Source organism: Mycolicibacterium chubuense (assembly GCF_001044255.1).
GTDB classification, from domain to species: domain Bacteria; phylum Actinomycetota; class Actinomycetes; order Mycobacteriales; family Mycobacteriaceae; genus Mycobacterium; species Mycobacterium chubuense.
Genome location: NZ_JYNX01000034.1, coordinates 57,672 through 113,518, shown reverse-complemented (window position 1 = coordinate 113,518; position 55,847 = coordinate 57,672). Strand labels below are relative to the sequence as shown.

Genomic DNA, 55,847 nt, shown 5'->3' with positions numbered 1-55,847 from the left:
CCTTCGGAAGGCTGGACGATCACGAATCCGTTGCCGTGGAAAGACACTTGGACCGCCTCGCCCGATCCGCGGCCGATCAGCGCTCCGGCCTTGAAGCTCGTCTTCAGCTGCGTCTGCAGGTTGGCCGACCACGCCACGACCGCATTGGTGTCGGCGAAGGTGGGGGCCTCGGCGGCGTTGAGCACCACGGGCGGCCCGTCAGTGGTGAGCGCCACCCAGCCGGTCCCGCGCAGCGTGGTGTTGAACAGTCCGCCGGTGGCGATGCTGCCGCCCTTCACCCGTTCGATGTTCCAGTCCAGGCTCGACGAGAACGCCAGCACGTTCTTGCCGCTGATCGACAGGCCGGAGTTGGTCAGGTTGAGCAGGTGGACGTCGTAGGCGCGCTCGGCCAGGAAGACGTCGCCCTGCCCGGCGCACCGCATCAGCGGCAGTCCCTCGCCGGTCAGCGCCTTCTTGATGAACTTCGAGGCCCCACCGCCCTCGAACGCGAACTCGACATTGCCCTGGTAGGCGACCATCGAGCCCTGCCGGGCCATGAACGGTTCGCCCAGTCGGACGCGGAGCAGCTTGGCGTTCTGGTTCGCGATCGCCTTGGCTTCCTTCTCACTGAACCGGCCGTCGACGAGATCGCCGGTGATTCCGGCGAACCCGTCACCGCCGCCAGGGCCCTGCTGGACCTGTGCCTGGACCTGCGCCTGCGCCTGGCCGGGCGCGGGACCGGCCTGCGGGCCCGGTGCCTGGCCCAGCGGAGCCTGCATCACCTGTCCGCCCTTGGACACCTGATCCGTCCACCGCTGCCCGTCGAACCAGCGGTAGTCGTAGCGCCCCTCAGGGTCGGGCTGCCAACTGCCTTGTCCGGGTGCTGTCACCGTCGCCACCTCCCGTGTTCTGGTGTCCTCACCCTATGCCGACACGCGCTGGCATCCTGGGGTGATGACAAAGGAAATCGACCGCCACAGGGTGCAGAGCGCCCTTGCGGTCATCAGAGCGCACCCCGGCATGGTGCTGTTCGCGCTCTCACCCGCTGTCGTCGCGGTGGCGGCGGTGTGGTGGCTGGTCGGCGCGGGCTGGGCCGCACTGCTGCTGATCGCGATGGCCGTCGGGGGTGGCGCCGCCGTGGTGATCAAACGCGGCTGACGCACCTCAGCGATCGAGGGTGGAGTCCGGGGTGGTGCCGTAGGTGCGGGCGTAGAGAGCCCTGAAGCGGCCGACATGCCAGAACCCCCAACGGTGAGCGATATCGTCCACCGAGCCCGTCGCCGGATCTGTGCGGACGAGCTCGTGATGGGCGTTGTGCAGCCGCATCTGCCGGAGATACTGCATGGGCGTGACCTCCCGGTGCCGGCGGAACAACTCACCCAGTGCGCCGGGCGACACACGTGCCGCGCCGGCGATTCCGGCGAGCGAAATGTCCTCGCTGACGTGGTCTTCGATGAACGCGGTGGCGCGCCGAAGCGCATCGTGGTTGTCGTCGTCGCGGGCCGTCCTCGGCGCACCGCTGAGGGTATTGGGGAAGGTCGCAAGCACGCTGGCGGCCACATAACGCGTCACGGCGCCCGCGACCAGGGGTTCGCGCGCCGCGCGGGGATTGCCCAGGACGCTGTGACGGATATGGTCGATCACGTCGACGAGATGATCATTGGCAGCCGGACTCAACGGCCGCGAACCGGTGAGCGCCGCGGCCGGCGACGTCGACGCGTCGACGTCGCCGGCGGCCTCGGCGAGACAGCGGCGAGGCAGCGTCAGCACGTGATAGCGCGGCTGTTCGGTCCCGCCGGCCAACGGGCGCCCTTCGACGGCGCCGAAGGCGACGACTGTTCCCGTTCCGTACCGGTGACTGTCCTTCCGGCAGGACTTCTCTTCGAGCACCCCGGACCGCACCCGACACAGCAGCACGCTTTCAGGTGGCTCCATCTCGAAGTCCATGCCGAAAGCGAACTCCGCATCGTCGATCGCCAGGGGGCCGACGTAGCTGCGCCACATCCGGCTGCGGGCATTGTCATGCGGCTGGGATGTGCTGAGACGAATGTTCCCGAACAGGGCGCTCAGCGAGTTCTCGACCTCCTGGAGATCCGTCGTGTTGATGACGAAGTCGCCGGCGGTGGCGTCGGTGTGAGGTTGCTCGTGCATGTCGGCCCCGTGCCCCGTTGTCACTGCAGACGCCGGCAATCAGACCGCCGCGGGCTCTGTCTGGTTGCTGGCTCGGAGCCGACTCTACACTTCTGCTGTGCCTTGATGTCTCATCTGGCGCGAGAAACCTTAGCTGAAGCGCCGCGCAGCCCGTCGGGAGGCCGACGCCGCGGGCTCGGCGAGGTGCCCCCGTTTCGCCGTCGGTGAACGACCACAATCCGTGGTTGTAACGGTGTAAGCATGTAATCATGAGACACCAACCCCACAGCCGTAGGTCGGGCCGCTCCGGCGGCTGGCAGCAAGCCGACCAACCCGATGCCCGCGACGCCGCCGAGTGGTTCGCCGGCCGCCTGCCCACCGAATGGTTCGCCGGTGACCCCGAGGTCATCGTCGACCGCGAGGAGATCACCGTCGTGGGCCACCTCCCCGAACCCGACGGCGAGCCCGACAGCGAGGCGCGCGCGTCCGGTCGCGCCGCACGATTCCGCGAACAGACCCGCGGCGAACGCATGCGCATCGCCGACGAGGCCGAGGCGCGCTACGGCCGCAAGGTGGCCTGGGGCGTGACGGTCGGCGACGAGCGAATCCTGTTCACCCACATCGCGGTACCGGTGATGACCCGGCTCCGTCAGCCCGAACGCCAGGTGCTCGACACCCTCGTCGACGCCGGTGTGGCCCGGTCACGCTCGGATGCGCTGGCGTGGTCGGTGCGCCTGGTCGGCGAACACGCCGACGAGTGGCTCGGCAAGCTGCGTGACGCGATGCGTGAGGTGGACGACCTGCGCTCGTCGGGTCCTCAGGTCTGATCCACCTTCTCGACGGCCACGAACGTCGAGTTCAGCGCCGGGGTCTGCGACAGCGGATCCACCGGCTCGGCGTCGACCAGCAGATTGCGGTTGACGCCGAAGGACTCGGCGGGGGTGCCGCCGCGCGGATCGTGAACCCTCGACCCCCAGCCGTGGTCGATGATCACCACGCCGGGCCGCGGCTCGTCGTCGACGGACGCGATGAGCTCGATCCGGCCGACGCGCGACGTGACGCGGACCCGGTCGCCGTCGGTGATGCCGAGGCGGCGCGCGTCCTCGGGGTGGATCACCACGTCGGTGCCCTTGCCCGAGGGATGCAGGCCTGGCAGCTCGTTGAGCCAGGAGTTCATCGAGTGCCTGCGGCGTCGGTTGGCCAGCAAGAACGGAAACTCCGGCGGGGGATCGGCCGGCGGTCGGGCGAGGAGGTCGCGGGCACGGGCCACGAACTCGGCAGGCGCGAGGCGAACCTTGTGGTCCGGGGTGCGCAACGCGCCGCGGAAGTGCCCGAACTCACGCGGGCCGAGTACCCAACCGTGCGGGTGGGCGCGCACGTCGCGCCATCGGAGCCTGCGGCCGTTGACCTTTCGGCTCGTCGCCAGCACCAGCCGGTCGATCCACTGCGGACCGAACTCCAGCCCGCCGACGCCCGTGATGTGTGCGGCGCGGCGGGTGGCGCGGATGACCGTGTTGAGACCCGGCACGCGAAACAGCGGACGGCGCATGGCGATCGCGAGGTCGGCGAAGATGCGCCACTCCTGACGCGCACCCGGCGGCGCCTCGACGGCCTTCGCGCCGTACTGGATATAGGGCTCGTCGTGCATGTTGCTCGTGAACGCCAGCAGGTCATCACGTTCCAGCCAGTGCACCGCCGGCAGCAGCCAGTGCGCATGCCGGTGGCTCTCCCGCTGCACGAAATCGATCGCCACCAGCAGATCCAGGTCGGCCAGCGCCCTGTCGAGCGCAGCCCCGTCCGGGCCCGACACCACCGGGTTGCCGCAGTTGATCACCAGCGCCCGGATCCGACCCCGCCCCGGCGTGGTGATCTCGGCCGGGAGTTCCGACAGCGCGTGCCCGCCGGCCACCATCGGCCGCCCCGACAGCCGGTTGCGGTGCCGGCTGGCGTCTATCCTGCTCGACATCCGGATCGTGTCGACGTAGCCGGGTTCGTAGCGCCGGCCGCCGGGGCGGTCCATGCGTCCGGTGATGACGTTGAGCGCATGGCCAAGCCACTCCCCGACAGTACCGGTCAGGTGCATCGACACGCCGGTGCGGGTCACCGCCATCGCCGCCCGCGCCGTGGCGAAATCGCGTGCCACCCTCTCGATCTGAGCCCGCGGCAGTCCGCACCGCAGCGCCAGGTCGTCGAGGTCCGCCTCGGCGGCCAGCGCGCGCAACTCCTCGACACCGGTGGCCAGGTCGGCGCAGTCCTGCCGATGCTCGAGACCTTCGTCGAAGATGACCTTGACCATCCCCAGCAGCAGCGCCCAGTCCTGCGCCGGCCGGACCGGGAGATGGAGATCGGCCTTGGCGGCCGATTCGGTGCGCAGCGGATCGACCACGACGATCGTGGCGCCGTGGGCCTGCCGGTCCAGCGCCCGTCGCCAGCCGCCGGGCACCGTCTCGAGCCAATTCCAGGCGCTCACCGCGGGATTGGTGCCGACCAGCAGGAAGTAGTCGCAGTTGTCGATGTCGGAGACCGGGGCCATCAGCATGGAGCCGTACATGGCCTCGGCGACCACGTGCATCGCGTTCTGGTCGATCGAGCCGACGAAGTACCGGCTCTGGGTGCCGATCGCGTCGAGCCAGCCGTTCATGAAGATGATGTTCGACGACGAGAAGCCGGCCGGGTTGCCGTAGTAGACACCGACGGCGTCGGGGCAGTCCGCGTCGATCGCCGCGGTCATCCGGGCTGCGATGTCGGCGATGGCCTCCTCCCAGGTCGCCTCGACATAGCCGTCGCCGACCCGCCGCATCGGAGCGACGATGCGGCGCGGATGCTCGACCAGCGCGGCGGCGGTACGGCCCTTCGCGCAGAAGTCACGCCAGGTGTGCGGGTTCTGCTTGTCGGGCGAGATCTTCAGCACGCGGTTGCCGTCGACGGTGACGGCCACCCCGCAAGATGCCAGGCAGTACCGACAGAACGTGTGGACGGTCCGGGTCATGGCGTCATGGTGCCCGAGCAGCCGTCGGACGTCAGGTGAATACGAATGAGCAGAGTGCTTGACGTCGGGGCGCAGCGGGCGTCAGTCGGCGTCCGGCGGCCAGAGCACACCGACAGTGGTGTCGGGCTCGCCGGCGGCGACGGCGAACAACTCCAGTGCCGTTGCGACCATCTGGCGCTCGCCGGCCTTCATGCTGCGCAAGACGCGTTCGATGGCCGCTCGCCGGTGTTCGGTCACCTTCTCGACCAGGCGTCGCCCCGCAGGTCTGATCGTCAACGTGACGTGACGACGATCGACCGCGGACTCACGGCGGTCCAGCAACTGCGCCTTGATCAGTCGGTCACAGGTCCGGCTGGCATTCGACGGGTTGACTCCCAGTTCGGCTGCCACCGACGTCAGGTTCAAAGGGCCGCGGGTGTGCAGCAACACGAGGACCCTGAACTGGGGCACGGTCACCACGTCGCCCACTTCTCCCAGGGATTCAGCGGCGACGCCGACCAGGGCGCGCGACGCGCGCACGACGGCATCCACTTGTCTCGACAACGAAGTCCGGCGAGGAGTGAAGGGGCCCGGCGGGGTCGTCATGGCATGAATTGTGGGGGAACGCACGCGGTGAGTCACCGCTTTCGGCCGGTGTATCGCCAATGCAGGTGCGCCAGTACGCAATTCTTGCGCAGCGCACGTATCGCCGAGGTCATGTCACGTCGCGCCCTCCCGCGGGCCGCCGGTGAGCGGCCAGAGGGCCACAACGGGCAGTTCGGCGGCCAGTCGCCGGCGGGCGGCATCGCTGCCGTCGTAGCGCCAGCCCAGTAGCCGGCTCAGCACCCGGCGAATGACGGGCGTGATCGCGCGATGGGCGCGTTCGTAGGCGGCGACCGCGGACTCCGCCTCGGGTTCGGTCAACACCCGGTGTCGGGCCGCGAAGTGGTGACGGCCGACGGTCACGTCGGCTTCCGGGTTGGCCTCGATGTTGCGGTACCAGTCCGCCGAGCGGCCGAATCCGGCGATCACCAGGTACTCAGCGGCTGCGGGTTCGGTGCCGATGACCTCGAGCACGGTGCGGTAGCGACGTCCCGAGGTGCGGCCACGATGGGTCAGGCACAGGAAGCGCTGCCCGAACGCCCAGCCGAAACCCTTGTCGTACAACCACGTCGGCGCACGAAACGCCGCCCGCATGACCCGTGCGCCCGCCCGGGTGCCGGCCACCGGATTCCGCCTGGAGTCCGCGGCGGTCAGCGCGTCGATCACGCTGCTGCGCCTGCCGACCATCGCCCTCGCCACCACCGCGTCGACGAGCGGGAACCGGGTGGCCCGCAGCATCGCGCGACGGAGCCGCAGCTGCCGTACCGAGGAAGGCAGCACCCACCGCGCCGCCGAGCGGCCGGCCTCTTGTCTACCCTCGGCCACGGGTCGCCACAGGGTCTCGTAGCGCGCGAACGCCTGCTCGATCGACGTCGCCTGCGCGAGCTGGGCCGCCAGGACGTAGGCGCCGGCCACTGCCAACGACGCGCCCTGACCGGCGAGCAGAGACACCGCGCAGCACGCATCACCGAGAAGCGCCACGCGACCAACACTCCAGCGGGGCATCACGATCTGGGCGACCTGGTCGTAGTACGGGTCCGGTGGGCAGCGGTCGAGCGCGGCCGGCACCAGCCATTCCAGTCCGTCGTACGCGCGCCGGAGCGCAGCGCGCGGATCGTCGGGGAGCTCCTCGTCCGCGCTGCGGTGCACAGCGAAAGCGGCGACTCCGTCACCGCGCAGCGGGTAGAGCCCCACCTGCCTGTCGATGGTGTCGGTGAGGCAGAAGCGCCCCGCGACCGCGGCGTGGATCGCGGCGTCGGAGAACGTCCACGCTGCGGTGTGAAAGCCGAGGTGACGAAGGAAGTCCGACTCCGGTCCGAAGACCAGCCGGCGGACCGTCGAGTGCAAGCCGTCGGCGCCGACCAGCAGATCGGCGTCGAGGTGCGAACCGTCGCCAAGGGTGACCCGCACGGCCGTTCCGAGGTCGGTCACCGCGGTGAGTGAGCTGCCGAAACGCAGGTCCACCGCGCTCGGGAGCGACTCACGGAGCACGCGTTCGAGATCGGGCCGCATGACGTCGAGTAGTGGGCCGCTGGTGAATTGTTTGGCGCGCGCCTGGGCGCGCACCTGGCCGCGCTCGTCCACCAGGTCGGCGTGACCGATGTCGTAGGCGATCCTCGAGAGGCCCGCGATCAGCCCCATGGCTTCCGCCGCGTCGTAGCCGAGCCCGAAGAAGTCGATCATGTACCCCTGGGATCGCGGCCCGGCGCAGCGCTCCAGGAGCACCACGTGGGCGCCGGAGTTCGCCAGCCGGTTGGCCAGAGTCAGCCCGGCGATTCCTGCCCCGCAGATCACCACTTGCACCGCGTGTCTCACCGCCTCTGCTCGACGACGTCGCCGAACCACCGCAGACAAAAACATGCTAAGCGCAATTGTTGCACAAAGCAATGATTGAGAAGGTGGTCGGCTCTCAGGCCTGGATCATCGTCCAGTACTCGCCGCGGCGGGCCACCAGTTCGCTGTGCGTGCCGCGCTCGACGATCCGGCCGGCCTCCATCACGAGGATCATGTCGGCGTCGCGGATCGTCGAAAGGCGGTGCGCGATGACGAAACTGGTGCGATCACGGCGCAGCGACGCCATCGCGTGCTGGATCAGCACCTCGGTGCGGGTGTCCACCGAGCTGGTGGCCTCGTCGAGAATCAGCAGCTCCGGCCGGGCCAGCACGGCGCGCGCGATGGTGATGAGCTGACGCTCGCCCGCGCTGATGTTCGTGCCGCCGTCGGCGATGCGGGTGTCGTAACCGTCGGGCAGGGTGTGGACGAAGCGGTCGACGTACGCCGCGGTGGCCGCCTCGATGACCTCGTCGCGGTCGGCCTCAGGACGCCCGTAGGCGATGTTGTCGTAGACCGTGCCGGCGAACAGCCAGGTGTCCTGCAACACCATGCCGATGCGGGACCGCAGCGAGGCGCGGCTGACAGAGGTGATGTCGACACCGTCGAGCAGGATCGCGCCGGCGTCGACGTCGTAGAACCGCATCAGCAGGTTCACCAGCGTGGTCTTGCCCGCGCCGGTCGGCCCGACGATGGCGACCGTGGTGCCGGGCTCGGCGATCAGCGAGAGATCCTCGATCACCGGCGCACCCGGGCGGTACGCGAACGACACCTCGCGGAACTCGACGCGGCCGCCGGCCGGCCCGCCGGCGGGAAGCTCGAGCAGCGACGCCGGCGGTTCCTCCTCGGCGTCGAGCAGATCGAAAACCCGCTCGGCGCTGGCGATCCCGGACTGCAGCGTGTTGTACATCCCGGCGATCTGGGTGAGCGGCTGGTTGAACTGGCGGACGTACTGGATGAACGCCTGGATCCCGCCGAGGGTGATCTGCCCGGTGGCCACCTGCAGGCCGCCGACCACCGCCACCGCCACGTAGCTCAGGTTGCCGACGAAGATGGTCGCGGGGGAGACCAGGCCCGACAGGAATTGCGCGCCGAAGCTCGCGTGGTACACGTCGTCGTTGAGTTTGCGGAACTGTTCCTCGGCCAGCGCGCGGTGACCGTAGGTGGTGACGACGGTGAAGCCGCTGTAGGTCTCCTCGATGTGCGCGTTGAGCTTTCCGGTGTTGGTCCACTGCGCCACGAACAACCGGCGCGACCGCCGCGCGATCGACCGCGTGATCCACAGCGACAACGGAACCGTCACCACGGTGAGCAAGGTCAGCAGCGGGGAGATCGTCAGCATCATCACCAGTACGGCGACCACGGTCAGCACCGAGGTCAGCAGCTGGGTGATGGACATCGACAACGATTGCTGCAGGTTGTCGACATCGTTGGTGACCCGGCTGAGCACCTCGCCGCGTTGCCGTGAGTCGAAGTAGCGCAACGGCAACCGGTGCACCTTGTCCTCGACGTCGGAGCGCAGCGCCACCATCGTCTTCTGCACCACGACGTTGAGCAGCCGTGCCTGGAGCCAGACCATCAGCGCGGCAACGAGATACAGCCCCAGGGCCAGGGCGAGCGTGCGGGCCACCGCGCCGAAGTCGACGCCCTGTCCCGGCACCACGTTCATGCCCGACAGCAGGTCGGCGAACGTGGTGTCGCCACGTGCCCTGGCCGCCTCGACGGCCTGCTCCTTGGTCAGTCCCGCGGGCAGCTGCCGGCCGATGACCCCGTTGAACAGCAGGTCGGTGGCGTGCCCGAGGATCCGCGGACCGATGACACCGATCGCGATGCCGCCGATTCCCAGGAGCATCACCGTCATCGCCAGTCCGCGGTGCGGCGTCAGCCGCCTCAGCAGCCGCAGCGCCGAGGCCGTGAAATCGCGTGAGCGGGCCTGTGGGGGCTCGGCCATCCGCATGGAACGGGCCAGCGGTCCGCTCATGCCGTCCCCACCGACTGGGAGTCGGCGAACTGCCGGTACTCCTCGCAGGAACCGATCAACTCGTCGTGGGTGCCGGCGCCGACCACCCGCCCGTCGTCGACGACGACGATGTGATCGGCCTCGGCGACCGTCGAGATGCGTTGCGCCACCATGATCACCGTCGCTCCCGCGGACACCTCCCGCAGGCGGGACCGGACCGTCCGGTCGGTGTGCACGTCCAGCGCGGAGAACGCGTCGTCGAACAGATAGAGGCTGGGTCTGCGGATCACCGCCCGCGCGATCGCCAGGCGCTGCCGCTGCCCGCCGGAGAAGTTCATGCCGCCCTGCGCGACGGGTTGGTCGAGACCGTCGGGATGGGCGGCCACGAAGTCGTCGGCCGCGGCCACCCGCAACGCCGCCCACATCTCGGCGTCCGTCGCATCGGACTTCCCGAAGCGCAGATTGTCGGCGATCGTGCCGGAGAAGAGGTAGCCGCGCTGGGGGACCAGACCGATCGCCGCCCAGAGTGTCTCGATGTCCAGGTCGCGCACGTCGATCCCGTCGACGCGCACCGCGCCGTCGGTGACGTCGTAGAGCCGGCAGATCAGCGACACCACCGTCGACTTCCCCGATCCCGTCGACCCGACGATGGCGGTGGTCCTGCCCGGGCGGGCGATCAGCGAAACATCCTGCAGCACGGGCCGATCGGCGCCGGCATAGCTGAACGTCGCGTTGTCGAACCGCACCTCGCCGGTGATCGTCTCCGGTGTCAGCGCGGCGGCCGGAGTGGTGATCGCCGACCGGGTGGACAGCACCTCGGTGATGCGTTCGGCGCACACGGAGGCCCGCGGGATGATCACCAGGATGAACGTCGCCATCAGGACCGAGAAGAGGATCTGCATGAAGTAGGACAGGAACGCGATCAGCGAGCCGACCTGCATCTGGCCGGCGTCTATGCGCAGGCCGCCGAACCAGATCAGCGCGACACTGGAGACGTTGATCACCAGCGTCGTCACCGGCAGCATCAACGCCTGCCACCGCCCGGCCTCGATCGCGGCGTCGGCCAGCGCATGGTTGGCCTCGGCGAAACGGTTGCGCTCGTAGCCTTCCCGCGCGAATGCGCGCACCACCCGCAATCCGGTGAGCTGTTCGCGCATCACCCGGTTGATGCCGTCGATCAGCCGCTGCAGCCGACGGAAGATCGGCAGGAGGTGCGAGACGATCCAGTAGTTGGCCAGCGCCAGCACCGGGACGCTGACGAGCAGCAGCCACGACAGCCCCGCGTCCTGGTGCACCGCCATCGCGATGCCGCCCACACACATGATCGGGGCCGTGATCAGCATGGTGGCGGTCAGCTGCACCAGCAGCTGGATCTGCTGCACGTCGTTGGTGGTGCGGGTGAGCAGCGACGGCGCGCCGAAGCGCGCGGTCTCCTCGGCCGAGAAGCCGGTGACGTGGTGGAAGATCAGCGACCGCAGGTCGCGTCCGACGCCCATGCTGGCCCGCGAGCCGAAGTAGACCGCCCCCACCGCGCACACCACCTGCAGCGCGGACACCCCGAGCATCACCGCGCCGAGTTCGACGATCCGGCGCAGGTCGCCCTGGGCGACACCGTCGTCGATGATCGCGGCGTTGACGGTGGGCAGATACAGCGTGGCCAGCGTGCTGATCACCTGCAGTGCCGCCACGATCGCCAGCAGCGGGCGGTACGGACGGGTATGCCGTCGGAGCAGGCCGAAGAGCATCCCGCTACTGTCGCATACCCGCCGACGCCGGTGCCCGTCCGGCGGGCGCACCTGAGAATCGGCTGAACTTGCAGGTCAATCGGCCTGTCGGTGGTTGACCGCGGAGCCTGCCGCTACAGTGCATGGCGTGACCGGAAGCCAGCGTGGACACCGACGGCCGATGAGGGCCGTCGTTGCTGCCGCGGCCATGATCCCCGTGCTCGCGGCGTGCTCGAACGATCAGCCGTCGTCGCCGACCGTTCCGTCGACCGACGCGCCGCCGCAGGCGGCCAAGCACGGACCGTTCTTCCCGCAGTGCGCCGGCATCAGCGACGAGGAGATCGCCAAGCAGACCCAGGTGCAGGGACTGACCAACACGGCGCAGAACTCGGTGGGGTGCCAGTGGCTGGCCGGCGGCTCCATCCTCGGCCCGCACTTCTCGTTCACCTGGTTCCGCGGCAGCCCGATCGGCCGCGAACGCAAGACCGAGGAACTGTCGAGGACCAGCGTCGAGGACATCAACATCGAGGGCCACGACGGCTTCATCGCCTCCAACGACGATCCGACCCTCGGCACCAACCTCTGCGAGATCGGCATCGGTTTCGACGACGACTTCATCGAGTGGTCGATCAGCTACGCCCAGAAGCCGTTCCCGGATCCGTGCGACGTGGCCAAGGAACTCACCCGCCAATCGATTGTGAACTCGAAATGAGCATGCGCCGGGGAAAGGTCGCGGCGGTCGCCGCGCTGGCGGGCTTGGTCGTGCTGACCGGATGCACGCAGACCGTCGAGGGCACCGCCGCCAAGTCCGGTTCCGGGGATGTGCCCCGCAACAACGACTCGCAGCGCCAGTACCCGAACCTGCTCAAGGAGTGCGAGGTCCTCACCGAGGACATCCTGGCCCAGACGGTCGGGGCGGATCCGCTCGACATCCAGAGCACGTTCGTCGGCGCGGTGTGCAGGTGGCAGGCCGCCAACCCGGCGGGTCTGGTCGACATCACCCGGTTCTGGTTCGAGCAGGGCGACATCGAGAACGAGCGCAAGACCGCCCAGCAGCTCAACTACCAGATCGAGAACCGGTCGATCGCGGGCATCCAGTCGTTCGTGATGCGGCCCAACGACCCCAACGGCGCCTGCGGCGTGGCCAGTGACGCCGCCGGAGTGGTGGGCTGGTGGGTCAACCCGCAGGCACCCGGCATCGACGCCTGCGGCATGGCGATCAAGCTGATGGAGCTCACGCTCGCCACCCGCGCCTAGCGCGGCACGTGGAAGTCGACGAGTTCGGCCCCGCCGAGCCCGAGCCGCCCCCATGGCGCGGCGGTGCGCAGCACCGCGATCGCCGACGTCGGGTACTTCGCCGAGATCTTCTCCGCGACAGCGCTGTTGCCACTGGTCTCGTCGGCCAGTCCGAGCGCCAGTGACGACATCACCGGCTCGTGTCCGATCACCAGCAGCGCGGCCACGCCGTCGTTGACCGCGTTGATCTCCTCGATGACGATGCCGGGCGTGGCCTCGTAGAGGCGTCCCGAGAACCGTGCGGGCGCGGCAATTCCGCTGCGCTCCAGGGTCTGCCGGGTCCGGGTGGCCGTCGAACACAACACCGCGTCGATCTCTCCGAGGCGTTCCCGGATCCAGTCGCCGGCCAGCTCGGCCTCCCGGACGCCGCGCCGCGCGAGGGGACGCTCGTGATCGCCCACCCCGTCGGGGTAGTCCGATTTGGCGTGGCGCAGCAGCACCAGGGTGCGTGTCGGATCGCTCATCGCAGATAACGGTAGTCCATCCGGTGCGCGTCCCGGGACTTGTCGGCGGCCCGCCCTAGACTTCCCGCAGCGACCACGCCGACAACGGAAAGGACGGTCATCCGATGCGATTTCTGCACACCGCCGACTGGCAGCTCGGCATGACCCGGCACTTTCTCAGCGGCGAGGCCCAGCCCCGGTATTCGGCCGCCCGGCGCGGCGCGGTCACCGCACTGGGCCCCCTCGCCGCCGAGACCGGCGCCGAGTTCGTGGTCGTCGCCGGGGACGTCTTCGAGCACAACCAGCTCGCCCCGCGGGAGGTCAGCCAGTCGCTCGAGGCGATGCGCGGTATCGGGGTGCCGGTGTACCTGCTGCCCGGCAACCACGATCCGCTCGACGCGGCGTCGGTCTACACCAGTGCGCTGTTCACCGCCGAGCGCCCGGACAACGTGATCGTCCTCGACCGGCCGGGCGTCCACCAGGTGCGCCCGGGGCTGGAGCTGGTCGCGGCGCCGTGGTCGTCGAAGTTCCCGACCACCGATCTGGTCGCCCAGGTGCTCGACGGTCTGCCCGGCGACGGGGTGACGCGCATCGTGGTCGGGCACGGCGCGGTCGACATCCTGGTGCCGGACAAGGACCGGGCGTCGCTGATCGGGCTGGCTGCGCTGGAGGCGGCGCTGGATCGCGGCGCGGTGCACTATGTCGCGTTGGGCGACAAGCATTCTGTGTTCGAGGTGGGTTCCTCAGGGCGGGTGTGGTATTCCGGTGCGCCGGAGGTGACGAACTTCGACGACGTCGAACCGGATCCGGGCAACGTGCTGGTCGTCGACATCGACGAGTCCGACGCCGGCAGGCCCGTGCGGGTCGATCCGCGCCGGGTCGGCACCTGGCGGTTCCTGTCGATGCGCCACAGCGTGGACACCAGCCGCGACGTCGCCGACCTCGACATCAATCTCGACCTGATGCCAGACAAAGAACGCACGGTGATCCGGCTCGGGCTGACGGGATCGCTGACCGTCACCGACAAAGCGGCCCTGGATGTCTGCCTGGACCGCTACGCCCGGGTGTTCGCCGCGCTGGTGCCGTGGGACAGGCAGACCGACATCGCGGTGATGCCCGCCGACGGGGAGTTCGACGACCTGGGCATCGGAGGATTCGCCGCCTCCGCGGTCGACGAACTGGTCGCCACCGCGCGCACCTCGGGAGAGGACGCCGAGGACGCACGCGCGGCGCTGGCCCTTCTGTTGCGCCTGACCGAGGGGGGAGCGGCGTGAAGCTGCACCGGTTGACGCTGACCAACTACCGCGGAATCACCCACCGCGACATCAGCTTTCCCGACAGTGGTGTCATCGTCGTCAGCGGTGCGAACGAGATCGGCAAATCGTCGATGCTCGAGGCGCTGGACCTGCTGCTGGAATCGAAGGACCGGTCCACCAAGAAGGACGTCAAGCAGGTCAAGCCCACTCACGCCGATGTCGGCGCCGAGGTGACGGCCGAGATCTCCACGGGTCCTTATCGTTTCGTCTACCGGAAACGCTTTCACAAGAAGCCCGAGACGGAACTGACCGTGCTCGCGCCGCGGCGTGAACAGCTCACCGGCGACGACGCGCACGACCGGGTGCGCGCGATCCTCGCCGAGACCGTCGACCTCGACCTGTGGCAGGCGCAGCGGGTCATCCAGTCGGCGTCGACGTCGGCGACCGATCTGTCCGGCTGCAACGCGCTGTCGCGGGCCCTGGACGTGGTCGCCGGCCAGGTCGACGAGACGCCTGTCGCCGGGGCCGGCCCGGTCGACGCGTTGCTGGTGGACCGGATCGACGAGGAGTACCGCCGCTACTTCACCGCGACCGGGCGGGCCACCGGTGAATGGCTGGCCGCCACCACCCGGTTGCGCAGCGCCGACGAGGAGGTCGCCCGGTGCGCCGCGGCGATCGCCGAGGTCGACGACGCCGTCCGCCGGCATGCGACGCTCACCGGCGACCTGGCCGCGTTGGCTTCCGCCAAATCCGCTGCCGCGGCTGAACTCACGGCAGCGCGCACCGCAGCCGAGGCGATCGCCGTCCTGACCGGTGAGCTCGCACAGGCCAGGGTGCGTGCGGGGGCGGCGGACTCCACGCATGCCGCATCGCTGGCGGCCCTCACCGAGCGGCGGCGGACGCGCGCCGAGATCGACGAGCGCACCGCGGCCGTCACCCGCCTGCAGCAGGAGGCGGAGACCGCCGCCGACGACGCCGACACCGCGCGCGAGATGCGAGTGGCCGCCGACGAGACGGCCCAGCAGGCCCGGACGCTGCTCGAGGCCTGCAAGCAGCGCGTCGACGCGGCGCACGCCGCAGTGGCCCTGCTGGCCGACCGCGAGGACGCCGATCGCCTCGCCGCGCGGATCGCCATCATCGAGCGTCATCAGCGCGAACTCGACTCCACCACAAGGGATCTCGCGAATATCACGCTCACCGCCGAGCTGATGTCGACCATCGAGAAGGCGGCGGCCGCGGTCGACCGGGCCACCTCGGCCGTCGACCTGACCTCGGCCCGTATCGAGATGATCGCGGCCGCCGACGTGGACGTCGCGGTCGACGGCGAGGCGGTGACCCTGCAGACCGGCCAGAGCTGGTCGGCGGCGGTGACCGGCGCGACGGAACTCGACCTCCCAGGCGGCCTGACGGTGCGCGTGGTGGCCGGCGCCACCGCCACCAGCACCCAGGCGGCACTGGACCGCGCGACCGAGACGCTGGGCGCCGTACTGCGTGAAGCCGGGGTGCCCGACCTCGACGCCGCCCGGGCGCTCGACGCCCGCCGGCAGGAACTGCAGGCGGCGGGCAAGCAGGTGCGGGCGATCCTGGGAGCCCTGTCCGCCGAGGATTCACTCGAGGCGCTGCGGGCCCGGCTTGCCGACGTGCGGAGCCGGCTCCCGGCCGAGGACGGCCTGTTCGACGCCACCACCGCCGCGGTGCAGGACCCCGCCGCGCAGCGGCGGGAGCTCCTCGAGGCCACCGCGGCCCACCAGCAGGCTCTCCTCGACTGCCAGACCCACACCAAGGTCGCCGAAGCCGCCGCCACGCTGGTGGCCGAACGCGAACTACGGGCCGCGCGCATCACCGAGAAGCTCGCCGTCGTGGCCGAGGAACTCGCCGCCGCGGGGCGCCGGCTGGCCGAGGCCCGCGCCACGGTGAGCGATGATCAGCTGGCCATCGCGGCTCAGGCTGACGCCGACGCGGCGACCGCCGCCGCGGCAGAGGTCGCCCGGCTCACCGAGGAACTGGCCGGCCACGCCCCGCAGGAGGTCGCCACCCGCCTCGACGAGGCGCAACGCGCGGCCACGAGCGCCGCCGCCCGCCACGACGAGGCGGCCGAAGCCCTGCGCGAGGTCGCCGCGCAGCTGAAGGTGTTCGGCACGGAAGGCCGCAAGGGCCGTCTCGATGCCGCCGAGACCGAACGCGAACGGGCCCGCGCCGACTACGGGCGGGTGCAGCGCCGGGCCCGCGCCGCGCAGCTGCTGCGGACCGTGATGGGCCGGCACCGCGACGCCATGCGGTCCCGCTACGTCGATCCGTTCCGCACCGAGGTGGAACGGTTGGGCCGCATCGTGTTCGGCGAGACCTTCGAGGTCGACGTGGACAGTGAGCTCCGCATCGGCCAGCGCACCCTGTCCGGGCGCACGGTGCCCTACGAATCGCTGTCCGGCGGCGCCAAGGAACAGCTGGGCATCGTGGCCCGGCTGGCCGGGGCCGCGCTGGTCGCCAAGGAGGACAGCGTGCCGGTGGTGATCGACGACGCGCTCGGCTTCACCGACGCCGAGCGGTTGACCCGGATGGCCGAGGTGTTCGACGCAGTGGCCGGCGACGGGCAGGTGATCATCCTGACCTGCAGCCCGCAGCGCTACGCGGGGGTGCAGACCGCGCGCCACATCGAACTGGCCTCGTAGCCGCGCGGCTAGACTTCGCGGTCGTGGATGCCGACTACGTGGTGGTGGGGACGGGTTCGGCCGGTGCGGTGGTGGCCAACCGGCTCAGTGCCGATCCCTCCGTCCGGGTGGTGGTCCTCGAGGCCGGCAAGCGGGACCGCGACCCCTTCGTGCACATCCCGGCCGGCTTCTCGAAGCTGATGCGCGGTCCGCTGGACTGGGACTACCTGACCGAACCGCAGCAGGGCCTGGCCGGCAGGCGGGTGTACTGGCCGCGGGGCAAGATGCTCGGCGGGTCGTCGTCGATGAACGCGATGATGTGGGTGCCCGGCTTCGCCGCCGACTACGACGCCTGGGGCGAGCAGGCCGGCCCGTCATGGGATTTCGCCCACCTCGAACCCTATCTGCGCCAGGTGGAGTCCGGTCCGCTCGTCATCTCCGAGCAGCGCAGCCCGCGCGCCTCGACCGCCGCGTGGCTGACCGCTGTGCGGGAGTGCGGCCACCGTGTCGAGGAGCCGACGTCAGCTCAGCCGCAAGGCTTTTGCCAGACCAGGGTCACGCAGCGGCGCGGCGCGCGGTGGAGCAGTGCCGACGCCTACCTGAAACCCGTCCGCAAGCGCAAGAACCTGACCGTACTCACCGAGGCGACCGCGAGGCGGGTGGTGTTCGCGGGGGACCGCGCGATCGGGGTCGAGTTCGACCACAAGGGCGGCCGCACCGTGGTCACGGCCCGGCGCGAGGTCGTGCTCTGCGCCGGGGCGATCAACACCCCGCAGTTGCTGATGCTCTCGGGCGTCGGCGACCACGGCCAGCTCGCCCGCCACGGCATCACCACCGTCGCCCATCGACCGGCGGTCGGTGCGAACCTGCTCGACCATCTCGTCGTCCCGCTGGGCTTCGACGTGCCGTACGACACCTTGTTCGCGGCGGAGAAGCCACTCGAGTTGCTCAACTATCTGGTGCGCCGTCGCGGCATGCTCACCTCCAACGTGGGGGAGGCGTACGGCTTCGTCAAGAGCAGACCCGAGCTGGAGCTGCCCGACCTCGAGCTGATCTTCGCGCCCGCACCGTTTTTCGACGAGGCCATCGGCGATCCCTACCTCAACCACGCCGTCGTCATGGGCCCGATTCTGCTCACCCCGGCCAGCAGCGGCGTGATCGCGCTGCGCTCGGCGGACCCGTACGACAAGCCGCTGATCGACCCCCGCTATCTGACCGACCCGGCCGGCGCCGATCGCGAGGCGCTGATGGCGGGCCTGCGGATGTGCGCCGACATCGCGAGGTCGCCGGCGCTGCGCGGCACCATCGGCCGGATCGCCCGTCCGCTGGACGCGACCGAACTCGACGACGACACCTTGGCTCGTGCGCTGGAGACGGTGTCGCACACCCTGTATCACCCCGTGGGCACCTGCCGGATGGGCACCGACGACGCCAGCGTCGTCGACCCGGAGCTGCGGGTACGCGGCGTGCGAGCCCTGCGGATCGCCGACGCGTCGGTGATGCCGACGCTCATCCGCGGCCACACCCACGCGCCGACGACGGTCGTCGGTGAGAAGGCCGCCGATCTGATCCGCTCAGCTCACTGACTGCAACCGCTGCGGCGCGTCGAAGCTCACCGGTCCCAGGCCGAGATGGTCGCGCAGCGTGTTCCCGGTGTACTCGGTGCGGAACAGCCCGCGCCGCTGCAGCTCCGGGACCACCGCGTCGACGAAATCGTTGAAGGTGCCCGGAGTCTGGGCCGCCGACACCATGAACCCGTCGGCCTCGCCGGCCCGGAACGACTCCTCGATCTGGTCGGCGACCTGGCTCGCGGTGCCGACGAACTGCGGAAGCAGCACCCCCTGGGCGTACCAGTTCCCGATGTCGCGCAACGTGAGGTTGTCCCGGTTGGCGACCCGACGGGCGGTGTCGAACAGCCCCTGGGTGCCGCCCACGGTGACATCCTCGACCGGGGCGTCGAGGTCGTAGACCGAGAAGTCGTGGTCGGTGTGCACCGACAGCGTGATCAGCCCGGAGATCGGGTCGGCGAGTTCGTTGTGCAACGCCTGCTTCTCCCGGGCGATCGATTCGGTCTCCCCGATGAAGGGGATGAACGCCGGGAAGATCAGCACCCGGTCGGGGTCGCGGCCGACGTCGGAGGCGCGGGACTTGATGTCGTCGTAGTAGGCGCGCCGGCCCTCCGGCGTCGGGTCGATCTCGAAGATCGCCTCGGCCCACCGCGCGGCGAAGTCCCTGCCCGTCGCGGACGATCCGGCCTGGATCAGCACCGGACGGCCCTGCGGCGAGTGCGGCACGTTCAAGGGACCGCGGGTGCGGAAGTACTCGCCGTCGTGGTCCACGCGCCGGATGCGCGCCGGGTCGGCGAACACGCCGGACTCCTTGTCCAGCACCAGCGCGTCGGGATCCCAGCTGGACCACAGTTCCAGTGCGGTGCGCACGAATTCGTCGGCGCGCTGGTAGCGGTACTCATGGGCGAGATGATCGTCGTGCCCGAAGTTCTGCGCCTCACTCTGCGTCAGCGAGGTCACGATGTTCCAGGCCACCCGGCCCGCGGTGATGTGGTCCAGGCTCGCGAAGATCCGCGCCAACTCGTACGGGTGGAAGTAGGTGGCCGACTTGGTGATCGCGACCCCGAGCTTGGAGGTGACCGCCCCGATGCTGGCCGCCACGATCGAGGGGTCCAGGGTCGCGGTGGCCTGCGTTCCGCGCCGCAGCGGTTCGGTGATGTCGTCGCCGTAGCGCACCGGCGCGGCCAGCAGGTCGGCGAAGAACACGAAGTCGAACTTGCCGCGTTCCAGGATGCGTCCGATCCGGTGGTAGTAGTCGGGCGTGGTGAAGCGGGTGTCGCTGGCGGGATGACGCCAGGCGGCGTGGGAGTGGGTGACCTGTGAGGCGATCTGGAATCCGCCCAGGTGCGCGCTCACCGCGACCCAGCACGCCGAAATCGCGATCAGAAGTAGGCGTTGGCGGGCAGGGCGGTGCCGTGCAGGAGGTTCTGGCCGATCGCGCGCGCCTTGAGGCCCACGGGATTGTGCAGCGTGATGGTGCGGATGTTGCGCCAGTGCCGGTCGAGGTTGCGTGTCCTGCTCGACGCGCTCGCCCCGCCCAGCTCGAGCAGTCGGGTCGCCGCTTCGGGCGCCACCGCGTCGAGGTGGACCTTGACCTTGGCGACTTTGAGCTGCGCCTCGGTCGCCAGGTCGGCGTCGGGCACCCCGGTGGCGGCTTGTGAGTCGGTGGCGGCGCCGATGGCAGCGGCGGCGTCGAGCACGGCGGCGCGGGCGATGAACGCGGTGCTCGCGATCTCGCCGAGCTGGCGCTGCAGCAGCGGATCCTCGGTGGGCCGTTCGGTGACGGCGTGGCTGAAACTGCGCTCCCGGGAGCGCAACAGTGCCACGCCGTCGTCGACCACCGACTCGAGGATCCCGGCGACCACGGCGTGGATGAACAGCTGCAGCGACGCGTACTGCACCGTCGGCTCCGGTTCGGCGTCGTACGGCGAGTCGCTCAGCACCTCGTCGGTGGCCACCGCCACCTCGTTGAACACCGTGGTGCCGGTACCCGTGCGGCGCTGCCCGAAGCCGTCCCAGTCGTCGATCAGCCGCACCCCGGCCCGGTCGGCGGGCACCACGACGGTGGCCACCGAGTCGTGGTCGGTGGTGGCCGCGACGGTCAGGTAGTCGGAGAACAGGGTTCCGGTGCTGTAGAACTTCTCCCCGTCGAGGCGGTAGCCGCCGTCGGCGGGCAGCAACCGGGTGTTGAACACCAGGCTGCCGACCGCGTTGGCGCCCTTCTCGCTGAACGCGTTGCCGAACGTCTTGCCCTCGGCCACCTTGGCCAGCNCGAGATCGAGGATCTTGTTGCCCCGCGCGATCCGGGGCAGATCCGAGCCGTTGCGGATCTCGCCGCCGTCGCGTTCGAACTCGACCAGGAACTCCTTGGCCAGCCACGCCTGCGAGGTGGGCTCGTCAGCCGTGCGCAACCTCTCCTCGACGAACCAGAAGTGGGTTCGGAAGATGTGTGCCACAATCGGATCCGCGCGTGCGACGTCGATTATCGTGGAGAACAATTGCGGCACAGTCAATCCCGGCCCACCGAAGCGTTCAGGCAGGCGCAGCGCACCGAAGCCGGCCCGCTTCAGCGCGATCACCTGGTCAAAAGGGTTCTCGTCGTTGCGATCTCGATCGCTGGCACCGGCGCCGATCTCGGCGAGCAGCGCCGCGAACTCGGCGGAATCGGGAAGCAGTGCGTGTGCGTGGTCCACAGAGGTCATGGAGTCAATGTGTACCGGCGGGCCGCGGCGCAGCGCACGTCTTTGGATCAGCCCGAACCGAACCGGTGCCGGTGTGACCGACCTGCGGGAACGGGGCACAATGGGGCGCGATGACGATGAACGCCAAGCGTCGCCGGGCGCACGCCAAGCTCGCCGCGCTGCCGGGGGTCCGGCCGGTGCGCCGGCCGTTCGGCACCGGTGCGGCCACCGGCGGCGACGACGAGTTCGACGTCTACTACGTGCGGACCGGCCGCAAGTCCGCCCACCCGCTGCTGCTCATCCCGGGTGGGCCCGGCGCCGCCTCGGTCGCGCTGTACCGGGCGTTCCGGCGGCGCGCCGCGGTCGCCGGCCTCGACGTGATCATGGTCGAGCACCGCGGGGTCGGCCTGTCCCGGCACGACGACCGGGGCGCCGACCTGCCGCCGGAGGCGTTGACCGTGCGGGCCGTGGTGGACGACCTCGCCGCCGTGCTCGACGACGCCCAGGTCGACAAGGCGATCGTCTACGGCGCGTCCTACGGCACCTACCTGGCCGCCGGATTGGGTGTCTCCCATCCGGCGCGGGTGCACGCCATGGTGCTGGACTCGCCGTTGCTGTCGTGTGCCGACATCGCCGAGGTACGGGCCCAGACCCGCCGGGTGCTGTGGGACGGGACTGTGCCCGGAACCGCGGACCTGGCCGCCAAGGTGCGCCGGCTGGTCGGCGAGGGCGTGGTCACCTCCAAGGACGTCCAGCTGATCGGCGACATGTACGGCGTCGCCGGGCCGGAGGTGCTGTGCCGGCAGCTGAACCTGCTGCTGGCCGGTCACGACTGGCTGTGGGCGGCGGTCGGATTCGGGGCGCGGAACCTGCTCGAACGCAAGACCCCGTACCAGCACGAGCCCGACCTGGTCGAACGCATCGCATACCGCGAGTTGAACTACGGCGCCGAACCCGACGGCAAGCCCCTGGATCCGGCGATCGCCCTGCGTGAAATGGCGAGTGGTGACGTCGAATTCGAGGCCGAACCCTATGACCTGGTGTCGGCCATGCCGGACTTCAGCTGGCCCACCGCGGTGCTGTCCGGAGGTCGCGACCTCACCACACCACCGGCGGTCGCGCACCAGGTTGCCGACCTGATTCCCGACGCGGTACTCGTCGATCTGCCGACGGCCGGGCACAGCATGCTCGACACTCGCGAACACGCGGCGCTGCAGGTGTGCCGGGCCGTCGTCGCCGGAAAGATCCACCAACTACCCTCGCGCGCCGCCGAACTCGACCGGCTGCAGGCCAATCTCAGCGTGCGGCTGCTGGTGGCCGCGATCCGGCTGGCCGCCATGGCGGAGGGCAAGGTGCCCGATGCGGTGCCGCGGGTGGTGCGCCAGGTCAGTCCTTCATGAACCCGACGGCCGTGTAGTTGATGTCGCCGATGCCGGCCGGACCGTAGTTGGCGAGCGTGCTCTTCACCGCGACGTTGCCCGGGGCCTGGAACAGCGGCAGGCTGAACACCTCCTGCCAGAGCATCGTGTCGAGCTCGTTGGCCAGTGTGCGGGCCTTGGCCGCGTCCAGCTCGGAGAGAGTCTGCTCGATCTTCGCGTCGATCTCCGGGGTGCCGATCTTGCCGTAGTTGCTCTCGCCCTGCGACGCGTAGATCTGGCTCAGGCCGGACAACGGAAAAGCATCGCCACCCCAGGCGAATTGGACGACATCGAAGTTGCCGGGCGTGACGAAGTCGGGGAACAGCTTGCCGCCGGCGGCGGGGACCAGCTGCAGATCGACACCGATCTGTGCCAGGTTGTTCTGCGCAATCGTCGCGATCTGACGCGTGCTCTGGCCGTCGTAGAACACGTTGCGCACGGTGAGCCTGCGGCCGTCCTTTTCCCGGAACTGGCCGTTGAGTCGCCAGCCCAGGGCATCGAGTTCCCGCTTGGCCCCTTCGGGATCGAAGCCGATCGCGTTGTCCTGGTAGCCCTCCTGGCCTGCCACGTAGATGTGGTTGTTCAGCGGCACCGGCTTGTCGACGAGGCCGTTCTGGGCGACGTTGACGATGGCCTGCCGGTCGATGCCCTTGGCGATCGCCATCCGCAGCGCCGGGTCGGCGAGGATCGATCCCGGTGCGCCGTTGAAGGTCAGGTGGTACCAGCTCGCCGAGGGCGCCCGCCGGATCGCGATGCCGGGCGTGCGGCGGGCGATGGTCAGCTCGTCGAGGGATGCGACGCCGGTGGCGTCGAGCGCGTTGTTCTGCAGGGCGGGGATGCGGGCCGCGTCGTCGAGCACGCTGTAGGTGACCGTGTTCAGCAGCGGGGGCGTTCCCCACCACTTCGGATTGCGCGTCAACGCGATCCGCTGCGCCGCCCGGTCGACGTTGCCGACCATGAACGGCCCCGCCGAGGGCGGGGGAGCATCGCGGAACCCGGTGTTGAACGCCTCGGGTGTACCGGTCAGTTCCTTGGGGAACAGCATGCCGTTGCCGGCGAACATGCCCTTCCAGTCCGCGTAGTGCTTGGCGAACGTGACGACCGCCTGCCGATCGTCGACACCCTTGGTCACCGAGGCGACGCGCTCACTCCCGTTGGGCGCGGCGAAGAGGAACCTCTTGTCCTTGCCGCTGGTCGCATTGATCTGGGCGGCGATGTCCTCCCAGGTGACGGGCCTGCCGTTGGTCCACACCGCCTTCGGGTTGATGGTGTAGGTGACGACCTGCGGGTCGGTGCTCGTCAGCTCGACATTGGTGAAGAAGTCGCTGTTGACGGTCATCTGCCCGTCGGGCTTGATGAAGAAGGCGCGCGGCAGCGTCCAGCGGTACATCGAACCGATCTCGCCGAGGTTGCCGTCGATGTGCAGGTTGTTGAAGTTCGCCGGGAAACCGGTCAGGGCGAGTCGGAGATTCCCGCCCTGCTGCAGTGTCGTGGGGTCCTGCGGGTTGATGTCGGCGGTCGCGCCGAGTTCGGCATTGCCACCCGCGGACGGGACCGGCTGCGACGAGCCGGAACAGCCCGTCAGGACCAGGGCCGCGGTCAGCCCGACGGCGAGCAGTCGCAGAAGCAGGGTCATGCGGACAGACTCTAACGGGGATCGGGCTGCGGCCGGGGGACTGCCGCGAGCAACCGCCGCGTGTACTCGTCGCGAGGGTCGCCGAACACCGACTCGCTGCTGCCCTGTTCGACGATGCGGCCCCGGTGCATCACCGCGACGTCGTGGGCCAGGTGCTTGACCACCGACAGGTCGTGGGAGACGAACAGGTAGGCCAGGCCGAACCGGTCCTGCAGGTCGAGCAGCAGATTGATGATGCCGGCCTGGATCGACACGTCCAGCGCCGACACCGGCTCGTCGAGCGCCAGGATCTTCGGCTGCAGCGCCAGCGCCCGGGCGATGCCGATGCGCTGCTTCTGCCCGCCGGAGAACTCCGCCGGGTAGCGGCCGGCGTCCTCGCGGCGCAGGCCCACGAGCGTCAGCAACTCGGCGACCCGCTCGTCGATGGCAGCTTTGTCGGATCCCCTGGCCTGCAGGGGTTCTGCCAGGACATCGAAGACCGGCAGGCGCGGGTCCAGCGATGCGACCGGATCCTGGAACACCACCTGCAGGTCGCCGCGCAGGGCCCGGCGGCCGGCACGGTCGAGCGTCGCGACGTCGGCGCCGAGCACCTCGATGCTGCCCTGCTGCGGCGCGGCCAGTCCCAGGATCTGGTGCAGCGTCGTCGATTTGCCTGATCCGGACTCGCCGACGATGCCCAGCGTCCGGCCCTGCCGCAGCGTCAGGTCGACACCGTCGACCGCACGGACCTCGCCGACCTTGCGGCGCAACACCACACCCTTGGTCAGCGGGAAGGTCTTGACCAGGTCGCGCACCGCGAGCACGACGGGCCGCTCACCGCTGTCCGCGGCGGCCGGTGCCGGTGCGGTCGAGACGCTGAAGATGTCGGCCGCGCTGCGACCGGCGACGTCCGCGTGCCGGATGCACGCGACCCGGTGGTCGGGCCCGACGGCTTCCAGCGCCGGCTCGGCGGTGCTGCATTCTTCGACGGCCAACGGGCAGCGCGGTGTGAACGGACAGCCTGCGGGCAGCGCCGCCAGCGACGGGGGAGCGCCCGGGATCGGCACCAGCCGCGCGCCCTGCGGCGCGTCGAGGCGCGGGACCGAGCCGAGAAGGCCTGCGGTGTAGGGCATTCGGCGCTCAGTGTAGAGGTCGGCGACGGGTGCCGTCTCGACGGCCCGGCCCGCGTACATCACGAGTGCCCTGTCGGCGAACTCCGCGACGACGCCGAGGTCGTGGGTGATGATCAGCACCCCCGCGCCGGTCACGTCGCGGGCGGTGCGCAGCACGTCGAGGATCTGGGCCTGCACGGTGACGTCCAGCGCGGTGGTCGGTTCGTCGCAGATCAGCAGGTCGGGATCGTTGGCGATCGCGATGGCGATCACCACCCGTTGGCGTTCCCCGCCGGAGAGCTCGTGCGGGAACGCCCGGGCCCGCTGCGCGGGCTGGGAGATGCCGACCAGCTCCAGCAGTTCGACCGCACGGGCGCGGGCGGCGCTGCGACTCACGTCGCGGCGATGGATGCGGATCGCCTCGGCGATCTGGTCACCCACCGTGTAGACCGGCGTCAGCGACGACATCGGATCCTGGAAGACGGTGCCGATCTTCGCGCCGCGCACCCGCGACATTTCGGCGTCGGACCCGGTGAGCAGTTCCTGACCGTGCAGCCGCACCGACCCGGACACCTCGGCGTATTCGGGCAGCAGCCCGACGACGGCCATCGCGCCCGCCGACTTGCCCGCGCCGGATTCGCCGACCAGGGCGACCACCTCGCCGGAGTCGACGTCGTAGTCCAGGCCCCGCACCGCGGCCACCCGTTCGGTGTCGGTGGGGAACGTGACGGTCAGCCCGCGCACCTCGAGCAGGCTCATCGGCGTGCCCCGCGCCGCCGGGCCGGCCGCACCCCCGGGTCGAGCGCGTCGCGCAGCGCGTCCCCGATCAGGTTGGCGCACAGCACGATCAGCACCAGTACGCCGGCGGGGAACAGGAACACCCACGGGAACGTCGTCACCGAACCCGTGCCTGCCGCGATCAGCGTGCCCAGTGACACGTCGGGCGGCTGCACCCCGAAACCGAGGAAGCTGAGCCCGGTTTCGGCGAGGATCGCGACCCCGACGTTCAGCGTGGTGTCGATGATCAGGATGGACGCCACGTTCGGCACGATGTGGCGGGCGATGATCCGCCGGTTGCTCACGCCCATATAGCGTGCGGCGGCGACGAATTCGCGGTCGCGCAGGCTCATCGTCAACCCGCGGACCATGCGCGAGCTGATCATCCAGCTGAACGCGGCCAGCAGCACAATGAGCCAGACCACGGTGCCGCTGCCCCGCGTGCTCGGGGTGACGATCGCGATCAGGATGAAGCCCGGCACGACGAGCAGCAGGTCGACGAACCACATCAGCACGGTGTCGCGCCAGCCGCCGAAGTATCCGGCGACGGCGCCCACCGTCGCGGCGACCAGCGTGGACATCACTGCCACGCAGACACCGATGATCAGCGATTTCTGCATCCCGCGCAGGGTCTGGGCGAGCAGGTCCTGACCCAGCGCGTTGGTGCCGAACCAGTGCTGGGGCGACGGCGGCTGCTGCAGCGCGTAGTAGTCGAGGTCGGTGTAGGAGTAGGGCAGCAGCGGCGGCAGCGCCCAGCAGCCGACGAACAGGACGACCAGCACCACCATCGACACCATCGCCGGCCGGTTCGCGCGGAAGCGACGCCACACCAGCGTGCGTCGGGTCACGAATTGCGGTGCGGTCACGAGACACGCACCCGCGGATCGAGGGCGGCGTAGATGACGTCCGACAGCAGCCCGCCGAGCAGGATCGTGGTGCCGGAGAACACCGTGAACGCGACGACGATGTTGGTGTCCTGGGCCGAGATGCCCTGCACGAACCACTCGCCCATGCCGTGCCAGCCGAAGATCTTCTCGACGAACACCGCGCCGGTGACCAGACCGCTGATGCCGTAGGCGAACAGCGTGGCCATCGGGATCAGAGCGGTGCGCAGCCCGTGCTTGAACAGTGCCTGACGACGGGTCAGCCCCTTGGCCCGCGCGGTCCGGATGAAGTCCTGCCCGAGCACGTCGAGCATCGCGTTGCGCTGATAGCGGCTGAAGCCGGCGATCGAGGCCAGGGCCAGCGTGGCGGTCGGCAGCACCAGGTGCTGGAGCCGGTCGACGAACTGGTTCCATCCGCCGCCGACCGCATCCGACGACGTCTCGCCGGTGTATTCGAACAGCTGCACGCCGAGCACCGAGTTGACCTTCAGCGCGCCGAGGATGAGCAGGTTGGCGACCACGAACGTGGGGGCGCTGATCACCAGCAGCGAGAGCACCGTGATCACGCGGTCGGACAGTCGGTACTGCCGGACCGCCCCCCAGGCGCCGACCACGACGCCGATGATCGTGCCCAGCACCGAGCCGATCACGACGAGCCGCAGGCTCACCCCGACGCGCCGCCACAGCTCGTCGGTGATCGGTTGGCCGGCGACCGTGGTGCCGAAGTCGCCGCGCACCGCGCCGGAGACCCACTGCGCGTACCGCAGCGGAATCGGCTGATCCAGACCGAGTTCGGCGGCCTTGGCGTCGATCACCGCCTGGGGCGGGCGCGGGTTGCGCTCCAGCAGGCTGTCGAGGGGGGGGAAGGTCAGCGACGTCAGGCTGAACGCCAGGAACGACGCGAGCCCCAGCAGCACCAGATAGTTCAGCAGCCGACGCGCGAGAAAGCGGGTCATCCGGCGGGTCCGCCTCGGCGCTGCATGCGCACAGGGTAGGAGATGTGACCGCCGGTCAGCGCGTCGACGCCCGTCAGCGCGGCGCGGCGGCCCCCAGCGGACCCATGCCGGGAGCCTCCCGCGGGTCCAAGATCTCGGTGATCCGGACAGCGGCGCCCTGGCGCACCGCCCGGATCGTCACCTGGTCGTCGACGGCCGGGGCGCGCAGCCCGGCGTCGATCGTGTACTGCTGACTGAAGCCGTCGGCGCTGCGCACCGTCACCGATCCCGGCGACACCGCCGTCACCGTGCCGGTCTGGATCTCCAACGTGCTGAACCCGCCCTCGGTGGCCGGCACCACGAACTCGCCGTGCAGCGCCGGACCCCGGGTCTCACCGGGCCCGCCCTGACCGTCCGGCGGTCCACCCGGCGGCGGGAACCCGGGCGGCCCGAACGCATGGCTGCCCATCGGGCCCGCACCGTGGGCCGACTGCCCGGTCGCCGCGTAGATCGCGGCGCCGCCGAGGCCGGCGATCACCGCCGCGATACCCACCGCCACCGCGGTCTCCCGTGCTCCCCACCGGCGCGGTTCCGGCTGCGGGGCGCCCCAGACGGCATCGTCGAACGTCACGTGATCAGCACTCATGCCACCACGATGACGGTCCAAGATGTGTGCGGGCTGTGCGCCGGCGGCTCACAGCGCGCACATAGGAACGGCACAGTCGGCACCTAGTGCGCGCGCCCATAATGGGGCGGTGGCCAACCCTCTCGACACCGGGACGACCGGGACCGACGCCGCCCGGGTCGCGATGCGCCGCGCCGACGGTAGCCCGGTGCACGTGCTCGTCGTCGACGACGAACCGGTGCTGGCCGAACTCGTGTCGATGGCGCTGCGCTACGAGGGCTGGGACATCTCGACAGCCGGTGACGGCGCCACGGCCATCGCGCTGGCGAAGGACAACCCGCCCGACGTCGTCGTGCTCGACGTGATGCTGCCCGACATGAGTGGTCTGGACGTGCTGGCTCAGCTGCGCCGCCAGATTCCCGGCCTGCCCCTGCTGCTGCTCACCGCCAAGGACTCCGTCGAGGATCGCATCGCCGGGCTGACCGCAGGCGGCGACGACTACGTCACGAAGCCGTTCAGTATCGAAGAAGTCGTGCTGCGGCTGCGGGCGCTGCTGCGCCGCACCGGGGTGAGCACCGAGACAGGCGGGGCCACCATCGTCGTCGGCGACCTGGTGCTCGACGAGGACAGCCACGAGGTGACCCGAGCGGGTGAGGTCATCACGCTCACCGCGACCGAGTTCGAGCTGCTGCGGTTCATGATGCGCAACGCCAAGCGGGTGCTGAGCAAGGCCCAGATCCTCGACCGGGTGTGGAGCTACGACTTCGGCGGGCGGTCCAACATCGTCGAGCTGTACGTGTCCTACCTGCGCAAGAAGATCGACAGCGGCCGCGAGCCGATGATCCACACGCTGCGTGGCGCCGGGTATGTCCTCAAGCCCGCGCGCTGAGCGGTCGCGCCTGCGCGTGATCACCTCGCCGCGCAGCTGGTCGTTGCGCGCCCGGCTGCTCGTTACCCAGGTGCTGCTGCTGGCCGTGGTGTGCGCCGGCATCGGCCTGGCCACCGAGTTCGCACTGCAACGATTCCTGATGAATCAGCTCGACGAACAGGTCGTCGAGGCGGGCAGGCGGTCGTCGGTCATCTACGAGTTCGGGCCGCCCCCGCCGCCGCCGGACTTCGGGACTCCCGACGGGATGACGGACCAACCGCTGCCCCGGCCGTCGCGGCGCCTGATGATCCGCGACAACGAGGGTCCCGGCCCGGAGTTCCTGAACGCGCCCGGGCAGGCCATCCTGACCGTCGGCGCCATCGTCGCGGGCGGGCGGGTGCTCGACGCCGGAATGATCACCACGGACGGCGCCCGGGCCGCGATCCCCGCCGCCGCCGCCGCGCAGCTCGCCGAGCTGCCGGCCGACGAGCGCCCCGTCACGGTCGACCTCGACGGCCTGGGCCGCTATCGGGTGGTGAGCTTCCCCGCGCACCATCCCGGCCAGTCCGTCGTCGCCGGGCTGCCGACCAGCGACGTCGACGACACGATGCTGTGGGTCGCGGCGATCTTCTGCATCGTCGCCGTGGTCGCGCTGGCCGGCGCCGGCACCGCCGGGGTGGTGATCATCCGCCGCCAGCTCGCCCCGCTGGCCCGGGTCTCGGCCGCCGCTCAGCAGGTCGCCGACCTCGAGCTCGACCGCGGCGAGGTGCGGTTGCCGACCCCGATTGTCAAGGTCGACCCCGCCGCGACGAACACCGAGGTCGGGCAGCTGGGCTCCGCGCTGAACCGGATGCTCGACCGGATCGCGGGGGCGCTGTCGGCGCGGCACGCCAGCGAGACGCGGGTGCGCCAGTTCGTCGCCGACGCCAGCCACGAACTGCGCACACCGCTGGCCGCGATCCGCGGCTACACCGAACTGGCGCAGCGCAAGCACGACGAGCTGCCCGACGACGTCGCCCACGCGATGAGCCGTGTCGAGTCGGAGACCGAGCGGATGACCCGCCTGGTGGAGGACATGCTGCTGCTGGCCCGGCTGGACACCGGCCGCCCGCTCGAGCGCGAGCCCGTCGACCTCACCCGCCTGATCGTCGACACCGTCAGCGATGCGCACATCGCCGGCCCCGACCACACCTGGGAGCTGGACCTGCCCGACGAGCCGGTCGCGGTGCCCGGCGACGAGGCGCGGCTGCACCAGGTGCTGGCCAACCTGCTGGCCAACGCCCGCACTCACACCCCGCCCGGCACGACGGTGACGACCTCGCTGACCGTCGACGACCGCGGTGATGCCGTGTTGACGGTGCTCGACGACGGCCCGGGGATTCCGGTGTGGCTGCAACCGGAGGTGTTCGAGCGGTTCGCGCGCGGTGACTCGTCGCGGTCCCGGCGGGGCGGCAGCACCGGTCTGGGCCTGGCCATCGTGGCCGCGGTGGTCCGGGCGCACGGGGGCACGATCGTCGTGAACAGCGTGCCCGGGCGGACGGAATTCGTGGTCACGCTGCCCGGCGATTCACAGCCAAGGCACAGCGGAGGCCCATCAGAGGCCTAGCGGAGCCGCCGATGATCGACCTGTGACCTTGCTGATGTCGGCCGAGCAGACGCGAACTCGGCCGATCCGGGCCGCAGGAGCACGAGGCCGCGTCTGCTCGCCCGCCCTGGTCGCGCTGCTGATCGGCACCGCCGTGCTGTACCTGTGGGACCTCGGCGCCTCGAAGTGGGCCAACGCGTTCTACGCCGCCGCGGTGCAGGCCGGTTCCACCGACGCCACCGCGATGTTGTTCGGATCCAGCGATGCGGCCAACGCAATCACCGTCGACAAGACCCCGGCGGCGCTGTGGGTGATGGACCTCTCGGCGCGGCTGTTCGGCTTCAACCCCTGGAGCATGCTGGTGCCGCAGGCGTTGATGGGCGTGGCCGCGGTGGCGCTGATCTACGCCGGCGTGTGCCGGCTGCTGGGGCCGGGGGCCGGTCTGCTGGCCGGTGCGATTCTCGCGCTGACGCCGGTGGCTGCGCTGATGTTCCGCTTCAACAACCCCGATGCACTGCTGGTGCTGATGCTCGTGCTCGCCGCCTACTGCACGCAGCGCGCCTGTGAGAAGGACGCCAGCCGGTGGTGGCTGGTCGCGGCGGGCGCGGCCGTCGGATTCGGCTTCCTGGCGAAGATGCTGCAGGCGCTCCTCGTGCTGCCGGCGCTCGGCGCGGCCTACCTTCTCGCCGGGCACCGGCCGCTGCGCACACGCCTCCTCGACACCGTGCTCGCGGCGCTCACGGTCGTCGTGTCGGCCGGGTGGTACGTCGCGCTCGTCGAACTCTGGCCGGCCGCGGCCCGGCCCTACATCGGCGGCTCGCAACACAACAGCATCGTCGAACTCGCCCTGGGCTACAACGGTGTCGGCCGGCTCACCGGCAACGAACCCGGCGGACTGGGCAACCTCAACCACGACGTCGGATGGGGCCGGCTGCTCGGTTACGGGATGGGCGCCGACATCGGGTGGCTGTTGCCCGCGGCGGTGATCTGCATCGCCGCCGGAATCGTGCTCACCCGTCGCGCTCCCCGCACCGACCCCACCCGCGCGGCGCTGGTGCTGTGGGGCGGGTGGCTGGCCGTCACCGCCGTGGTGTTCAGCTTCATGAACGGCATCGTGCACCCCTACTACACCGTGGCGCTCGCCCCCGCGATCGCCGCCGGCACCGGCATCGGCGCAACGTTGTTGTGGCGCAACCGAACCGACATCCGCGCGGCGACGTCGCTTGCCGGCACGGTCGTGGTCACGGTGGTGCTCGCCGCGCAACTGCTGTCGCGCACCGCGGACTGGATGCCGTGGCTGCGGGCGGCCGTCGCGGTCGGCGGTGTGGGAGCCGCGGCACTGATCCTCGTCGCGGGTCGGCTGGGTCCGGTCGCGGCGCGCGTCGTCGCGGGCGTGGCCGTGGTGTCGTGTCTGGCCGCGCCCGCTGCGTACGCGGTGGCCACCGCAGCGACCCCGCACAGCGGCGCGCTCCCGTCAGTGGGCCCCTCGCGCGGCGGCGGTTTCAGCGGCGGTGGGCTGTTGAGCTCACCGACGCCGCGGCCCGCCCTGATCAGGGTGCTCTCCGCCGACGCCGACCGCTTCACCTGGGCCGCCGCCGTGGTCGGGTCCAACAACGCCGCCGGCTACCAACTGGCCACCGGCGCACCGGTGATGGCGGTGGGCGGGTTCAACGGCACCGATCCCTCGCCGACGCTCGACCAGTTCGTCCGTGCCGTGTCGGAGGGCCGGATCCACTACTTCATCCAGGGCCGGGTGATGACGATGGGTCGCTCCGACGCCAGCGAGGCGAAGGAGTCGGTCGCGATCCGGAACTGGGTCGACGCGCACTTCCCGGCCCAGACCGTCGACGGCACGGTCATCTACGACCTGACCGCCGACATCTCACAGCCGGCGCATAGCGCGGGCCAACGATGAGCACACCTGCGCGGCCGACCATGGACGTCATGACAGACACCGAGCTCGTGGCCGAGACACGTTGCGGCCGAATTCCGTTCGAACGCCGACCGCATGCCGCGCGGACCGCGCGCGCCACCGGGGCGCCCGTGCTGGACGTCGTCGTTCCCGTCTACAACGAACAGGCCGCACTGTCCGCCTCGGTGCGCCGGCTGCACCGTTACCTGCGCGACGCGGTGCCGTTCCCGGCGCGGATCACGATCGCCGACAACGCCAGCACCGACGACACCCCGCGCATCGCCGCGGCGCTCGCGGCGGAGCTGACCGACGTGCGGGTCGTGCGCCTCGAGCAGAAGGGCCGCGGCCGCGCGTTGCACCAGGTGTGGTCGACCTCGGACGCGGCGGTGCTGGTCTACACCGACGTCGACTTGTCGACCGACCTCGCTGCGCTGGGACCGCTGGTGGCCCCGCTGATCTCAGGGCACTCCGACTTGGCGATCGGCACCCGGCTGGCGCGCGGCGCGCAGGTGACCCGCGGCCCGAAAAGGGAGATCATCTCCCGCTGCTACAACTTCATCCTGAAATCCACGCTGTCGGCCGGGTTCTCGGATGCGCAATGCGGATTCAAGGCCATCCGCGCCGACGTGGCGGCACGTCTGCTGCCGCACGTGGAGGACACCGGCTGGTTCTTCGACACCGAGCTGCTGGTGCTCGCCGAGCGCAGCGGTCTGCGCATCCACGAGGTGCCCGTCGACTGGGTCGACGACCCCGACAGCCGCGTCGACATCGTGGCGACGGCCGCGGCCGATCTGCGGGGCATCGGCCGGCTGCTGCGGGGCTTCGCTACCGGCGCCATCCCGGTGAACACCATTGCAGCGCAACTGGGTTCGTCTCGTGAATCGGCGCCGCCCAGCTCGCTGCTGCGGCAGGTGGTGCGGTTCGGCGCGGTCGGCGTCGCCTCCACCGCGGCCTACGTGCTGCTGTTCGTCCTGCTGCAGGGCGCCGTCGGCGCGCAGCTGGCGAACCTGTTCGCGCTGCTGCTCACCGCCGTCGGGAACACCGCGGCCAACCGTCGCTTCACCTTCGGGGTGGCCGGACGTGCCCGGCTGGGCCGGCACCATCTCGAGGGGCTGCTGGTCTTCGGCATCGCCCTGACCATCACCAGCGGAGCCCTGAGCCTGCTGCACGCCACCGCTGCGGCACCACCCCACCGCATGGTCGAGCTCGCCGTGCTCGTCGCGGCCAATCTGCTCGCCACCGTGGTCCGCTTCGTCCTGCTGCGTGGCTGGGTCTTCCACCCGCGCCGCACCGTCACAGAAGGAATCACCCGATGACTCTCACCGCTGACACCCCGGTGAGCACCACGCCCGCCCCGCCGCGGGAACGGCCGAACCACTGGACCCGTGCCGCCCTGGTGGCGCTGCTGGCCGGCACCGCGGTGCTCTACCTGTGGGGCCTGGGCTCCTCGGGCTGGGCCAACGACTTCTACGCCGCCGCCGCGCAGGCCGGCACCCAGAGCTGGAAGGCATGGCTGTTCGGCTCGCTGGACGCGGGCAACGCGATCACCGTCGACAAGCCGCCCGCCGCCATTTGGGTGATGGCTCTGTCCGGCAGGCTCTTCGGCTTCAGCGCGTTCACGATGCTGCTGCCGCAGGCCCTGATGGGCGTGGCGTCCGTCGGAGTTCTCTACGCCGCGGTGCGCCGGGTCAGCGGGCCCGGTGCGGGCCTGCTCGCGGGCCTGGCGCTGGCGGTCACGCCGGTGGCGGCCTCGATGTTCCGGTACAACAACCCCGATGCGCTGCTGGTGCTGCTGCTCGTGGTGGCCGCGTACCTGATGGTGCGGGCGATCGAGACCGGCGGCACGCGCTGGGTGGTGGGCGCCGGTGTGGTGCTCGGCTTCGCGTTCCTGACCAAGATGCTGCAGGCGTTTCTCGTGGTGCCCGGCCTGGCGCTGGCGTTCCTGGTCGCCGCGCCGGTCGCCTTCTGGCCACGGGTCGGCAAGCTTGCTGCGGGGGCGGCCGCGATGATCGCGACCGCCGGCCCGTTCCTGGCGCTGGTGAGCCTGTGGCCGGCCGACTCCCGGCCCTACATCGGCGGCTCCACGGACAACAGCCTGTTGCAACTCGCTTTGGGCTACAACGGGATTCAGCGCGTGATGGGCCGTGAAGGCGGGATGCCCGGCGGAGGCGACCGCCCCGGTGGGGGAGCGGCCCTGTTCTTCGGCGGAGAGCCCGGCATCGGCCGCATGTTCGGGGCGTCGTTCGGCGCCGAGGCGTCGTGGCTGTTGCCCGCCGCGCTGATCGGACTGGTCGTCGGCCTGTGGTTCACCCGCCGCACCGCCCGGACGGCGGCCGTCCGCGCGAGCCTGCTGCTGTGGGGTGGATGGTTACTGGTCACCGCCGCCGTCTTCAGCTTCATGGACGGGACGATCCACCCGTACTACACGCTGGCGCTGGCGCCGGCGGTGGCGGCGCTGGTCGGAATCTGCGCGACCGAACTGTGGCGCGGCAGGCAGTTCTGGGCGTCACGCGCGGTGCTGGCCGCGATGTCGGCGGTCACCGGGGTGTGGTCGTTCATCCTGCTCGATCGGGCTCCCGACTGGCAGCCGTGGCTGCGGTGGGTGGTGCTGGTCGGTTCGATCATCGTCGCCGCGATCATCGCGGCCGGTGTGCACCGGCTCGGCCGGCTCACCGTCGCGGTGGCCGCCGCGGCCATCCTGGTCGGCGGTGCCGGGTCGGCCGCCTACGCGATCGAGACCGCGGCGCACGCCCCCAGCGGGCCGGGCGCCATGGCGGGCCCCGCGGCTGCCCACGCCGACTTCGGCTTCGGCGGTCCGGGCGGCCCCGGTGGCACCGGTGGCCCCGGCGGGCCCGGTGGGTTCGGGAAGTCGGTGTCCGAGAACACGGAACTGCAGAATCTCGTGAAGGCGACCGACAACCGCTGGGCCGCGGCCAGTGTGGGCTCCATGACCGCGGGCAGTCTGGAGTTGCAGACCGGCACCTCGGTGATGGCGATCGGCGGCTTCACCGGCGGCGACAACTCGCCCACGCTGGCGCAGTTCCAGGCCTATGTGGCCGACGGGCAGGTGCGCTACTTCATCGCCGGCGGGCATCGCGGCCCGGGCGGCGACTCCGGCGCGGCGGCCGAGATCACCGCATGGGTCGAGAAGACCTTCACCCCGATGGACGTCGGCGGCACCACGGTCTACGACCTCGCGCGGTGACCGAGCGTGAAGGTGTCGTCACGCTGGGCGTCCAGCGTGAAGGCGCCTTCACACTCGCCGCGAGACCTTGTGCGCTGACTGATTCTTTCCCGTGACATGGCGCGGCCGTCCCCCTACGGTCGCGCCATGTCGGTGACAGACGAGTACCTGAAGAACAACGAGGAGTACGTGAAGACGTTCTCCGGGCCGCTGCCGCTGCCGCCCAGCAAGCACGTCGCGGTGGTCGCGTGCATGGATGCAAGGCTCGACGTGTACCGCGTCCTCGGGCTCTCCGACGGCGAGGCGCACGTCATCCGCAATGCCGGCGGCGTCGTCACCGACGACGAGATCCGCTCGCTGGCGATCAGCCAGCGTCTGCTCGGCACCCGGGAGATCATCCTGATCCACCACACCGACTGCGGCATGCTGACCTTCACCGACGACGAGTTCAAACGCGCCATCCAGGAGGAGACCGGCATCAAGCCGGAGTGGGCCGCCGAATCATTCGGTGATCTCGCCGAGGACGTCCGGCAGTCGCTGCGCCGTATCGAGGCCAGCCCGTTCGTCACCAAGCACGAGTCGCTGCGCGGTTTCGTCTTCGACGTCGCGACCGGCAAGTTGGACGAAGTCACGTTGTAGCCGCCGCGACTGTGGGCCTCAGGTACGCCTGAGGCCAATTTCGCGTGCGCAGCACCCACACTCGCGCTCACCGTTGACACATCCGCCGGTCGGCGGCTAGATTGCCCGTTGATGATCGTAAATCTGGTCAAATCAACCAACTTTGCAGGGAAATGATGACCGCGACCGAACAGATCGCCCCCAACGCGGGGCGCTACGAGCTGAGCCACCTGCGTGCGCTGGAGGCCGAGGCCATCCACATCGTCCGGGAGGTGGCCGCCGAATTCGAGCGTCCGGTGCTGCTGTTCTCGGGCGGCAAGGACTCCATCGTCATGCTGCACCTGGCGATCAAGGCGTTCCGGCCCGGCCGGCTGCCGTTCCCGGTGATGCACGTCGACACCGGCCACAACTTCGACGAGGTGCTGCAGGCTCGCGACGACCTGGTCGCGGAGTCGGGCGTGCGCCTGGTGGTGGCGAAGGTGCAGGACGACATCGACGCCGGCCGAGTGGTCGAGACGATCCCGTCGCGCAACCCGATGCAGACGTTCACGCTGTTGCGCGCCATCCGGGAGAACAAGTTCGACGCCGCGTTCGGCGGTGCGCGCCGCGACGAGGAGAAGGCCCGCGCCAAGGAGCGGGTGTTCAGCTTCCGCGACGAGTTCGGCCAGTGGGACCCGAAGAATCAGCGGCCCGAGCTGTGGAGCCTCTACAACGGCAGGCACCGCAAGGGTGAGCACATCCGCGCGTTCCCGCTGTCCAACTGGACCGAGTTCGACATCTGGTCCTACATCGGCGCCGAGAAGATCAAGCTCCCGTCGATCTACTACGCGCATCAGCGCAAGGTGTTCGAGCGCGACGGGATGCTGCTGGCGGTGCACAAGTTCCTGCAGCCCCGCAAGGACGAGCAGGTGGTCGAGAAGACCGTGCGGTTCCGCACCGTCGGCGACGTCACCTGCACCGGTTGCGTCGAATCGACCGCCGCCACCGTGTCCGAGGNCAAGGCGATGATTCACCAACTCGCATCCCTGGGCATTGGTAAGGGCCTCACGTTTGACCCAGATGAGCCGACGACCGGATCTCCGAAGCGGGGATGGAAGACCGCAAACGCGAGGGGTATTTCTGATGGCGACGTTGCTTCGCATCGCGACAGCCGGATCGGTCGACGACGGCAAGTCGACACTGATCGGCCGGCTGCTCTTCGACAGCAAGGCCGTGATGGAGGACCAGCTCGCGGCGGTCGAGCGCACCTCCAAGGAACGCGGTCACGACTACACCGACCTGGCCCTGGTCACCGACGGCCTGCGCGCCGAGCGGGAACAGGGCATCACGATCGACGTGGCCTACCGCTACTTCGCCACGGCCAAGCGGAAATTCATCATCGCCGACACGCCGGGTCACATCCAGTACACGCGCAACATGGTCACCGGGACGTCGACCGCGCAGCTGGCGATCGTGCTCGTCGACGCCCGCCACGGGCTGCTCGAGCAGTCGCGGCGCCACGCGTTCCTGGCGTCGCTGCTGGGGATCCGCCACATCGTGCTGGCCGTCAACAAGATGGACCTGGTCGACTGGAGCCAGGAGCGGTTCGAGAAGATCCGCGACGAGTTCCATGAGTTCGCCGCGCGGCTGGACGTCCAGGACGTCACGACGATCCCGCTGTCGGCGCTCAACGGCGACAACGTGGTCACCAAGTCCGACGTCACGCCGTGGTACGACGGTCCGTGCCTGCTGAGCCATCTCGAGGACGTCTACATCGCGGGTGACCGCAACCTCGTCGATGTCCGGTTCCCGGTGCAGTACGTGATCCGGCCGCAGACTCATGAGCACGCCGATCACCGCAGCTACGCCGGCACCGTGGCGAGCGGTGTGATGCGGCCCGGTGACGAGGTCGTCGTGCTGCCGACGGGCAAGACGTCGCGGATCACCGCGATCGAGGGCCCGGGCGGCCCTGTGCAGGAGGCGTTCCCGCCGATGGCGGTATCGGTCAGCCTGGCCGACGACATCGACATCTCGCGCGGGGACCTGATCGCCCGGCCCAACAATCAGCCGCGCGTCACCCAGGAGTTCGACGCGACAGTGTGCTGGATGGCCGACGAGGCGTCGCTGGAGCCGGGCCGTGACTATCTGATCAAGCACACGACCAGGACCACGCGTGTGCGGGTCACCGCGCTGGACTACCGGCTCGACGTCAACACCCTGCACCGCGACAAGACGGCGACGGCGCTGAAGCTCAACGAGCTGGGCCGGGTGTCGTTGCGCAGCCAGGTGCCGTTGCTTCTCGACGAGTACAGCCGCAACGCCGCGACCGGATCGTTCATCCTCATCGATCCGAACACCAACGGCACCGTCGCGGCGGGGATGATCCTGCCGTACGTGAGCGCACGGACGGCGAGCCCCAACACCGTGCGGCACCAGTCGCTGTGCACCGCCGAGGACCGGCTGTCCAAGGGCCGCACCGTGTGGTTCACCGGCCTGTCGGGCTCCGGTAAGTCCTCGGTGGCGATGCTGGTCGAGCAGAAGCTCCTCGAAAAAGGCGTCCCTGCTTATGTTCTCGACGGGGACAATCTGCGCCACGGCCTCAACGCCGACCTCGGCTTCTCGATGGCCGACCGCGCCGAGAATCAGCGCCGGCTCGCCCACGTTGCGGCCATCCTCGCCGACTCCGGCCAGGTGGTGCTCGTCCCGGCGATCAGCCCGCTCGAGGAGCACCGCGCGCTGGCGCGTGAGGTGACCTGCGCGGCGGGGCTGGACTTCTTCGAGGTGTTCATGGACACTCCGCTCGAGGACTGCGAGCGCCGCGACCCGAAAGGGCTGTACGCCAAGGCCCGCGCCGGGGAGATCACCCATTTCACCGGCATCGACAGCCCCTACCAGCGACCGAAGGACCCGGACTTGCACCTGACGCCCGAGCACTCCCTCGACGCACTCGCCGACCGGGTCATCGAGCTGCTGGAAACCACTCCGTGACCGCGACCGATCACGAGGTGGCCGCGCGACTGGCCACCGAGGCGGGCACGCTGCTGCTCGACGTGCGCGCCGAGTTCGCCGACGCGAGCTCCGACGAGCGGAAGGCGGCGGGGGACAAGCGGTCTCACGACTTCCTGATGGAGGCGCTGGCCGCCGAGCGGCCCGACGACGCGGTGCTCTCCGAAGAGGGTGTGGACGATCCGGTGCGGCTGTCGGCGACCCGCGTGTGGATCGTCGATCCGCTGGACGGCACCCGCGAGTTCTCCGAATTGGGCCGCACCGACTGGGCCGTGCACGTGGCGCTGTGGGAGTCCGGTGAGCTCGTGGCCGGCGCGGTGGCGCTGCCTGCTCAAGGCATCACGCTGGCCACCCCGACGGTGCCCGCGCCGCCCGCGCAACCCGGGGCGCCGCGCGTCGTGGTCTCGCGCACCCGGCCCCCGGCCGTCGCGCTGGAGGTCAAAGACGCCCTCGACGGCACGCTCGTCGAAATGGGTTCGGCCGGTGCGAAAGTGGCGTCGGTGGTGCAGGGCCTCTCGGATGTGTACGTGCACGCGGGCGGCCAGTACGAGTGGGACTCCGCGGCGCCCGTCGCGGTCGCCCGGGCAGCCGGTCTGCACACGTCCCGCATCGACGGCTCGCCGCTGATCTACAACCAGCGCGACTCCAAGCTGCCGGACCTGATCGTGTGCCGGCCCGAGCTGGCCGATGCGGTGCTGGCGGTCACCGCCCGGCGGTAGGCTGCGGACGTGGCTGAACCCCGATCGATGCGCGCCCTGTCCGGCCTGCCGCTGACCCCGGTCGGCCTCGACGAGTCGGTGCTGGTGATGATCGACTGCCAGAACACCTACACCCGCGGGGTGATGGAGCTCGAGGGCGTTGACGCCGCGCTCGACGAGGCCGCCGAACTGCTGGACCGCGCCCGTTCGGCAGGTATCCCGGTCATCCACATCCAGCACGACGACGGCCCCGGCTCGCTGTACGACGTCCACGGGGAGAGCGGCGCGATCGTCGACCGGGTGGCCCCGCGCGACGACGAACCGATCGTGGTGAAGAACTATCCGAACGCCTTCGTGCAGACCGACCTGTCCGACCGGCTGGAGTCGCTCGGCGTACAGAACCTCGTGCTCGCCGGGTTCATGACGCACATGTGCGTGAACTCGACCGCGCGCGGCGCGTTCAATCTCGGCTACGCGCCGACCGTCGTCGCCGCGGCGACCGCGACGCGCGCGCTGCCCGGTCTGGATCAAGACACGGTGCCCGCCTCGGCGATCCAGGCGGCCAGTCTCGCGGGGATCGCGGACCTGTTCGCCGTGGTCGTGCCGAAAGCGGCGGACATTCCCGGATAGCCTGGGCCTATGCGGATGTCGGCGAAGGCGGAATATGCCATCCGCGCGATGGTTCAGCTCGCCACCGCTGACGACGGCGTCGTGGTCAAAACCGAGGATCTGGCCAAGGCGCAGGGCATTCCGGCGCAGTTCCTGGTGGACATCCTCTCCGATCTGCGCACCGACCGGCTGGTGCGCAGCCACCGCGGCCGCGACGGCGGGTACGAGCTCGCCCGGCAGGCCACCCAGATCAGCATCGCCGATGTGCTCCGCTGTATCGACGGCCCGCTGGCCAGCGTGCGGGACATCGGGCTCGGCGACCTTCCGTACAGCGGCCCCACCGCCGCGCTGACCGATGTGTGGCGGGCGCTGCGGGCGAGCATGCGGTCGGTGCTCGAGAAGACCAGCCTCGCCGACGTCGCCGCCGGGCACCTGCCCGACCACGTGCGGGTGCTGGCCGACGACTACCGCGCGCAGGAGGAACAGCGCGGACGGTCCGTGACCTAGCAACTCAGAAGGGAAGGGTGATGGCTTTCGACTTCCGTGACCTCGCCGCGCCGGTGTCGGTCGCTCCGATGGCCGGCGGCCCCTCGACGCCCGAGCTCGCCGCGGCGGGCACCAACGCCGGCGGGCTCGGGTTCGTCCCGGGGGGCTACCTCAGCGCTGACACGTTCGCCGAGCGCCTGGTCGCCGCGACACGACTCACGTCAGGCCCGGTCGGCGCCAACCTGTTCGTGCCGCAGCCCAGCGCCGGCACCCCGGACGCGATCGACGCCTACGCCGCCGAGCTGGCCCCCGACGCGCAGCGATACGGCGCCGCGCCCGGTGAGCCCCGGTTCGACGACGACGCCTGGGGCGGCAAGCTCGAGGTTCTGCTCGATGTGCGTCCGGCGGTGGCGTCGTTCACCTTCGGTCTGCCCGACGCCGACGAACTCACGCGACTGCGCGGCGCCGGCATCACGGTAGCCGGCACGGTGACCACGCTGGACGAGGCCCGCGTGGCGGCCGATCGCGGCGTCGACGTGCTCGTCGCGCAGGGGCCCGCGGCGGGTGGGCACCGCGGCACGTTCGACGCGACGGCGCGGCCGTCGGAGGAACCCCTCGACGATCTGCTGGCCGGGATCGCGGCTGCCGTGGACCTGCCGGTGGTGGCGGCCGGCGGGTTGATGACCGCCGCCGACATCGCACGGGTGCTCCGCGATGGCGCCGTCGCCGCGCAACTGGGCACCGCGTTCCTGCTCGCGGATGAGGCCGGCAGCAGCCCGGTGCACCGGGCGGCGCTGACGAATCCGGAGTTCACCGAAACCGTTGTCACCAAAGCGTTTTCCGGTCGCTACGCGCGCGGGCTGCGCAACCGGTTCGTCGACGAGCACGAGGCGGGCGCTCCGTTCGGCTACCCCCAGGTGCACTATCTGACGAGCCCGCTGCGCGCGGCCGCGGTCCGCGCGGGCGACCCGCACGGGGTGAACATCTGGGCCGGCACCGGGTTCCGGCTCGCCGAACCCGGTCCCGTGGCGGCGATCATCGGCAGGCTCACGGGCGGCTAGCGCGTCGATTCGACGGTGACGTCGCCGGTTTCGGAGCGGACGGTCACCACGGAGGCGGCAGCGCGGGGGTCGCGGGTCTGCGGTACGCGAACGACGGTGGAACCCCACGGTTGGCCCGTCGACGCATCCACGACGTACGGTCCGGGCTGCGGCAGGCCGACCGTCACGTCGCCGTTGTCGGTCCGCGCGTCCAGCGTCTTGGGGGCGCCGGCGAAGTCGACGTCGATGTCACCGGTCTGGGTGGTGGCCTTGAACGACACCGACACCGACACCGCGTCGCGGGTGTCGACGTCGCCGTGGGAGTTGCTGATGTCGATGTCGCGCGCCGAGCCGCTCAGCACCACAGCGCCGTCGCGGGTGCGGGCCACCAGCTGGTCGATGTCGGCCTGCAACATCACCACACCGGTGTCCTGCTGCGTCGTCACGGTCGTGCGTCGCGCCAACTCGGCGGGCAGCACGAGGGTGATCTGCGACGCGCGACCCCAGTCCAGGATCGGGGACTGCTCGGCGTCGATCGTCACGCGCGCCGAGACGCCGTCGGCGTCCACCGCCAACGGATCGGATCCGGCGCGGGCCGAGTTGACCATCGTCATGTCGACGCGCGGCTCGCGCGCATCCCGGTCACTGGTGATACGGACGATCACCGGAACCGAGCCGGTGTCGACGGCGATCGAGCGCAGTGTCGCCGGCAGAGCCACGCTGTCGGTGACGACGCGGAACGTGCTGACACCCCAGGCGAAGACACCGAGGGACACCACGGTGCCGACGAGGAACACCGCGGCGGCGACGACGAGCACGGCGCGCAGCGCGGTGCGTCCGCCCGGGGACAGCGGCGGGGGAGGGGCGGGAGGGGCGATGGTGGTGGTCACGGGCGAAGTCCTTTCCACACGATCATGATTCGAGGTACCTGAGCACCGCGAGGACGCGGCGGTTGCCGCTGTCGTCGGGCGCCAGGCCGAGCTTGGTGAAGATCGAGGCGATGTGCTTCTCGGCCGATCCGACCGACATGTGCAGGGCTGCGGCGATGGCCGAGTTCGTCTTACCCTCGGCCATCAGTTGCAGCACCTCGTGCTCGCGCGTGGTGAGCGCGTCCAGCGCATTGCGGCGGTGCGAGCGGACGAGGATCTGCGACACCACCTCCGGGTCGAGCACGGTGCCGCCGGCCCCCACGACGGCGACGGCGTCGAGGAACGCCGGGACGTCGGCCACCCGGTCTTTCAGCAGGTAGCCGAAACCCCGGGTGTCCGAGGCGATCAGGTCCGCGGCATAGCGCTCCTCGACGTAGTGCGAGAGCACCAGCACCGGTGACTCCGGGTTCTGGCTGCGCAGCAGCGCCGCGGCGCGGATGCCCTCGTCGGTGAACGTCGGCGGCATCCGCACGTCGAGAATAGCCAGGTCCGGTCGCGTCTCGTTCACCAGCCGTAGCAGGTTGGTCGCGTCGGGCACACCGGCGACCACCTCGTGTCCGGCGTCGGTGAGGATCCGCTCGATGCCCGCCCGCAGCAGCGCCGAGTCCTCGGCGATCACGATGCGCATGGCAGCACCGCGGTGATGACGGTCGGACCGGTGACGGGGCTCGACACCCCGAAGGTGCCGCGTGCCGCACGCACGCGTTCGTCGAGGCCACGCAACCCGGTGGCGTCGGCGCCCGCATCGTCGGCGACGATCCGCGCGCCCCCGCGACCGTCGTCGAAGACCGTGACGTGCAACAGGTTTGCCGCCTCGTCGAGTCGGACGGTGACCGCGGCCTGCGTCGCGCCGGCGTGCCGGGTGACGTTGGTCAGCGCCTCGGCGACGACGAAGTACGCGCACGCCTCCACTTCCTCGGGCAGCCGCCGGGGCAGGTGCACGCTGAGCGTCGTCGGCACGCCGGAGTTGGTGGCGCGCTGCACCACCGCCGACAGCGCGGCGTCGAGGCCGCGGTCGGACAGTATCGTCGGCGCGATGCCGCGGACCACGTTGCGCAGTTCCACCAGGGCGGTCTTGGCGTCGTCGTGTGCCTCGGCGATCAGCGCCTTGGCTGCGGGCAGATCGGTGTCGAGTTTGGTCTGGGCCAGGCCGATCGTCATGGCCAGCGACACCAGTCGCGGCTGCACGCCGTCGTGCAGGTCGCGCTCGATGCGATGCCGTTCGGTCTGGGCGGAGGTGACCGCACCCTGCCGGGCGTCGGCCAGCGCGCTGACCTGGTACTGCAGGGCGGCCGTCGGGGAGGGCGACAGCAGCCAGCGGTCGATCGTCGCGTCCAGTGCCGGGGCGAAGATCAGCAGGACCACCGCGACGGCCAGCGCCACCACGGCCAGCAGCCAGGCCACCGGGGTCGGCAGGAAGGACAGCCCGGCGTCGGCGTCGCTGTTGCCGATCGCGATGGCTGCTGCGGGAGCCAGGAACGCGAACGCCAGCAGCGCCAGTGCCAGAGCGGTGACCAGGATGTCGTAGGTCATCCGAAGATAATGGTGCGCCACCGTTTTCCAGAACCGGGCGCTGCTGATGTCCAGCAGCAGTTGATGTGCCCAGCGTTGGAAGCCGGAGTGCGGGGACAGCCGCCGCGGCGGAATCCCGATACCCATGCCGAAAACCGCTTCGCTGCGCACCCGTTCGACACGGTCGACACCGCGGATCAGGTAGACGAACACGACGGCGGCCAGCACGAAGCCGATGACGCTCGGGATCGACGAGACGCCGATGACGAGCAGGCCCAACGGTATCCAGAACCAGACACTTCCCAACGCGGCCCCGATGACCATCGAGGCGGTCGGTACGAGACCCAGGCCCCGCACCCGCGGTGGCGCCGGCGTGGGCGCCGCCACGTCGGCGGACCCGGCGCCGATGATCTCCTCGGTGTCTGCTGTTGCGGTCATGTCACCAACCTAGGGACCCGGGTGCGCCCGAGACACAGCGTTTTCCCCAGACTCCTCTGGGGGCTAACCCCCGGCTCGCCATACTGTCGTGGTGACCGACAGGGCCGGCTCGCAGCCGGCGATCCTCAGTTACCTCGGACCGAACTGGTTCGCCTCGGTGATGGGCACCGGCATCGTCGCGACCGCCGGCGCCACCCTGCCGGTGCAGGTACCCGGCCTGCGGGGTTTCGCGCTCGCGGTGTGGGTGGCGTCCGCGCTGTGGCTGGTCGTGCTGCTGATCGCGATGGTCGGACACTGGGTGCGCACACCGGCGGTGGCGCGCAGCCACGTCCGCAATCCGCAGATGGCGCACTTCTACGGGGCGGCGCCGATGGCGCTGCTCACCGTGGCCTCCGGCGCGCTGCTGGTCGGCAGGGATCTCGTCGGCGAGCGCGCCGCGGTGGACGTGGCGTGGGTGCTGTGGACGGCGGGCACCGTCGGCGGGCTGATCACCGCGATGAGTATCCCGTATCTGATGTTCACCCAGTACCGGGTGGAACCCGATGCCGCGTTCGGCGGCTGGCTGATGCCCGTGGTGCCGCCGATGGTGTCGGCGGCCACGGGTGCGCTGCTCATCCCGCACATGGCCCCGGGCGCGGGCCGGGCCACCATGTTCTACGGCTGTTTCGCGATGTTCGGGCTGTCGCTGGTCGCCTCGCTGATCATCATCACGATGGTGTGGAGCCGGCTGGCGCACTTCGGCACCTCCGGCACCGCCCGCGTGCCGACCCTGTGGATCGTTCTCGGCCCGCTCGGCCAATCCATCACGGTCGCAGGACTTCTCGGCACGGACGCGGCGCTGGCCGTGGACCCGCGCCTGGCCGACGGTATGAGCGTGTTCGCGGTGCTCTACGGCGTGCCGGTGTGGGGCTTCGCCGTGCTGTGGATCGGGCTGGCCACGGCGCTGACCGTGCGCACGCTGCGGCGCGGGATGCCGTTCGCGCTGACGTGGTGGAGCCTCACGTTCCCGGTGGGCACGTTCGTCACCGGGACGACGCAGCTGGCGGCGCACACCGGACTGCCCGCGTTCCGGGTGGCCGCCGCGATCGCCTATCTGGGCCTGCTCAGCACCTGGTTGCTGGTCGCGGTGCGCACGCTGCGCGGCGGACTGGGCGGCGGGCTGTTCGCACCGCCGGCGCCAGGTCCCATCCGGGCGGCCAAGGACTGACGCGGCCACCGTCACTGGTATGACCACTTGACCTCCTGGCCTTTCTAGGTCAGGGTGGGGACATGGCTCTGCGACCGGTACACCGACGCTCGGTACCCGAGGACGTGTTCGACCAGGTGATGTCCGACGTGCTCAGCGGGGAGATGCAGCCCGGTGAGACGCTGCCCAGCGAGCGGCGCCTGGCCGAGGTGCTGGGGGTGTCCCGGCCGGCGATCCGGGAGGCGCTCAAGAGGTTGGCGGCCGCGGGGCTGGTCGAGGTCCGACAGGGCGGCTCGACGACGGTCCGGGACTTCCGGCGCACCGCCGGGCTGGATCTCCTGCCGCAACTGCTGATGCGCGGCGGCGAGCTCGACCTCGCTGTCGTCCGCAGCATTCTCGAGACCCGGCTGCACAACGGCCCCAAGGTGGCCGAACTGGCCGCCCGGCGCCACGGCCCCGACACGCGCGAAGCCCTCGAGGCCGCGGTGCGCGCGCTGTCGGAGGAGGCCGATCCCGTTGCTGCGCAAGGATATGCACTCGACTTTTGGGACCACATCGTCGACGGCGCCGATTCGATCGCCTTCCGGCTGATGTTCAACACGCTGCGGGCCACCTACGAGCCCGCACTGCCCGCCCTGGCTGCGGTGATGACCGGGGAGGTCGGCCAGGTCGACGCCTACCGGGCCCTGGCCGAGGCGGTCCTGTCCGGCGACGCGACAGCTGCCCGCGACAACGCCCACCGCCTGCTGGAGCCCGCGACCACCGCCTTACTGAACGCGCTGAACGAACTGGAGGAGAGCCGATGACCACCCCCGCCCGCACCCGTTCGGGACGCCGACACGTCACGCTCGGCGACGCCGCACGCGAGTTCGGGCGCCACCCGACGCCGTGGATGATCGGCGCGACGCTGGTGATCGCCGCGGGGGTGCGTATCACGCTGGGCGACTGGACGTGGGCCGACGCCGCCGTCCCCGTCGTGATGCTCGCCGCCTTCCCGTTCGTCGAATGGGTGGTGCACGTGTGCATCCTGCACTGGCGTCCGCGGCAGATCGGGGCCGTGCGCGTTGACCCTCTGCTGGCGCGCAAACATCGCGAGCACCATGGCAATCCGCGTGACATCGCGCTGATCTTCATCCCGTGGCAGGCGCTGCTCTGGGTACTTCCCGTCGCGGTCGCCGTCGCGCTGCTCGCCTTCCCCCGCGCACCACTGGGCATGACGTTCCTGACCGCCTTGGCGCTGCTGGGCCTGGGCTACGAGTGGTNGGTCGCCGTCGCGCTGCTCGCCTTCCCCCGCGCACCACTGGGCATGACGTTCCTGACCGCCTTGGCGCTGCTGGGCCTGGGCTACGAGTGGTGCCACTACCTGGTGCACAGCGACTACAAGCCCAAATCAGCTTTCTATCGGGCGATTTGGCACAACCATCGCCAGCACCACTTCAAGAACGAGCACTACTGGTTCACCGTCACCAGCGCGGGCACCGCCGATCGCGTGCTGGGCACCTATCCGGATCCGGGGGCGGTGGCCACATCGCCTACGGCGAAGAACCTGCACGGGCAGCCGTCCTGACGCCGTCCACCGGCATGTCAGAATCGCCACGTGCGAATCGGGATGACGATGCCGGTGATGGAACCCGACCTGGACCGCGCGTTGCTGCGCGACTGGGCGAGGTTGATCGACGACGGTCCGTTCTCGTCGCTGTGCTGGGGTGAACGGATCGCGTTCGACAATCCCGAGAGCCTGACCCTGCTGGGCGCCCTGGCCGCGTGGACGGACCGGGTGCGGCTGGTGACCACCGTGGTGATCCCCCAGTTGCACGACCCGGTGATGCTGGCCAAGGCGATGGCCACCGGCGACATGCTCAGCGGCGGACGGCTGACCGTCGGCATCGGCGTGGGCGGCCGGCACGAGGACTACCGCGCCGTCGGCGCCGATCCGGCGACCCAGACCATGCGAGAGATGGCCGACAGGGTCGCGATCATGCGGCGGGTGTGGGCGGGGGAGAAGGTCACCGAGTCGACGCTGCCGGTGGGGCCGCCGCCGGTACAGCACGGCGGACCCGAATTGCTGGTCGGCACAACGGGTCCCAAGACGGTGCGCAGTGCGGCGGGCTGGGCCGACGGACTGGCGGGCATCACCCTGGACCTCGACGCTGACGCGCAGAACGCGCTGTTCGACGTGGCGCGTGACGCATGGCGAGCGGCCGGCAGGACCGCGCCGCACCTGGCGACCTCCTTCTGGTTCGCCGTCGGCGAGGGCAGCGCGCCACGCGAGCAGGTGCACCGTCACCTGCTGCGCTACATGAATTGGATCCCGTCGGACATCGTCGACGCGATGGCGCCGACGACGGGGTGGGCCGGCACCCAGGACGACTTGCGTGCCGTACTCACCAGGTTCGCCGACATCGGCACCGACGAGATCCACCTGATTCCGACCAGCAGCGATCTCGAGCAGCTGCGCCGGGTCGCCGAGGTGGTCGCCGACCTCACGTGATCGCCGTCGCCGCGCTGCTGCCCTGCCCCTTGCGCAACGTGTCGAGCAGTTCGCGGTACGGCCCCACCAGATAGGCGATGTCGCCGGCGTGCAGCTGCGAATCGCGGCGCGGATGCAGTTCGCGGGCGCCGTCGTGGCCCACGATCGCAATGACGCGGGTCTGTGTCGACAGCTCGGCCATGCGGATGCCGTCGAGCTCGCTGCTGGCACCGACCCGCACGCCGCCCACCATGAAGGACGCCTGACCCACCGAGAAGGTGCCGAACACGGTCAGCCCCAGCGCCGCGCCGATGAACCACGGCGCCGCCAATTCCACGGTGGAAAGCACATTCTCGAACCGGAACCGGTGGGCCACCGCCGCACCCAGGGCGCGGTCGAACACGCGCAGAACCACCGGCACGTCCAGCGGCCGGTCCTTGGACCGTTCGCGGGACACGATCGCCGTCTCGATGTTGACCATGTCGTCGTCGGTCAGCACGGCCACCGCCACCGCGTCGTCGATGCGCGCCGCCTCCAGCGTCGACGGCAGCGTCGCGTCGCCGAAGATCACCGGAATCTCCAGATCTGCGGCGGCGGAAAGGTAGCGGTTCTCGTCGTTGAGTTCGATCACGGCGACGTCGTGGCCGGCGGCCTTGAGGTCGGAGGCGACCCGGACGCCGAAGGAGCCCAGCCCGACGACGATCATGTGGTCCTGCAGTTCGCGCACCTTGCGCCGGCCCGCCGAGTACGCCAGCCGCCGCGAGAGCAACAGATCGGCGACGAAGGCCACGAGCACCGCGGTGGTGGTGATGCCCGCGAACATCAGCACGATGCTGAACAGCCGCAGCCAGGTGGGCTGGCCGCTGAAGCTGAAGTCGCCATAACCGACGGTCGCGATCGTCTCGGTGGAGAAGTAGAGGGCGTCGACGAAACTCATGCCCGGCATGTCGTAGGTGAGCCACAGCAGAATGGTGGATCCGAGGAGCAGACCCAGCGACGCCGCCAGCGCCCGATAGAAGTTGGGGTTCACGTCCTCGTGGAAGGCGCGCGCCGCGTTGCCGATTCGAGTCAGTGGCGAGCGGTGCGACCCCGCCGCCCGCGCGCCGGCCACCGGGCCGTCGGCGGCCAGTTCGTCCTCGGTGCCGATCATGGCCACCCAGTCGCCTTCGTCGACGTGCAGATCGCGACCGGGGCAGGCCGCCACCTCACCGGGGGTCGGCGAATGCACGCCCCGCACGACGGCCACCGGCGCCAGATCACCGTAGATGTCGCGCAGCGTGCCCGACCGCGGGGTGTCGGCGCCCGAGACGACGAACCGCAGGTCGCCGGCAGCGATGGAGTGCGTGGTGCGCTGCAGGCACGCCTCGACCACCGACGGTGCGGCCAGATCCGCGACGTCGAGGACGGCGCCCGGCCCGTTCCGGGCCACCATCGCCTCCCGCAGCACACCGTTGGCGAGTCGGGTCACCACCCGCACGGTCGAACTGAGACGACGTGCCAGCAGGGCGATCTCCAGATTCGCGGCGTCGTCGGACCCGGCGCACACCACCGATGCCGCCGTGGCGATGCCGGCCGACGTCAGCTGATCGGCACGGTCGATCACCGTGACCGTGGCGCCGGCGCTACGCAACTCCTCGGCGATGCGCACCGCCAGCGCGTCGGCACCGCTGACGATGGTGTGGCCGACCATTGCAGCAGGCTACGCAATGTCGCCGCAACGAGCAGGCCGAAACGGCGACCTCAGATCGTCACGACCTCGTATCCGTCGAGTTGCCCCATGAGGGTGTGCAGATGGTCCTGCGACGAGCCCAGCGTCTGCTCGATCGCCGTCAGCCGCGCGGCGTAATGGCCCACCGGGTACTCCGCGGTGACCCCGATACCACCGTGGAGCTGGATGGCCTCCTGGCTGATGTGCCGGCCGGAGCGGCCGATCTGCAGCTTGGCCCGCGCGGCGATCGTCGGGTCCAGATCGCCGTCGGCGATCGACATCGCCGCGTACAGCGCCATGCTGCGTGCCAGTTCGAGCGAGACGTACATGTCGGCCGCGCGCTGGGTCAGCGTCTGGAACTTGTTGAGCGTGACGCCGAACTGCTTGCGCTGGGTCAGGTACTCCGTGGTCAGCCGCAGCGCCTCCTCCATCGCGCCGAGGGCCTCCGAGCACAGGCCCGAGGTGAACCGCACGAGTGCCCGCTCGATCGCTGCCGACGCGTCCACCGCCTCGCCGAGCGGCTCCGCGGCCGTCGCGTCGAGGTCGATCTCGGCGCCCCGCTGACCGTCGAAGGTGCGGTAGGCCCGGCGCTGCACCGCGCCGCCGTCGACGAGGAACAGCCCGGTGCCGCCGTCGGGAAGTGCCGCACTGATCACCAAGGTGTCGGCACAGTCGCCGGCCAGCACAGGATTCTTGCGGCCGCTGACCGTCCACGAATCACCCTGGCGCGTAGCGGTTGTCGAGACAGTGGCGGTCGGCCGACGCATTCCCGGCTCGGTGTGGGCGAAGGCCAGCAGCCGCTCGCCGGCGGCGACCTCGTCGAGGAGGGCGCGTTGCTCGGCGGTGCCCACCTCGGCGATCACCGCGCCGGGTCCGAGCGCCGCGTGCAGCAGCGGCTCCGGGGCCAGCCTGCGGCCGGCCTCGGTGAGTACGGCGTGGATCTCGATCTGGCCGCCGGCGTCCTCGTCGAATCCGAGGCCGAGCACGCCGACCTCGGCCAGCTGACTCCACACCTCACGGTTCCAGCCGAGCTCGGTGTCGAGCGCCTTGAGTCGGCTCTCGGGATCGTAGGCGCGCGTGAGCATTTCGCGGGTGGTGTCGCGCAGCAGCGTCTGTTCTTCGCTGAGTTGGAAGTCCATGATGTCCGCCTTGTCTCTACAGTCCGAGGATGGTCGACGAGATGATCGTGCGCTGCACCTCGTTGCTGCCGCCGTAGATCGAGGTCTTGCGGTAGTTGAGGTAGCGCGGCGCGCTGTGCTGCGCCCAGTCCGGTGAAGCGATCTCGGCACCGTTCGGGAACGGCAGGATATCGGGGCCCGCCACCTCCATCATCAGCTCGGTGGCGAGCTGCTGCAGTTGGCTGCCGCGCAGTTTCAGTACCGACGACGCCGGGTTGGGTTTGCCGCCCTTCGACCCCGAAGCAACCCGCATCTGCGTCAGTTCCAGTGCCAGAACGTCGTTTTCGGCCTCGGCCAGCCGGGCGGCGAACAACGGGTCCTCGAGCAGGCCGTTGGCCTTGGCCCGCTCCTTGACCTCGGCGAGCTTCACCTTGGTCCGGCCGACCTGGGCGATGCCGGTGCGCTCGTTGCCCAGCAGGAACTTCGCGTAGGACCAGCCCTGGTTCTCCTCGCCGACCAGGTTCTCGGCGGGGACCCTGACGTCTTCGAAGAACACCTCGTTCACCTCGACGCTGCCGTCGACCAGTTTGATCGGCCGCATGGTGATGCCGGGGGTGTCGAGGTCGATGAGCAGGAAGGAGATACCGGCCTGCTTCTTCGGGGCGTTGGGGTCGGTGCGGACCAGGCAGAAGATCCAGTCCGCGTACTGGCCCAGCGTCGTCCACGTCTTCTGCCCGTTGACCACGTAGCTGTCGCCGTCGCGCAGCGCCGTGGTGCGCAGCGACGCCAGGTCGGAGCCGGCCTCGGGCTCGGAGAAGCCCTGGCACCACCAGATGTCGAGCGCGGCGGTCGGCGGCAGGAAGCGCTCCTTGACGGCCTGGGAACCGAACTCGGCGATCACCGGCCCGACCATCTTGGCGTTGAAGTTCAGCGGCTCGGGGACGCAGGCCAGCTGCATCTCGTCGAGCCAGATCTGATGCTGCGTCGGCGTCCAGTCCTTGCCGCCCCACTCGACCGGCCAGCTGGGCACCGCCAGGCCGTGGTCGTTGAGGATCTTGTGCGTAGTGACGATGTCGTCCTTGCTGATCTCCGTGCCCGCGCGGCTGCGTTCTCGGATCTCGGCCGGGATCTCCGTCGCGTAGAAGGTGCGAAGCTCGTCGCGAAAGGCGGCTTCCTCGGGTGTCAGTGCCAGCTGCATGGCGGCCTCCTGCTCCATCGATGGACCTGCATGCAGACTAACCACTTGGTTGGTCGGTGCCCCCGCGGGTGCGGACAATGCCATCGCTCGATGCGTGTTATTGCCCCGAGCGTCAGTTTGCGGCGTAGCCTCACCAGGTGTTCGACCAGGGAACTCGTCAAGGAGGGGATTTGACCATGCGCACACTCGCCACGACCGTGGGTGCGACGGCCATGATCGTCGGCTCGCTGCTCGGGACGCCCACGGCCGGCGCGGCACAGGTCGCCGCCCCGGCGCCGGCTCCGATTCCGGCGCCCGCGCCGCAGCGCCCGGTGGTGCAGATGTTCGACTGCGCGGGGACCACCGGCTGGATGGGCTGCGGCCCGGGCTGGTTCTGGCGCGACGGGTGGCGCGGCTACGCGTGCTACCCCTGCTGATTCGACCGTCCACCGACCAGCAGGAGAGACACATGAAGACGATGTCCACATTTGCCCTCGGGGGAGTCGCCGCAGTGGCGGCGACGGTCACCGTTGGTTTCGGATCAGCCTCTGCCGCACCGGATTACGGGACTCTGCCGGTGAACCCGAACGTCATCACCGATTCGACGGCGTATGTTCCCACGCCGCCGGTCTCCGACCCCGACGGCCAGCAGGGCGTCCGGCAGGAGTTCAACCATCGTGACGGCAGCCGCGGGATCACCACGACGATCCTCGTTCTGCCCTCCGCGCAGGCGGCGACCGACGCGATGAACGCCTGGCGCGACGGGCTGGGCTCCGTCGTCACCAACCCGACGAGCGGACCGGTTCCGGTTGGCGCCGGCGGGACCTGGGTCAGCGGGGTGTCGCCGAACGGCACGCAGTCGGTGGGCGTCCTGATGTTCACCCGGGGCAACGCGGCGGTCGACGTGCAGTTCGACGGTCCGCTCAACGACCCGGTCCCGCCCGACCTCGCCACCCAGTACGGCGACGATCAGGTTGCCGCGATCGACCGGCAACTCGGGACATAGCTCGGCCCCGCGGGCACTGAACCGATCGGGGCTGTGAATCGTGCCCCCTACATCAGCGTCGATGTAGGGGGCCACGATGAAGCCGTCCAGTGCCACGAACACCGGTGTCGCCACGACAGCGCTCTGCGCCCTGGCGGTCGCCACCGTGATCGCCGGTCCGCCGCTGTCGGAGCGGCCCGCTCCGGTTCCGGTCGCGCGCGACGTCGCCTTGACGTCGGCGGCGGTACCGCCCGGTGGCCTGCTGGCGAGCGTGCTGATCAACCAGGTCAAGTACTGCGCGATCATCTGTCCGCTCGTCGTCGACACGGCCGTCACGGCCGGCGTGACGACGCTCGGCGTGCCCGTGACGTTTCTGACCGCCCTGCGGTCCGGTGACCTGCTGCAGGCCGTCGGCGCGGCAGCTGCCTCGGTCACGGGGCCGACCAACGAGGCGGCGCAGGCAACGATCCTCGCCGACGGCTCGCGCGTCGCACCCCGGTTCCTCAACGCGCTGGAAGTCGGTGTGGTGGGTCTGCTCGACGTGCTGCCGGCGACAGCCGACGGGATCCCTGGCGTGGCGCGGGCGCTTCAGGCCGCCCGCGAGGACACCTTCACCGCGTTGAATGCGCCGATCGTCGCGAACCCCGCGCCGACCGCACGACCCGACGGGGTCCTGCAGGTCGTGGCGGTCGAGTCGCTCAATGTCGTTGGCGCCGTGATTTTCCCAGCATTCAACGAGGTCTTGTCCGCGGTGTTCGACGCTCCGGACGCGTTCGCCCGCGAGCTCGCCGATTCGGGAAACCTCGGTCGTGCTGTGCGCGCGGGGGTGCGCAACGCCGCGGGTCATGTTCACGCCGCCGTGTCCGTGGTGGGCCAGACGGTGCGCACGGGACTGCAGCACGTCGCCACGGCGATCGGGGACGCGCGCGCACATCGCGGGGCAACGGAACGCGACGTCGGTCCGGCGACGGTTCAGCGCCGCGACCGGGAGGCAGACCCGGCGGGCGGGCACCACGCCCGTGGCGTTCGGGCATCTCGGGCGGACCGCGCTACGACCTCGACCGGCAAACGACTGGTTGAACGGACAGACAGGGGGCGCGGCGCGCGTCGTGCACACCGGCAGTGATGGGAGCGGCGCTCGGAACCCATCACCCTGTGATTGCTGGCACAGGAAATTTTGAGCTACGCAGCTAACGTATCGATCTTGACTGAAGACCGCTCAACAGTATGTTGTCGACGGGCAATCCGCTTCCAGCGATCTCGAGCAAACGTCCTTAGTCTGAGAAATTCTCAGAAACGTGTTTGACATCGCTGTCAAAAGTCCATCCAGGCTCACGAACAGATGGCCCCGGATCACCAGGGTGGGGTCGCGGCCGAGCGCAGGAGAAGGAACCATGGCTAATCAAGGACTGACCCCTGAGGAGCTGCAGGCGGAGGTTGGTATCGCGCTACCGGACAAGGAGGTCGTGTCGATCATCGACGTGAACGCCGACATCAACGTCGGGATCGACGCGGCGTCACCGATCGACCTGTCTGCGGCCGCGAATCTCAATGTCGCCGCGCCCATTCAGGCCGGCGCCGGCGCCAACGTGCTGACCTACGGCTCGGGTGCGGACGCCACGGTCACGCACTCCGCCGACGGCGGCGTGGTGATCATGCAGTCGATGGACGACGTGACCGCCGATGCCACGTCGCTGCAGGACAGCGGCATCGATCAGGCCGGCGACACATCGACGGGAACGGTGACCAGCCCCGGCACGGACACCGGCACCGACACGAGCACCGACACCGGGGCGACGGTCGACACCGGCACCGGAACCTTTGCCGACGGCGCGCTTCTCAACGTCGACGTCAACGTCGACCTGAACGCCGACCTCGCGGCGCCGA

At 70.1% G+C, this 55,847-nt stretch carries 48 protein-coding genes and 3 pseudogenes (2 of these 51 cut by a window edge); 29 read left to right on the top strand and 22 right to left on the bottom strand.

Annotated features, from left to right (window positions below):
• Positions 1-869, bottom strand: partial view of an AIM24 family protein gene (locus MCHUDSM44219_RS11420; RefSeq protein WP_048418457.1) — the 5' portion only. 25 nt of this gene lie to the left of the window's left edge; only the first 869 of its 894 coding nucleotides appear in the window; it begins with the start codon at positions 867-869; its stop codon lies beyond the left edge, outside the window.
• Positions 870-933: 64 nt separating this feature from the next.
• Here MCHUDSM44219_RS11420 and MCHUDSM44219_RS11415 point away from each other — a divergent pair, with 64 nt between their 5' ends.
• Complete coding sequence (locus tag MCHUDSM44219_RS11415; RefSeq protein WP_048418351.1) at positions 934-1,137, top strand: hypothetical protein; 204 nt, start codon at positions 934-936, stop codon at positions 1,135-1,137.
• 6 nt (positions 1,138-1,143) lie between these two features.
• On the opposite strand, the gene MCHUDSM44219_RS11410 is transcribed toward MCHUDSM44219_RS11415, so the two are convergent.
• Complete coding sequence (locus MCHUDSM44219_RS11410) at positions 1,144-1,983, bottom strand: helix-turn-helix transcriptional regulator (RefSeq protein WP_236695429.1); 840 nt, start codon at positions 1,981-1,983, stop codon at positions 1,144-1,146.
• Positions 1,984-2,378: 395 nt separating this feature from the next.
• Between MCHUDSM44219_RS11410 and MCHUDSM44219_RS11405 the strand changes: the two genes are divergently transcribed.
• On the top strand, positions 2,379-2,936 hold the full coding sequence (locus MCHUDSM44219_RS11405; RefSeq protein ID WP_048418349.1) for an ATP-binding transcription factor AbmR: 558 nt from the start codon (positions 2,379-2,381) through the stop codon (positions 2,934-2,936).
• Here the strand turns inward: MCHUDSM44219_RS11405 and MCHUDSM44219_RS11400 are convergent.
• From MCHUDSM44219_RS11400 to MCHUDSM44219_RS11380, 5 genes are all read right to left on the bottom strand, one after another.
• Positions 2,927-5,098: a molybdopterin-containing oxidoreductase family protein gene (locus MCHUDSM44219_RS11400; protein WP_048418348.1), complete on the bottom strand. Its 2,172-nt coding sequence runs from the start codon at positions 5,096-5,098 to the stop codon at positions 2,927-2,929. The two genes, MCHUDSM44219_RS11405 and MCHUDSM44219_RS11400, sit on opposite strands and share 10 nt — an antisense overlap.
• Positions 5,099-5,179: 81 nt before the next feature.
• Positions 5,180-5,683 (bottom strand): MarR family winged helix-turn-helix transcriptional regulator, encoded by a 504-nt coding sequence (locus MCHUDSM44219_RS11395; protein WP_048418347.1) that lies wholly within the window; start codon positions 5,681-5,683, stop codon positions 5,180-5,182.
• A gap of 114 nt (positions 5,684-5,797) precedes the next feature.
• Positions 5,798-7,495, bottom strand: coding sequence for a nitroreductase family deazaflavin-dependent oxidoreductase (locus MCHUDSM44219_RS30460; protein WP_157868760.1), 1,698 nt, complete (start codon positions 7,493-7,495; stop codon positions 5,798-5,800).
• A gap of 94 nt (positions 7,496-7,589) precedes the next feature.
• Complete coding sequence (locus tag MCHUDSM44219_RS11385) at positions 7,590-9,491, bottom strand: ABC transporter ATP-binding protein (RefSeq protein ID WP_048418346.1); 1,902 nt, start codon at positions 9,489-9,491, stop codon at positions 7,590-7,592.
• Positions 9,488-11,215 (bottom strand): ABC transporter ATP-binding protein, encoded by a 1,728-nt coding sequence (locus MCHUDSM44219_RS11380; RefSeq protein WP_048418345.1) that lies wholly within the window; start codon positions 11,213-11,215, stop codon positions 9,488-9,490. The genes MCHUDSM44219_RS11385 and MCHUDSM44219_RS11380 overlap by 4 nt, the downstream gene beginning before the upstream one ends.
• Before the next feature lie 118 nt (positions 11,216-11,333).
• Here MCHUDSM44219_RS11380 and MCHUDSM44219_RS11375 point away from each other — a divergent pair, with 118 nt between their 5' ends.
• The gene (locus MCHUDSM44219_RS11375) at positions 11,334-11,906 is read left to right on the top strand and encodes a DUF3558 domain-containing protein (protein WP_048418344.1); all 573 of its coding nucleotides are present in this window, start codon (positions 11,334-11,336) and stop codon (positions 11,904-11,906) included.
• A complete protein-coding gene (locus MCHUDSM44219_RS11370) occupies positions 11,903-12,451 on the top strand; it encodes a DUF3558 domain-containing protein (protein ID WP_048418343.1) in 549 nt (182 codons plus the stop codon). The genes MCHUDSM44219_RS11375 and MCHUDSM44219_RS11370 overlap by 4 nt, the downstream gene beginning before the upstream one ends.
• Here MCHUDSM44219_RS11370 and MCHUDSM44219_RS11365 read toward each other — a convergent pair.
• On the bottom strand, positions 12,448-12,954 hold the full coding sequence (locus MCHUDSM44219_RS11365; RefSeq protein ID WP_048418342.1) for a SixA phosphatase family protein: 507 nt from the start codon (positions 12,952-12,954) through the stop codon (positions 12,448-12,450). The genes MCHUDSM44219_RS11370 and MCHUDSM44219_RS11365 overlap by 4 nt on opposite strands.
• Positions 12,955-13,058: 104 nt before the next feature.
• Here MCHUDSM44219_RS11365 and MCHUDSM44219_RS11360 point away from each other — a divergent pair, with 104 nt between their 5' ends.
• The 3 genes from MCHUDSM44219_RS11360 to MCHUDSM44219_RS11350 are packed head-to-tail and all read left to right on the top strand — an operon-like array spanning position 13,059 to position 18,423.
• Positions 13,059-14,207: a metallophosphoesterase family protein gene (locus tag MCHUDSM44219_RS11360; RefSeq protein WP_048418341.1), complete on the top strand. Its 1,149-nt coding sequence runs from the start codon at positions 13,059-13,061 to the stop codon at positions 14,205-14,207.
• A complete protein-coding gene (locus tag MCHUDSM44219_RS11355) occupies positions 14,204-16,858 on the top strand; it encodes an AAA family ATPase (RefSeq protein ID WP_048418340.1) in 2,655 nt (884 codons plus the stop codon). Before MCHUDSM44219_RS11360 ends, MCHUDSM44219_RS11355 begins: the two co-directional genes overlap by 4 nt.
• 23 nt (positions 16,859-16,881) lie before the next feature.
• Positions 16,882-18,423, top strand: a complete 1,542-nt coding sequence (locus MCHUDSM44219_RS11350; protein ID WP_048418339.1) for a GMC family oxidoreductase — start codon at positions 16,882-16,884, stop codon at positions 18,421-18,423.
• Here MCHUDSM44219_RS11350 and MCHUDSM44219_RS11345 read toward each other — a convergent pair.
• The 3 genes and pseudogenes from MCHUDSM44219_RS11345 to MCHUDSM44219_RS30935 all read right to left on the bottom strand — a co-directional run.
• Positions 18,412-19,761: an LLM class flavin-dependent oxidoreductase gene (locus MCHUDSM44219_RS11345; RefSeq protein WP_048418338.1), complete on the bottom strand. Its 1,350-nt coding sequence runs from the start codon at positions 19,759-19,761 to the stop codon at positions 18,412-18,414. The two genes, MCHUDSM44219_RS11350 and MCHUDSM44219_RS11345, sit on opposite strands and share 12 nt — an antisense overlap.
• Before the next feature lie 26 nt (positions 19,762-19,787).
• Positions 19,788-20,676, bottom strand: a pseudogene (locus tag MCHUDSM44219_RS11340) (acyl-CoA dehydrogenase family protein); the annotation flags it as partial.
• Between the two features lies 1 nt (position 20,677).
• A partial coding sequence (locus MCHUDSM44219_RS30935) for an acyl-CoA dehydrogenase family protein (RefSeq protein WP_330218621.1) occupies positions 20,678-21,107 on the bottom strand: 430 nt, incomplete at its 3' end.
• Positions 21,108-21,217: 110 nt separating this feature from the next.
• On the opposite strand from MCHUDSM44219_RS30935, the gene MCHUDSM44219_RS11335 reads away from it, so the two are divergent.
• Positions 21,218-22,486, top strand: coding sequence for an alpha/beta fold hydrolase (locus MCHUDSM44219_RS11335; RefSeq protein WP_048418336.1), 1,269 nt, complete (start codon positions 21,218-21,220; stop codon positions 22,484-22,486).
• On the opposite strand, the gene MCHUDSM44219_RS11330 is transcribed toward MCHUDSM44219_RS11335, so the two are convergent.
• The 5 genes from MCHUDSM44219_RS11330 to MCHUDSM44219_RS11310 all read right to left on the bottom strand — a co-directional run bounded on the left by MCHUDSM44219_RS11330 (position 22,473) and on the right by MCHUDSM44219_RS11310 (position 28,473).
• Positions 22,473-24,140 carry an oligopeptide ABC transporter substrate-binding protein OppA gene (locus MCHUDSM44219_RS11330; protein ID WP_048418335.1) on the bottom strand — a complete coding sequence of 556 codons (1,668 nt, stop codon included), beginning with the start codon at positions 24,138-24,140 and terminating at the stop codon, positions 22,473-22,475. The two genes, MCHUDSM44219_RS11335 and MCHUDSM44219_RS11330, sit on opposite strands and share 14 nt — an antisense overlap.
• Before the next feature lie 11 nt (positions 24,141-24,151).
• Entirely contained in the window at positions 24,152-25,990 is a 1,839-nt protein-coding gene (locus MCHUDSM44219_RS11325) for an oligopeptide ABC transporter ATP-binding protein OppD (protein ID WP_048418334.1), read from the bottom strand.
• Entirely contained in the window at positions 25,987-26,874 is an 888-nt protein-coding gene (locus MCHUDSM44219_RS11320; RefSeq protein ID WP_048418333.1) for an oligopeptide ABC transporter permease OppC, read from the bottom strand. Before MCHUDSM44219_RS11320 ends, MCHUDSM44219_RS11325 begins: the two co-directional genes overlap by 4 nt.
• Positions 26,871-27,848, bottom strand: a complete 978-nt coding sequence (locus MCHUDSM44219_RS11315) for an oligopeptide ABC transporter permease OppB (protein WP_048418332.1) — start codon at positions 27,846-27,848, stop codon at positions 26,871-26,873. Before MCHUDSM44219_RS11315 ends, MCHUDSM44219_RS11320 begins: the two co-directional genes overlap by 4 nt.
• Before the next feature lie 73 nt (positions 27,849-27,921).
• Positions 27,922-28,473, bottom strand: a complete 552-nt coding sequence (locus MCHUDSM44219_RS11310) for a hypothetical protein (protein ID WP_236695428.1) — start codon at positions 28,471-28,473, stop codon at positions 27,922-27,924.
• A gap of 163 nt (positions 28,474-28,636) precedes the next feature.
• Between MCHUDSM44219_RS11310 and MCHUDSM44219_RS11305 the strand changes: the two genes are divergently transcribed.
• The 12 genes and pseudogenes from MCHUDSM44219_RS11305 to MCHUDSM44219_RS11250 all read left to right on the top strand — a co-directional run bounded on the left by MCHUDSM44219_RS11305 (position 28,637) and on the right by MCHUDSM44219_RS11250 (position 42,458).
• Entirely contained in the window at positions 28,637-29,341 is a 705-nt protein-coding gene (locus MCHUDSM44219_RS11305; protein ID WP_048418455.1) for a response regulator transcription factor, read from the top strand.
• Positions 29,319-30,926 carry a sensor histidine kinase gene (locus MCHUDSM44219_RS11300; RefSeq protein ID WP_048418330.1) on the top strand — a complete coding sequence of 536 codons (1,608 nt, stop codon included), beginning with the start codon at positions 29,319-29,321 and terminating at the stop codon, positions 30,924-30,926. Before MCHUDSM44219_RS11305 ends, MCHUDSM44219_RS11300 begins: the two co-directional genes overlap by 23 nt.
• Before the next feature lie 34 nt (positions 30,927-30,960).
• Positions 30,961-32,820, top strand: coding sequence for a glycosyltransferase family 39 protein (locus tag MCHUDSM44219_RS11295; RefSeq protein WP_048418454.1), 1,860 nt, complete (start codon positions 30,961-30,963; stop codon positions 32,818-32,820).
• Positions 32,821-32,849: 29 nt separating this feature from the next.
• Entirely contained in the window at positions 32,850-34,133 is a 1,284-nt protein-coding gene (locus tag MCHUDSM44219_RS11290) for a bifunctional glycosyltransferase family 2/GtrA family protein (RefSeq protein WP_048418453.1), read from the top strand.
• Positions 34,130-36,022, top strand: coding sequence for an ArnT family glycosyltransferase (locus MCHUDSM44219_RS11285; RefSeq protein WP_048418329.1), 1,893 nt, complete (start codon positions 34,130-34,132; stop codon positions 36,020-36,022). The genes MCHUDSM44219_RS11290 and MCHUDSM44219_RS11285 overlap by 4 nt, the downstream gene beginning before the upstream one ends.
• Before the next feature lie 126 nt (positions 36,023-36,148).
• A complete protein-coding gene (locus tag MCHUDSM44219_RS11280) occupies positions 36,149-36,640 on the top strand; it encodes a beta-class carbonic anhydrase (protein WP_048418328.1) in 492 nt (163 codons plus the stop codon).
• Between the two features lie 152 nt (positions 36,641-36,792).
• Positions 36,793-37,615: pseudogene (gene cysD, locus MCHUDSM44219_RS28850) on the top strand (sulfate adenylyltransferase subunit CysD); the annotation flags it as partial.
• Between the two features lie 126 nt (positions 37,616-37,741).
• Positions 37,742-39,586: a sulfate adenylyltransferase subunit CysN gene (cysN, locus tag MCHUDSM44219_RS11270; RefSeq protein ID WP_048418326.1), complete on the top strand. Its 1,845-nt coding sequence runs from the start codon at positions 37,742-37,744 to the stop codon at positions 39,584-39,586.
• Positions 39,583-40,323: a 3'(2'),5'-bisphosphate nucleotidase CysQ gene (locus tag MCHUDSM44219_RS11265; RefSeq protein WP_048418325.1), complete on the top strand. Its 741-nt coding sequence runs from the start codon at positions 39,583-39,585 to the stop codon at positions 40,321-40,323. The genes cysN and MCHUDSM44219_RS11265 overlap by 4 nt, the downstream gene beginning before the upstream one ends.
• Before the next feature lie 27 nt (positions 40,324-40,350).
• Complete coding sequence (locus tag MCHUDSM44219_RS11260) at positions 40,351-40,932, top strand: cysteine hydrolase family protein (RefSeq protein ID WP_413783598.1); 582 nt, start codon at positions 40,351-40,353, stop codon at positions 40,930-40,932.
• 9 nt (positions 40,933-40,941) lie between these two features.
• Positions 40,942-41,418, top strand: coding sequence for an Rrf2 family transcriptional regulator (locus MCHUDSM44219_RS11255; RefSeq protein ID WP_048418323.1), 477 nt, complete (start codon positions 40,942-40,944; stop codon positions 41,416-41,418).
• A 20-nt stretch (positions 41,419-41,438) separates the two neighbouring features.
• Entirely contained in the window at positions 41,439-42,458 is a 1,020-nt protein-coding gene (locus tag MCHUDSM44219_RS11250) for a nitronate monooxygenase (RefSeq protein WP_048418322.1), read from the top strand.
• Here the strand turns inward: MCHUDSM44219_RS11250 and MCHUDSM44219_RS11245 are convergent.
• Genes MCHUDSM44219_RS11245 through MCHUDSM44219_RS11235 form a run of 3 tightly spaced genes read right to left on the bottom strand, consistent with a single transcriptional unit; the run spans position 42,455 to position 45,316 of the window.
• Positions 42,455-43,327, bottom strand: coding sequence for a DUF4097 family beta strand repeat-containing protein (locus MCHUDSM44219_RS11245; RefSeq protein WP_048418321.1), 873 nt, complete (start codon positions 43,325-43,327; stop codon positions 42,455-42,457). The two genes, MCHUDSM44219_RS11250 and MCHUDSM44219_RS11245, sit on opposite strands and share 4 nt — an antisense overlap.
• Before the next feature lie 22 nt (positions 43,328-43,349).
• A complete protein-coding gene (locus MCHUDSM44219_RS11240) occupies positions 43,350-43,994 on the bottom strand; it encodes a response regulator transcription factor (protein WP_048418320.1) in 645 nt (214 codons plus the stop codon).
• Positions 43,982-45,316, bottom strand: coding sequence for a sensor histidine kinase (locus tag MCHUDSM44219_RS11235; RefSeq protein ID WP_048418319.1), 1,335 nt, complete (start codon positions 45,314-45,316; stop codon positions 43,982-43,984). The genes MCHUDSM44219_RS11240 and MCHUDSM44219_RS11235 overlap by 13 nt, the downstream gene beginning before the upstream one ends.
• A gap of 88 nt (positions 45,317-45,404) precedes the next feature.
• Here MCHUDSM44219_RS11235 and MCHUDSM44219_RS11230 point away from each other — a divergent pair, with 88 nt between their 5' ends.
• From MCHUDSM44219_RS11230 to MCHUDSM44219_RS11215, 5 genes and pseudogenes are all read left to right on the top strand, one after another.
• Positions 45,405-46,523 (top strand): TDT family transporter, encoded by a 1,119-nt coding sequence (locus MCHUDSM44219_RS11230; protein ID WP_048418318.1) that lies wholly within the window; start codon positions 45,405-45,407, stop codon positions 46,521-46,523.
• 62 nt (positions 46,524-46,585) lie between these two features.
• Positions 46,586-47,308 carry a FadR/GntR family transcriptional regulator gene (locus tag MCHUDSM44219_RS11225; protein WP_048418317.1) on the top strand — a complete coding sequence of 241 codons (723 nt, stop codon included), beginning with the start codon at positions 46,586-46,588 and terminating at the stop codon, positions 47,306-47,308.
• A pseudogene (locus MCHUDSM44219_RS30930) lies at positions 47,305-47,764 on the top strand (sterol desaturase family protein); the annotation flags it as partial. The gene MCHUDSM44219_RS11225 and the pseudogene MCHUDSM44219_RS30930, both read left to right, overlap by 4 nt.
• Position 47,765: 1 nt before the next feature.
• Positions 47,766-48,069, top strand: a 304-nt coding sequence (locus MCHUDSM44219_RS30925) for a sterol desaturase family protein (RefSeq protein WP_236695427.1), incomplete at its 5' end; no start/stop codon positions are given.
• Positions 48,070-48,111: 42 nt separating this feature from the next.
• The gene (locus tag MCHUDSM44219_RS11215; RefSeq protein WP_048418315.1) at positions 48,112-48,993 is read left to right on the top strand and encodes an LLM class flavin-dependent oxidoreductase; all 882 of its coding nucleotides are present in this window, start codon (positions 48,112-48,114) and stop codon (positions 48,991-48,993) included.
• Here MCHUDSM44219_RS11215 and MCHUDSM44219_RS11210 read toward each other — a convergent pair.
• From MCHUDSM44219_RS11210 to MCHUDSM44219_RS11200, 3 genes are read right to left on the bottom strand one after another with little or no spacing between them, the layout of a single operon-like run.
• A complete protein-coding gene (locus MCHUDSM44219_RS11210; RefSeq protein ID WP_048418314.1) occupies positions 48,986-50,662 on the bottom strand; it encodes an NAD-binding protein in 1,677 nt (558 codons plus the stop codon). The two genes, MCHUDSM44219_RS11215 and MCHUDSM44219_RS11210, sit on opposite strands and share 8 nt — an antisense overlap.
• A 50-nt stretch (positions 50,663-50,712) precedes the next feature.
• The gene (locus MCHUDSM44219_RS11205) at positions 50,713-51,819 is read right to left on the bottom strand and encodes an acyl-CoA dehydrogenase family protein (RefSeq protein ID WP_048418313.1); all 1,107 of its coding nucleotides are present in this window, start codon (positions 51,817-51,819) and stop codon (positions 50,713-50,715) included.
• A 16-nt stretch (positions 51,820-51,835) separates the two neighbouring features.
• Positions 51,836-52,996 carry an acyl-CoA dehydrogenase family protein gene (locus MCHUDSM44219_RS11200; protein ID WP_048418452.1) on the bottom strand — a complete coding sequence of 387 codons (1,161 nt, stop codon included), beginning with the start codon at positions 52,994-52,996 and terminating at the stop codon, positions 51,836-51,838.
• Positions 52,997-53,172: 176 nt separating this feature from the next.
• Between MCHUDSM44219_RS11200 and MCHUDSM44219_RS11195 the strand changes: the two genes are divergently transcribed.
• The 4 genes from MCHUDSM44219_RS11195 to MCHUDSM44219_RS11180 form a co-directional block, all read left to right on the top strand.
• Positions 53,173-53,412, top strand: a complete 240-nt coding sequence (locus MCHUDSM44219_RS11195) for a hypothetical protein (protein WP_048418312.1) — start codon at positions 53,173-53,175, stop codon at positions 53,410-53,412.
• Positions 53,413-53,444: 32 nt separating this feature from the next.
• Positions 53,445-53,981 (top strand): hypothetical protein, encoded by a 537-nt coding sequence (locus tag MCHUDSM44219_RS11190; RefSeq protein WP_048418311.1) that lies wholly within the window; start codon positions 53,445-53,447, stop codon positions 53,979-53,981.
• A 145-nt stretch (positions 53,982-54,126) separates the two neighbouring features.
• On the top strand, positions 54,127-55,086 hold the full coding sequence (locus MCHUDSM44219_RS28415) for a hypothetical protein (protein WP_131722303.1): 960 nt from the start codon (positions 54,127-54,129) through the stop codon (positions 55,084-55,086).
• A 268-nt stretch (positions 55,087-55,354) separates the two neighbouring features.
• Positions 55,355-55,847 carry the 5' portion of a hypothetical protein gene (locus MCHUDSM44219_RS11180; RefSeq protein WP_048418310.1) on the top strand. The gene runs 281 nt beyond the window's last position, so only the first 493 of its 774 coding nucleotides appear in the window; the start codon lies at positions 55,355-55,357; its stop codon lies off the right edge, out of view.

Excerpts from the sequence above, each read along its gene's own strand:
- MCHUDSM44219_RS11190 (WP_048418311.1), top strand. The coding sequence starts at position 53,445 with ATGAAGACGATGTCCACATTTGCCCTCGGGGGAGTCGCCGCAGTGGCG.
- MCHUDSM44219_RS11415 (WP_048418351.1), top strand. The coding sequence starts at position 934 with ATGACAAAGGAAATCGACCGCCACAGGGTGCAGAGCGCCCTTGCGGTC.
- MCHUDSM44219_RS11250 (WP_048418322.1), top strand. The coding sequence starts at position 41,439 with ATGGCTTTCGACTTCCGTGACCTCGCCGCGCCGGTGTCGGTCGCTCCG.
- MCHUDSM44219_RS11215 (WP_048418315.1), top strand. The coding sequence starts at position 48,112 with ATGACGATGCCGGTGATGGAACCCGACCTGGACCGCGCGTTGCTGCGC.
- cysN (WP_048418326.1), top strand. The coding sequence starts at position 37,742 with ATGGCGACGTTGCTTCGCATCGCGACAGCCGGATCGGTCGACGACGGC.
- MCHUDSM44219_RS11310 (WP_236695428.1), bottom strand. The coding sequence starts at position 28,473 with ATGAGTGCTGATCACGTGACGTTCGACGATGCCGTCTGGGGCGCCCCG.
- MCHUDSM44219_RS11325 (WP_048418334.1), bottom strand. The coding sequence starts at position 25,990 with ATGAGCCTGCTCGAGGTGCGCGGGCTGACCGTCACGTTCCCCACCGAC.
- MCHUDSM44219_RS11400 (WP_048418348.1), bottom strand. The coding sequence starts at position 5,098 with ATGACCCGGACCGTCCACACGTTCTGTCGGTACTGCCTGGCATCTTGC.
- MCHUDSM44219_RS11410 (WP_236695429.1), bottom strand. The coding sequence starts at position 1,983 with ATGTGGCGCAGCTACGTCGGCCCCCTGGCGATCGACGATGCGGAGTTC.
- MCHUDSM44219_RS11335 (WP_048418336.1), top strand. The coding sequence starts at position 21,218 with ATGACGATGAACGCCAAGCGTCGCCGGGCGCACGCCAAGCTCGCCGCG.
- MCHUDSM44219_RS11280 (WP_048418328.1), top strand. The coding sequence starts at position 36,149 with ATGTCGGTGACAGACGAGTACCTGAAGAACAACGAGGAGTACGTGAAG.
- MCHUDSM44219_RS11385 (WP_048418346.1), bottom strand. The coding sequence starts at position 9,491 with ATGAGCGGACCGCTGGCCCGTTCCATGCGGATGGCCGAGCCCCCACAG.
- MCHUDSM44219_RS11205 (WP_048418313.1), bottom strand. The coding sequence starts at position 51,819 with ATGGACTTCCAACTCAGCGAAGAACAGACGCTGCTGCGCGACACCACC.
- MCHUDSM44219_RS11300 (WP_048418330.1), top strand. The coding sequence starts at position 29,319 with ATGTCCTCAAGCCCGCGCGCTGAGCGGTCGCGCCTGCGCGTGATCACC.
- MCHUDSM44219_RS11285 (WP_048418329.1), top strand. The coding sequence starts at position 34,130 with ATGACTCTCACCGCTGACACCCCGGTGAGCACCACGCCCGCCCCGCCG.
- MCHUDSM44219_RS11360 (WP_048418341.1), top strand. The coding sequence starts at position 13,059 with ATGCGATTTCTGCACACCGCCGACTGGCAGCTCGGCATGACCCGGCAC.
- MCHUDSM44219_RS11380 (WP_048418345.1), bottom strand. The coding sequence starts at position 11,215 with ATGCTCTTCGGCCTGCTCCGACGGCATACCCGTCCGTACCGCCCGCTG.
- MCHUDSM44219_RS11395 (WP_048418347.1), bottom strand. The coding sequence starts at position 5,683 with ATGACGACCCCGCCGGGCCCCTTCACTCCTCGCCGGACTTCGTTGTCG.
- MCHUDSM44219_RS11365 (WP_048418342.1), bottom strand. The coding sequence starts at position 12,954 with ATGAGCGATCCGACACGCACCCTGGTGCTGCTGCGCCACGCCAAATCG.
- MCHUDSM44219_RS11240 (WP_048418320.1), bottom strand. The coding sequence starts at position 43,994 with ATGCGCATCGTGATCGCCGAGGACTCGGCGCTGCTGCGGGCGGGCATC.
- MCHUDSM44219_RS11370 (WP_048418343.1), top strand. The coding sequence starts at position 11,903 with ATGAGCATGCGCCGGGGAAAGGTCGCGGCGGTCGCCGCGCTGGCGGGC.
- MCHUDSM44219_RS11330 (WP_048418335.1), bottom strand. The coding sequence starts at position 24,140 with ATGACCCTGCTTCTGCGACTGCTCGCCGTCGGGCTGACCGCGGCCCTG.
- MCHUDSM44219_RS11405 (WP_048418349.1), top strand. The coding sequence starts at position 2,379 with ATGAGACACCAACCCCACAGCCGTAGGTCGGGCCGCTCCGGCGGCTGG.
- MCHUDSM44219_RS11315 (WP_048418332.1), bottom strand. The coding sequence starts at position 27,848 with ATGACCCGCTTTCTCGCGCGTCGGCTGCTGAACTATCTGGTGCTGCTG.
- MCHUDSM44219_RS11200 (WP_048418452.1), bottom strand. The coding sequence starts at position 52,996 with ATGCAGCTGGCACTGACACCCGAGGAAGCCGCCTTTCGCGACGAGCTT.
- MCHUDSM44219_RS11210 (WP_048418314.1), bottom strand. The coding sequence starts at position 50,662 with ATGGTCGGCCACACCATCGTCAGCGGTGCCGACGCGCTGGCGGTGCGC.
- MCHUDSM44219_RS11305 (WP_048418455.1), top strand. The coding sequence starts at position 28,637 with ATGCGCCGCGCCGACGGTAGCCCGGTGCACGTGCTCGTCGTCGACGAC.
- MCHUDSM44219_RS11255 (WP_048418323.1), top strand. The coding sequence starts at position 40,942 with ATGCGGATGTCGGCGAAGGCGGAATATGCCATCCGCGCGATGGTTCAG.
- MCHUDSM44219_RS11235 (WP_048418319.1), bottom strand. The coding sequence starts at position 45,316 with ATGACCGCAACAGCAGACACCGAGGAGATCATCGGCGCCGGGTCCGCC.
- MCHUDSM44219_RS11295 (WP_048418454.1), top strand. The coding sequence starts at position 30,961 with ATGTCGGCCGAGCAGACGCGAACTCGGCCGATCCGGGCCGCAGGAGCA.
- MCHUDSM44219_RS11195 (WP_048418312.1), top strand. The coding sequence starts at position 53,173 with ATGCGCACACTCGCCACGACCGTGGGTGCGACGGCCATGATCGTCGGC.
- MCHUDSM44219_RS11290 (WP_048418453.1), top strand. The coding sequence starts at position 32,850 with ATGACAGACACCGAGCTCGTGGCCGAGACACGTTGCGGCCGAATTCCG.
- MCHUDSM44219_RS11225 (WP_048418317.1), top strand. The coding sequence starts at position 46,586 with ATGGCTCTGCGACCGGTACACCGACGCTCGGTACCCGAGGACGTGTTC.
- MCHUDSM44219_RS11260 (WP_413783598.1), top strand. The coding sequence starts at position 40,351 with ATGCGCGCCCTGTCCGGCCTGCCGCTGACCCCGGTCGGCCTCGACGAG.